Origin of the sequence: Pseudomonas sp. MSSRFD41 (assembly GCF_014230245.1) — a bacterium.
GTDB lineage: Bacteria > Pseudomonadota > Gammaproteobacteria > Pseudomonadales > Pseudomonadaceae > Aquipseudomonas > Aquipseudomonas piscis.
In genome coordinates this window covers 228,303-285,973 of sequence record NZ_JACKZK010000002.1, presented here as the reverse complement: position 1 = coordinate 285,973, position 57,671 = coordinate 228,303, and the positions used below count along the sequence as shown (strand labels likewise).

General features: G+C 64.8%; 44 protein-coding genes and 2 pseudogenes (2 of these 46 cut by a window edge). 25 read left to right on the top strand and 21 right to left on the bottom strand.

Annotation, left to right across the window (positions count from 1 at the left end; all coding sequences use genetic code 11):
* The 14 genes from H7A76_RS04940 to glnE form a co-directional block, all read right to left on the bottom strand.
* Positions 1-920, bottom strand: partial view of a glycosyltransferase gene (locus tag H7A76_RS04940; RefSeq protein WP_185697470.1) — the 5' portion only. 232 nt of this gene lie to the left of the window's left edge; the window shows 920 of its 1,152 coding nt (coding positions 1-920); the start codon lies at positions 918-920; its stop codon lies beyond the left edge, outside the window.
* A 2-nt stretch (positions 921-922) separates the two neighbouring features.
* Positions 923-1,801 (bottom strand): DUF6625 family protein, encoded by an 879-nt coding sequence (locus H7A76_RS04935; protein WP_185697469.1) that lies wholly within the window; start codon positions 1,799-1,801, stop codon positions 923-925.
* Positions 1,802-1,853: 52 nt separating this feature from the next.
* Positions 1,854-3,266, bottom strand: a complete 1,413-nt coding sequence (locus H7A76_RS04930; protein WP_185697468.1) for a PIG-L deacetylase family protein — start codon at positions 3,264-3,266, stop codon at positions 1,854-1,856.
* An 8-nt stretch (positions 3,267-3,274) separates the two neighbouring features.
* Positions 3,275-4,171 (bottom strand): antimicrobial resistance protein Mig-14, encoded by an 897-nt coding sequence (locus H7A76_RS04925; RefSeq protein WP_185697467.1) that lies wholly within the window; start codon positions 4,169-4,171, stop codon positions 3,275-3,277.
* The gene (locus H7A76_RS04920) at positions 4,171-5,301 is read right to left on the bottom strand and encodes a glycosyltransferase (RefSeq protein ID WP_185697466.1); all 1,131 of its coding nucleotides are present in this window, start codon (positions 5,299-5,301) and stop codon (positions 4,171-4,173) included. The genes H7A76_RS04925 and H7A76_RS04920 overlap by 1 nt, the downstream gene beginning before the upstream one ends.
* A complete protein-coding gene (locus H7A76_RS04915; RefSeq protein WP_185697465.1) occupies positions 5,285-7,042 on the bottom strand; it encodes a carbamoyltransferase in 1,758 nt (585 codons plus the stop codon). The genes H7A76_RS04920 and H7A76_RS04915 overlap by 17 nt, the downstream gene beginning before the upstream one ends.
* A 235-nt stretch (positions 7,043-7,277) precedes the next feature.
* A complete protein-coding gene (locus H7A76_RS04910; protein WP_185697464.1) occupies positions 7,278-8,732 on the bottom strand; it encodes a lipopolysaccharide kinase InaA family protein in 1,455 nt (484 codons plus the stop codon).
* Positions 8,732-9,484 carry a lipopolysaccharide kinase InaA family protein gene (locus H7A76_RS04905; protein ID WP_185697463.1) on the bottom strand — a complete coding sequence of 251 codons (753 nt, stop codon included), beginning with the start codon at positions 9,482-9,484 and terminating at the stop codon, positions 8,732-8,734. Before H7A76_RS04905 ends, H7A76_RS04910 begins: the two co-directional genes overlap by 1 nt.
* A complete protein-coding gene (locus H7A76_RS04900) occupies positions 9,481-10,215 on the bottom strand; it encodes a lipopolysaccharide kinase InaA family protein (RefSeq protein ID WP_185697462.1) in 735 nt (244 codons plus the stop codon). Before H7A76_RS04900 ends, H7A76_RS04905 begins: the two co-directional genes overlap by 4 nt.
* Positions 10,215-11,021 (bottom strand): lipopolysaccharide core heptose(I) kinase RfaP, encoded by an 807-nt coding sequence (rfaP, locus tag H7A76_RS04895; protein WP_185697461.1) that lies wholly within the window; start codon positions 11,019-11,021, stop codon positions 10,215-10,217. The genes H7A76_RS04900 and rfaP overlap by 1 nt, the downstream gene beginning before the upstream one ends.
* Complete coding sequence (locus tag H7A76_RS04890) at positions 11,018-12,142, bottom strand: glycosyltransferase family 4 protein (protein ID WP_185697460.1); 1,125 nt, start codon at positions 12,140-12,142, stop codon at positions 11,018-11,020. The genes rfaP and H7A76_RS04890 overlap by 4 nt, the downstream gene beginning before the upstream one ends.
* Positions 12,142-13,203, bottom strand: a complete 1,062-nt coding sequence (waaC, locus tag H7A76_RS04885) for a lipopolysaccharide heptosyltransferase I (protein ID WP_185697459.1) — start codon at positions 13,201-13,203, stop codon at positions 12,142-12,144. The genes H7A76_RS04890 and waaC overlap by 1 nt, the downstream gene beginning before the upstream one ends.
* 1 nt (position 13,204) lies before the next feature.
* Positions 13,205-14,239 carry a lipopolysaccharide heptosyltransferase II gene (gene waaF / locus H7A76_RS04880; RefSeq protein WP_185697458.1) on the bottom strand — a complete coding sequence of 345 codons (1,035 nt, stop codon included), beginning with the start codon at positions 14,237-14,239 and terminating at the stop codon, positions 13,205-13,207.
* 133 nt (positions 14,240-14,372) lie between these two features.
* Positions 14,373-17,312, bottom strand: coding sequence for a bifunctional [glutamate--ammonia ligase]-adenylyl-L-tyrosine phosphorylase/[glutamate--ammonia-ligase] adenylyltransferase (gene glnE / locus H7A76_RS04875; protein ID WP_185697457.1), 2,940 nt, complete (start codon positions 17,310-17,312; stop codon positions 14,373-14,375).
* Positions 17,313-17,692: 380 nt separating this feature from the next.
* Here glnE and aceE point away from each other — a divergent pair, with 380 nt between their 5' ends.
* The 4 genes from aceE to msrA all read left to right on the top strand — a co-directional run bounded on the left by aceE (position 17,693) and on the right by msrA (position 26,033).
* Positions 17,693-20,338, top strand: a complete 2,646-nt coding sequence (aceE, locus tag H7A76_RS04870; protein ID WP_185697456.1) for a pyruvate dehydrogenase (acetyl-transferring), homodimeric type — start codon at positions 17,693-17,695, stop codon at positions 20,336-20,338.
* A gap of 11 nt (positions 20,339-20,349) precedes the next feature.
* A complete protein-coding gene (gene aceF, locus H7A76_RS04865; RefSeq protein WP_185697455.1) occupies positions 20,350-22,305 on the top strand; it encodes a dihydrolipoyllysine-residue acetyltransferase in 1,956 nt (651 codons plus the stop codon).
* A 314-nt stretch (positions 22,306-22,619) separates the two neighbouring features.
* Positions 22,620-25,313, top strand: coding sequence for a putative bifunctional diguanylate cyclase/phosphodiesterase (locus H7A76_RS04860; protein ID WP_185697454.1), 2,694 nt, complete (start codon positions 22,620-22,622; stop codon positions 25,311-25,313).
* 69 nt (positions 25,314-25,382) lie between these two features.
* Positions 25,383-26,033 carry a peptide-methionine (S)-S-oxide reductase MsrA gene (gene msrA, locus H7A76_RS04855; RefSeq protein WP_185697453.1) on the top strand — a complete coding sequence of 217 codons (651 nt, stop codon included), beginning with the start codon at positions 25,383-25,385 and terminating at the stop codon, positions 26,031-26,033.
* A 55-nt stretch (positions 26,034-26,088) separates the two neighbouring features.
* On the opposite strand, the gene H7A76_RS04850 is transcribed toward msrA, so the two are convergent.
* On the bottom strand, positions 26,089-26,934 hold the full coding sequence (locus H7A76_RS04850; protein ID WP_185697452.1) for a 23S rRNA (adenine(2030)-N(6))-methyltransferase RlmJ: 846 nt from the start codon (positions 26,932-26,934) through the stop codon (positions 26,089-26,091).
* 254 nt (positions 26,935-27,188) lie between these two features.
* Between H7A76_RS04850 and H7A76_RS04845 the strand changes: the two genes are divergently transcribed.
* Both H7A76_RS04845 and H7A76_RS04840 read left to right on the top strand, forming a co-directional pair.
* Positions 27,189-28,460 carry an O-acetylhomoserine aminocarboxypropyltransferase/cysteine synthase family protein gene (locus H7A76_RS04845; protein WP_185697451.1) on the top strand — a complete coding sequence of 424 codons (1,272 nt, stop codon included), beginning with the start codon at positions 27,189-27,191 and terminating at the stop codon, positions 28,458-28,460.
* Positions 28,461-28,589: 129 nt separating this feature from the next.
* Positions 28,590-29,084 carry a DUF2165 family protein gene (locus H7A76_RS04840; RefSeq protein WP_185697450.1) on the top strand — a complete coding sequence of 165 codons (495 nt, stop codon included), beginning with the start codon at positions 28,590-28,592 and terminating at the stop codon, positions 29,082-29,084.
* Positions 29,085-29,225: 141 nt separating this feature from the next.
* Here the strand turns inward: H7A76_RS04840 and putP are convergent, their stop codons facing one another.
* Positions 29,226-30,710, bottom strand: a complete 1,485-nt coding sequence (putP, locus tag H7A76_RS04835) for a sodium/proline symporter PutP (RefSeq protein WP_185697449.1) — start codon at positions 30,708-30,710, stop codon at positions 29,226-29,228.
* 461 nt (positions 30,711-31,171) lie between these two features.
* Between putP and putA the strand changes: the two genes are divergently transcribed.
* Positions 31,172-35,125, top strand: coding sequence for a trifunctional transcriptional regulator/proline dehydrogenase/L-glutamate gamma-semialdehyde dehydrogenase (putA, locus tag H7A76_RS04830; protein ID WP_185697448.1), 3,954 nt, complete (start codon positions 31,172-31,174; stop codon positions 35,123-35,125).
* A 185-nt stretch (positions 35,126-35,310) separates the two neighbouring features.
* Entirely contained in the window at positions 35,311-37,113 is a 1,803-nt protein-coding gene (locus H7A76_RS04825; protein ID WP_185697447.1) for an acyl-CoA dehydrogenase, read from the top strand.
* Between the two features lie 76 nt (positions 37,114-37,189).
* On the opposite strand, the gene H7A76_RS04820 is transcribed toward H7A76_RS04825, so the two are convergent.
* On the bottom strand, positions 37,190-37,492 hold the full coding sequence (locus H7A76_RS04820; RefSeq protein WP_185697446.1) for a cell division protein ZapA: 303 nt from the start codon (positions 37,490-37,492) through the stop codon (positions 37,190-37,192).
* Positions 37,489-37,719, bottom strand: coding sequence for a hypothetical protein (locus H7A76_RS04815; protein WP_185697445.1), 231 nt, complete (start codon positions 37,717-37,719; stop codon positions 37,489-37,491). The genes H7A76_RS04820 and H7A76_RS04815 overlap by 4 nt, the downstream gene beginning before the upstream one ends.
* A 310-nt stretch (positions 37,720-38,029) precedes the next feature.
* Here H7A76_RS04815 and H7A76_RS32725 point away from each other — a divergent pair.
* The 7 genes and pseudogenes from H7A76_RS32725 to selO all read left to right on the top strand — a co-directional run.
* A pseudogene (locus H7A76_RS32725) lies at positions 38,030-38,800 on the top strand (MCP four helix bundle domain-containing protein); the annotation flags it as partial.
* Complete coding sequence (locus H7A76_RS32720) at positions 38,783-39,655, top strand: methyl-accepting chemotaxis protein (protein WP_409519179.1); 873 nt, start codon at positions 38,783-38,785, stop codon at positions 39,653-39,655. The pseudogene H7A76_RS32725 and the gene H7A76_RS32720, both read left to right, overlap by 18 nt.
* 161 nt (positions 39,656-39,816) lie before the next feature.
* Positions 39,817-40,614: pseudogene (locus H7A76_RS32715) on the top strand (MCP four helix bundle domain-containing protein); the annotation flags it as partial.
* Positions 40,597-41,469: a methyl-accepting chemotaxis protein gene (locus H7A76_RS32710; protein ID WP_409519178.1), complete on the top strand. Its 873-nt coding sequence runs from the start codon at positions 40,597-40,599 to the stop codon at positions 41,467-41,469. The pseudogene H7A76_RS32715 and the gene H7A76_RS32710, both read left to right, overlap by 18 nt.
* A 166-nt stretch (positions 41,470-41,635) precedes the next feature.
* The gene (locus H7A76_RS04800) at positions 41,636-43,378 is read left to right on the top strand and encodes a potassium/proton antiporter (RefSeq protein ID WP_185697442.1); all 1,743 of its coding nucleotides are present in this window, start codon (positions 41,636-41,638) and stop codon (positions 43,376-43,378) included.
* Between the two features lie 68 nt (positions 43,379-43,446).
* On the top strand, positions 43,447-46,773 hold the full coding sequence (gene mscK, locus H7A76_RS04795; protein WP_185697441.1) for a mechanosensitive channel MscK: 3,327 nt from the start codon (positions 43,447-43,449) through the stop codon (positions 46,771-46,773).
* Positions 46,774-46,842: 69 nt separating this feature from the next.
* Positions 46,843-48,306: a protein adenylyltransferase SelO gene (selO, locus tag H7A76_RS04790; protein WP_185697440.1), complete on the top strand. Its 1,464-nt coding sequence runs from the start codon at positions 46,843-46,845 to the stop codon at positions 48,304-48,306.
* Position 48,307: 1 nt separating this feature from the next.
* Here selO and H7A76_RS04785 read toward each other — a convergent pair whose 3' ends face one another.
* Together H7A76_RS04785 and H7A76_RS04780 are read right to left on the bottom strand one after the other, a co-directional pair.
* The gene (locus H7A76_RS04785) at positions 48,308-48,709 is read right to left on the bottom strand and encodes a type II toxin-antitoxin system HigA family antitoxin (RefSeq protein WP_152899074.1); all 402 of its coding nucleotides are present in this window, start codon (positions 48,707-48,709) and stop codon (positions 48,308-48,310) included.
* 2 nt (positions 48,710-48,711) lie between these two features.
* Positions 48,712-49,002: a type II toxin-antitoxin system HigB family toxin gene (locus H7A76_RS04780; RefSeq protein ID WP_085595595.1), complete on the bottom strand. Its 291-nt coding sequence runs from the start codon at positions 49,000-49,002 to the stop codon at positions 48,712-48,714.
* 227 nt (positions 49,003-49,229) lie between these two features.
* Between H7A76_RS04780 and trxC the strand changes: the two genes are divergently transcribed.
* Positions 49,230-49,664, top strand: coding sequence for a thioredoxin TrxC (gene trxC / locus H7A76_RS04775; protein WP_185697439.1), 435 nt, complete (start codon positions 49,230-49,232; stop codon positions 49,662-49,664).
* A gap of 51 nt (positions 49,665-49,715) precedes the next feature.
* Here the strand turns inward: trxC and H7A76_RS04770 are convergent, their stop codons facing one another.
* The gene (locus H7A76_RS04770) at positions 49,716-50,486 is read right to left on the bottom strand and encodes a ParA family protein (protein WP_022640297.1); all 771 of its coding nucleotides are present in this window, start codon (positions 50,484-50,486) and stop codon (positions 49,716-49,718) included.
* 344 nt (positions 50,487-50,830) lie between these two features.
* Here H7A76_RS04770 and H7A76_RS04765 point away from each other — a divergent pair, with 344 nt between their 5' ends.
* The 9 genes in view from H7A76_RS04765 to hutH are tightly spaced (at most 19 nt apart) and all read left to right on the top strand, a layout consistent with a single transcriptional unit that may run on beyond the window.
* Complete coding sequence (locus H7A76_RS04765) at positions 50,831-51,553, top strand: beta-ketoacyl synthase chain length factor (RefSeq protein ID WP_185697438.1); 723 nt, start codon at positions 50,831-50,833, stop codon at positions 51,551-51,553.
* A complete protein-coding gene (locus tag H7A76_RS04760; RefSeq protein WP_185697437.1) occupies positions 51,529-52,350 on the top strand; it encodes a 1-acyl-sn-glycerol-3-phosphate acyltransferase in 822 nt (273 codons plus the stop codon). The genes H7A76_RS04765 and H7A76_RS04760 overlap by 25 nt, the downstream gene beginning before the upstream one ends.
* Positions 52,319-52,591 (top strand): phosphopantetheine-binding protein, encoded by a 273-nt coding sequence (locus tag H7A76_RS04755; protein WP_185697436.1) that lies wholly within the window; start codon positions 52,319-52,321, stop codon positions 52,589-52,591. The genes H7A76_RS04760 and H7A76_RS04755 overlap by 32 nt, the downstream gene beginning before the upstream one ends.
* 9 nt (positions 52,592-52,600) lie before the next feature.
* On the top strand, positions 52,601-52,855 hold the full coding sequence (locus H7A76_RS04750) for an acyl carrier protein (RefSeq protein ID WP_022640293.1): 255 nt from the start codon (positions 52,601-52,603) through the stop codon (positions 52,853-52,855).
* The gene (locus H7A76_RS04745; protein WP_185697435.1) at positions 52,852-53,397 is read left to right on the top strand and encodes a hypothetical protein; all 546 of its coding nucleotides are present in this window, start codon (positions 52,852-52,854) and stop codon (positions 53,395-53,397) included. Before H7A76_RS04750 ends, H7A76_RS04745 begins: the two co-directional genes overlap by 4 nt.
* Positions 53,394-55,067, top strand: coding sequence for an AMP-binding protein (locus H7A76_RS04740; RefSeq protein ID WP_185697434.1), 1,674 nt, complete (start codon positions 53,394-53,396; stop codon positions 55,065-55,067). Before H7A76_RS04745 ends, H7A76_RS04740 begins: the two co-directional genes overlap by 4 nt.
* A 19-nt stretch (positions 55,068-55,086) precedes the next feature.
* Positions 55,087-55,821, top strand: a complete 735-nt coding sequence (locus H7A76_RS04735; protein WP_085595779.1) for a glycosyltransferase family 2 protein — start codon at positions 55,087-55,089, stop codon at positions 55,819-55,821.
* Positions 55,818-56,765: a glycosyl transferase gene (locus tag H7A76_RS04730; protein WP_185697433.1), complete on the top strand. Its 948-nt coding sequence runs from the start codon at positions 55,818-55,820 to the stop codon at positions 56,763-56,765. The genes H7A76_RS04735 and H7A76_RS04730 overlap by 4 nt, the downstream gene beginning before the upstream one ends.
* A protein-coding gene (gene hutH, locus H7A76_RS04725) for a histidine ammonia-lyase (RefSeq protein ID WP_185697432.1) crosses the window boundary here: on the top strand, positions 56,746-57,671 show its 5' portion. It continues 619 nt past the right edge of the window; the window shows 926 of its 1,545 coding nt (coding positions 1-926); it begins with the start codon at positions 56,746-56,748; its stop codon lies off the right edge, out of view. Before H7A76_RS04730 ends, hutH begins: the two co-directional genes overlap by 20 nt.

Here is a 57,671-nt window from a genome sequence, read left to right as displayed (position 1 = left end):
GGCACGTTGGAGGCGATCACTGGCAACCGTCCGCTCATGCCTTCCAGCAAGGCCAGGCCGAGACCTTCGGCCAGCGACGGCATGGTCCAGATGTCGAAGGCCCGCACGTATTGCAGGGCGTTCTCCTTGAAGCCCAGCAGGTGGGCACGGCCCTCCAGGCCCAGGCGCTGGATCTCGGCGCGCAGGCTGGCTTCCTCGCGGCCGGCACCGATGATCGCCAGCTGGGTCTGTGGATACTTGCCCTTGAGCTGGGCGAACGCCTGCAGCAGGTAGGTATGCCCCTTGACCGGCACCAGCCGCCCCAGCGCGCCGACCAGGCGTACTGCCGGATCCAGCCCCAGCAACTCCCGGGAGCGCTCGCGGGAGTGCTGCAGGGCCTCGGCCTGCTCGATATCGATGGCGTTGGTGATGGCCCAGGTGTTCTGGTCGGTAAAGCCGCACCGGCAATCGAGCAGGTACTGCTTGACCGCTGGCGATACGCCGACGAAGCGCCAGTGCCGATCGATCAGGCGCTGGGTCTGGCGCCGCCGGTAGAACCGATCGTACTCGCCGAACCCGTGGGAAATGCCGATGCACAACGGCACCTTCAGCCAGCGGTTGAGCGCCAGCATCATGTTTACCGGCTTGAAGCGGTTGCAGATCACCACATCGAACTTTTCCTTGCGGCAGAACTGGTACAGCCGCCACATGGCCCGCAGGCGCATGCCCTTGAGGGACTTGTCGGAAAAATCGAAATACACCGAGTGGTCGGCCCGGCTCACCGGGTCGTTCGGCCCGGGACGGCCACGCAGGAACGCTGCGGTGACCTCATAACGCTCGCCGGGCAAGGCCTTGACGATCTGTTCGGCCAGGTCGGCGAAATCATGGGATTTGACGTTGTAGTCCGGCTGCAATTGCAGGACCTTGAAGCGCTGGCTCATAACTATCCCCGGTGGAAACCTGTGTCATCGATGAGCCAGGACGACTCGCCGGCCAGGGCCTGGACCGCCTGTGCATCGGGCTCCGGCAGCTCCGACCATTCATTGCGCTTCCAGCACACGAAGTGAAAATAAGGAAAGGTACGAGCGCCATCGCGATCATTGGTCAGGCGCCCATCCTTCCAGTACCAGCACGTCGGGAAGTCGCGGCTGCCGTCATGCCATTTGATGACTCCACCGGGGGTGCTGAACGCCTCGGTGAACTCGCTGCGACGGCGCTCCGGGTTGAACTTGCCCACCAGCTTGAACAACGGCTCCGGGAAATTCTTGCGCCAGAGGAAGATCCGCGTGAACGCTCCCTCGTCCAGGGCGTGATGCTGCTGGTCGACAAAGCGCTCCTGCCAGTTCTTGATCTTGCGGAACAACTCGCGCTGGCGGGCATTGTTGCGAATCAGGCACAAGTGCCCGGCGACCCGCCGCTCGTGGGTGGAGAACAGGTCATGCTTGGCCAGGCGCTCTGCCGTGAAATAAGCCCGCAGATCGCCATAGACCAGGTCGATATCGCCAAAGCCCCAGAAATCGTAGCCTTCCAGCCGATCGGCATGGATAAGCCCGAATGCCGGTCGGATATCGCAGATCTTGTAGGCGGCCTTGGGCGCGAAATCGATGCCCAGGCGTTGGGAAACCAGGGCGCAGTAGTCGGCGAAGCTCATGCTTTCATGCCTGACATTCGGCGGCAGATTGTCCGGGACCCCGCAGTCGCTGAAGAACAGCCAGTCGATATCCGGATTGCGTCGGCAGCTTTCCAGGAAGAACGGCATCCAGAAAGGCCATCGCCCGAAGTAGGGCATGAGGAACAAGATTCGCGGACGAGGATTGATCACAAAAGACTCACTGTCGATTCGGGCGGTAAAGCGCCCCTTTGGTTATGTCTGTTTACCGCTGCCGCAACAACCAGAACAGCTCGTGCCGCCTGACCGCCTTGCGGAAAAACTCGTTCTCGCCCAAGGCCGAAGGCACCCTGCCGGCCATGAGGCGTTGTATCGACCTGCGCAGGCGCCGCTTGAACGGCATCCTCGGTTGCAGGTCGTGCATCATGCCCAGGGCCATGGCCTTGTCATACTGCTCGGCCTGGGAAAGCGGCAGGCACCAGGGTCGTAGCGCACTGCTCGCGTCGAACACCGGCGGCAAGGCGATACCCGCCCCCGAGTCACCCATCGGCCAGCGATCATTGTCGTGCAGGTGATTGGCGTAGCCGAGCACCGTGTCCGGCTGCCACTCCAGCCCCTCCAGCGCCTGCATCACCGCCGCCTGGGCGCAGATATGGTCCGGGTGCGGGTCCAGCGAAGGGTGGGGCAGCACTATGACTTCGGGGCGGGCCTTTAGCAGCAACTCGCGCAGGTCGGCCAGCAGGTTGTTCCAGGTCGGCAAGCCATCGCGGTCGGCGGGCAACGGGAACGGATTGAACTGGCGGAACAGGCGGATATCGCTCAGTTGCGCTTCACGGGAAGCCACCGGCTGCTCTGGAGCCGCCTGCATCGCGCAAAGTTGCAGGCAGAAGTATCCCAGTTGCACGCAATGGGCTTCGGGAACCCCGGCCCAGCGAGGCACGGCGATACTGTCCCAGGCCCGCAGGCGTCCCTTGAGCCGCGCCGCTGCCGATGGCTCCAGGCCCATGGCCTGATAATGCTCGGCCTCGATCTCCCCTGCCGTCAGGGTCACGATCCAGGCTTCGTCCGCCTGGCTATACAGGCCGAACGCCGCCAGCTCGGCATCGTCGGCATGGGGCGCGATAACCATGACCCGCTGGCAGCGATAATCGGGATCGCGCCAAGCCAGCAACTGCGGCTGGATACGGATTCGGCAGTGACGCCCGCGCAACTGCAGCTCGCCACTGGCCAACGAATCGGCCAAGCCGCTCAGGTTGAGGTAGCGCAGGCCATCGACCCCGCGCTCGAAGCCTTGGCGATCGAGGCTCTGGCCACCCGCGACCTCGATGGCCGGGTCGAAGAACCGCCCCAGCCAGGAACTCTTGACCTGTACCCCGAGGACCAGGGTTTCGCCAGGAGCCAGCTCCAACGGCGACTCCGGCACCAGGCGTCCAGAGTCCAGGCGCACGGGGATCTGCCGGGCCTGATCGCCGAAATCGTAGAGATAGTCATCCTTGGGCGAATAGAACAGATGGTCGGCGAACCAGGCCTCGTGGGCCAGCCAGGCCCCCACCGCCAGCAATAACGGCAACCACCAGGCCACCAGGACGCCAGCCAGCAGCAACAGCACCAGGCCGACCAGCAAGGCGATTCGTTTATGGCGCCGGTGGCGCTTGAGCAGTTGCTGCTTGCGGCTCATGGGCTGACTCACACCTGGAAAACCGGCACAGGATTGCACCAACGATCCTTGTATTCACGGTCGGCACGACCGAAGGAAAACCGTAGCGGCTTGTCCAGCGCCCGAGCCTGTTCCCAGGCGCTCTGGGTATTGAGGAAACTCAGCACGCTGCCGGGACTGAACTCCCGGGTCTCGGGGTCGACACCGCCATTCACGTACTCGACGCTGATCCACTGCGGGGCTTCGACCCGATAAATCAGTTGCACGGCGATCGGGGCATCATTGAGGAAGATCACCGAGCCGATCAACAATTCGCGCAGACGCTCCAGCACCTCGGCCATGCGTTCGGCACCGGTGGCGGCGAATCCCCAGCGCCGCTGGAAGAGATCGCAGTAGATAGCCGCCAATTCAGGGCTGCTGAACTCGCTCACCGGACGCACCACGCCGCCCGCCTCCTCCAGCAAGCGCAGTTCCCGGCGCTGGTTGTAGCGGAACTTCTTCGACAGTTCTTCCGGGGTGCGAGCCATGGCCAACTGCTCGGCCTGGGGCCGCTGGCCGGCGAAACGCCCCTCGTTGAGGGCCGAAAGGTAGCGGCCACGATGGCGCAACGGAGCCTGGGCGTGCGCCGCTGCCGGCAGGATCAGCTCGGCATTGCCGATATCGAACAGCCCTTTCTTGCCCGCGCGCTTGAGCACATCCTTGGACAGCGCCAGGTCCCGGCCCCAGGTAGCGATGGCCGCCTGTATCTGGCCGTCGCGCTCCCAGGCCAGGTAGCGCACTGGAATCTGCGCCAGGTCCGCCAGTTGCTCGACCACCAGCGGATGAGTCGCCACGCTGCCACCAAAACGCTGCCAGGCCTGGGCATAGGTCGATGCGTCAATGACTGACCAGCCGCGTTCGCGCCAGCCTTGGAATCGATTGAGCATCAGCCCCTCGCGGTCAGTTCGGTGACTTGTGGCAGGCGCCAGAATACGTCGCGTACGGCCCGATCGGAGAACCGCTCGCGCAAGCGATCGAGCATCAACTCGGCGCAGACCCGGCGCTGGTGCTCGTCCATCGCCGCCAGGTGCTGCAGGCCCTGGGCCAGGTGCTCGACATCCCCCAGGGGAAACAGGATGCCCACACCCTCGACCACTTCCTTGGCCCCGCCGCACGCGGTGGCCAGCAAGGGCACGCCGGCGGCCATGGCCTCCAGCAGGACCATGCCGAAAGGCTCGTGGTCGGAGCTCAGGGCGAATACATCGAACGCCCGGAAATAGCGCCGGGCTTCTGGAACCTGGCCGAGGAACAGCACGCGATCGGCAATCCCCAGCTCGCGGGCCACGGACTTGAGATCCTTGTCCAGGCGGCCGCTACCCAGGATCGCCAGCTGGCTGCCCTGGGGGAGCTGCGGCACTGCCGCGGCGAAACCACGCAGCAAGGTGGCCTGGTCCTTGTCCGGATGCAGGCGCCCGACGTTACCGACGATCCAGGCATCGGCGGGCAGGCCCAGTTCGGTGCGGGCCTCGGCCCGGTTCAACTGGCTGGCCTGCAAGGCCTCTAGGTCGATCCGGTTGTACAGGGTCTGGATCCGCTGCGCTGGCCACTTGGGCAGGCAGGCACGCATGTCGTCGCGTACTGCGTCGGAGACCCCGAGCAGGCTCAGGCGCTTGCCGAACAGCCCGGCGAACAGCTTGCGGCTGCCGCGCTTGTAGTCGCTGAACGCATGGTGGACGCCGATCACCGGCAGGCGCGTCCCCAGCAGGGCGATGTAGATCGGCTTGAAACGATGGGCGATGCAGAAGCTGAAGTTGCGCGATGCCGCGATCTTGCGCAGGTCACGGATGGCGCCCAGCTTCAGGCCACGAATGGCCTTGGAGCTGTACTCCATGAACAGCACTTCGTCGGACGCGCAACCCGCGGCGACCTCGGCATCGGCAACCCCGGTCAGAAAGACCGTGGTCACCCGATAGCCGCTGCCCGCGAACAGGTTGGCATATTGCCGCGCGCAGTCTAGGAACGGCCCGTCATAGCCGTGGCAGAACTGCAGCACATGGCGTTCAGCCGACCGTGTCATAAGGATCCACGCCGTCTTTGACCACCAGGATGTCTTCCATGATCAGGTACTGCAGGTCGGACCCGTAGAACATGTTCAGGGCGTCGGTCGGCGAGCAGATCATCGGTTCGCCGCGGCGGTTCAGCGAGGTGTTCAGCGACACGCCGTTGCCGGTCAGGACTTCCAGGGCCTTCATCATGTCGTAGTAGCGCGGGTTGTATTCGCGCTTGAGCACCTGGGCCCGGGACGTGCCGTCCTCGTGGACCACTTCCGGCACCCGGGTCTTCCACTCTTCAGCCACTTCGAAGGTGAAGGTCATGAAGGGTGCCGGATGATCGACCTTGATCATCTGTGGTGCGACGGTGTCGAGCATCGACGGGCAGAAAGGCCTCCAGCGCTCGCGGAACTTGATCTGCTCGTTGATCCGGTCGGCCACGCCCGTGGCGCTCGGGCAACCGATGATCGAACGACCGCCCAGGGCGCGCGGGCCGAACTCCATGCGGCCCTGGAACCAGGCCACCGGGTTGCCGTCGACCATGATCTTGGCGATGCGCTCGGGGGTGTTGTCGATCTGGCGCCAGGCCGGCTGGTTCGGGTGCCGGGCACAGGCGGCGATCACGTCTTCGTTGGAGTACGAAGGGCCGAGGTAGACGTGCTCCATCTTCTCCACCGGTACGCCACGGGCGTGGGAGACGTAGGCCGCGGCACCGACGGCGGTACCGGCGTCGCCGGAGGCCGGCTGGACGAACAGTTCCTTCACGTCCGCACGGGCGATGATCTTCTGGTTCAGCTTGACGTTCAGCGCACAGCCGCCGGCGAAGGCCAGCTTGCCGGTTTCCTTCAGGGTGTCGCCCAGGTAATGGTCGATCATCTGCAGGGCCAGCTTCTCGAACAGTGCCTGCATGCTGGCGGCGTAGTGGATATACGGCTCGTCGGCAATGTCGCCTTCGCGCTTGGGGCCCAGCCACTCGATCAGCTTCGGCGAGAAGTAGAAACCCTTGCCCTTCTCTTTATAGCGACGCAGGCCGATGACGTTGGCGTAGTCGGTGTTGATCACCAGTTCGCCGTTTTCAAAGCTGGCCAGGCGCGAGAAGTCGTACTTGCTGGCATCGCCGTAGGGCGCCATGCCCATGACCTTGAACTCGCCATCGAGCATCTCGAAGCCGAGGAACTCGGTGATCGCGCCATACAGGCCACCCAGGGAATCCGGGTCGTAGAATTCCTTGATCTTGTGGATCTTGCCGTTCTCGCCGTAGCCGAAGAAGGTGGTGGCGTACTCGCCCTTGCCGTCGATCCCGAGGATCGCGGTCTTCTCCTTGAAGCCCGAACAGTGGTAGGCGCTGGAAGCATGGGCCAGGTGGTGCTCGACCGGTTCGATCTTGATCTTCTTCGGATCGAAGCCCAGTTGCTCCAGGCACCAGACGATCTTCTTGCGATAGCGCTTGTAGCGACGGTTGCCCATCAGGATCGCGTCCAGGGCACGGTCCGGGGCATACCAGTAGCGCTTGGCGTAGTGCCAGCGCGCCTTGCCGAACAGGCTGATCGGGGCGAACGGGATCGCCACCACATCGACGTCGGAAGGCTTGATCCCGGCCTGTTCCAGGCAGAACTTCGCCGACTCGTAGGGCATGCGGTTCTTTGCATGCTTGTCGCGCACGAAACGCTCTTCTTCAGCAGCGGCAACCAGCTTGCCGTCGATGTACAGGGCCGCCGAAGGATCATGGCTAAGGGCGCCGGACAGGCCAAGAATCGTCAATGCCACAGGGGTCTAGCCTCGTTTAGTCTGCATGCGGGCGCAAAGCGCCTTGAAAAGAAAGTGTGCTCGCAAGAGGGCGAGAAACAACGAAAGGGCGGGATTATAGCGTAAAAGCAGGGGCAAGCCTCTAGCGGCAAGCCACAAGCCAGACTACATCGCGGCGCGCCCGCGCCATCGCCGCCACGACCCAGGAACATCCTCCAGGCTCATCGCGGCGATGGCAGCGACCACAGGTCGCAGGTCAGGCCTCAGACGCGCTGGGAGCCTTGGGCAGGCGCTGATCAATCACTTGATACAACTTGCTGCTTTCAGGCCAGTTGCGCATGAAACGTGCGCGATCACGGGCATAAGCCGCAGCGAAACTCCCCACGCTGGAATGCTGGCACATGGAATCCAGGTCGATCAGGGACCAGCGATCCTCCTGCCAGAACAGGTTATGCCCCTTCAGGTCGCCATGGCTGATGCGCTCCCTGAGCAAACTCGCGAAGAGCAGGTCCAGGGCCCGCAGCTCCGGCTCAGGCGCCTCGCCACTGTCGACGAACGGCGCGAAGCGCTCGATGATGTCCGGCCCCGGCAGGTACTCGGTCACCAGGTAGGCCCGCCGGCGCAGCCAGAGGAAACGTCGCTCCAGCACGGCCAGGGGCGTGGGCGTGGCGATGCCGAGGAAGGCCAGGCGATTGCCTTCGCGCCATGAGTGCCAGGCCCGGCTGGGACGCCAGAAACGCTTGAGCCAGTGGGCGAAGCCCTTGATGTTGTAGCGCTTGAGCACCAGGGTGCGCCCCGCGGACTCGATCCGGCCGACACTGGCCGCGCCACCGGTCTTGTACAGATGCCCCTGGTCCAGCAGGGCGTCGGCCTGCTCCAGCACCGGCAGCATCGCCGCCTCTTCCTCGCGCCGGATCGCCCTCAGGGCGAAAGGCCCGCGATGCACGCTGAACAGCGTGCACTCGCGGCCGACCTTGCTCAGGAAATCCCGCAGGCGCCAGCCTCGCACCTTGTCCACCTGCTTCTGCAATGCCTCCAGGGGCAGCGCATGCTCGGCATTGGCCAGCAGGTAATGCACCAGCAACTCCTCGGTGAAGGGCTCGAGGCTCTTGGGGAGCTGGGCGAAGAACACCCCGAGATTCTCCAGGACTTTCTGCCGCGACAGGGGCTTGCCCGCCTCTTCGACGCAGATGCCCGCACCATCGATCAGGTGCAACTGGCCATCGTGGCGCAACAGGTTGTCCAGGTGCAGGTCTTCCTGCCACAGGCCCTTGGCGTGCAACCGGGCAATCGCCCCCAGTGCCTCGGCCAGGACCTCGACCTGCTCATCGGCCAGCACTGGCAAGGCCTGCACCTGGCTCCAGGCGTCGCCCAGGCTCCGTGCCCCCTCCAGGAACTCGAAGAGCAGCCAGCCGCCCTCGCCTTCCTGCAAGCCATCGGCCAGCAGCAATGGCGTGGTCAGCCCCTGTTCCGCCAGCAGGCGCACACCTTGCAGTTCCCGCTGGAAATGCCGTGCCGCCTTGGGGCCGACCAACAACTTGGCCAGCACCGTGCGCCCACGCCAGACCCCGGCGCCGACGTAACGCTGCCCCGGCAGCACGCGCAGCACACTCAATAACTGCAACTGCGCCGCACCAGCGGCGTCCGCCAACTCCAGGCTCAGGGGCAGGGTCGGATTGCGTCCTGCATTCTTCAGCTCGGACAAACGCATCAGCGAGATTCCTTGTGGCTGCTGCGGGCACTGAGTCGGGCGACCCAGGCGTCCAGCAGGGAGCTGTCCAGGGGCTGGTCGAGGTAGGCCGCCAACAGGTAGCGCACATCCTCGACGCTCCACACCGAAGCCCGGCGCAACAGGGGCTCGAGATCCTTGACCCGGTCGCGCTGGCCGAACAGCAATGGCCGGGTTTTCTCCAGGTCGATCAATTGCGCCTGGTAACCCGCCCCTTCCGGGCGCAGGAAAATATGCTTGGGGTAGAAGCAGCCATGTACCTGGCGCCGGCCGTGCAGCTGGCGGGCCAATTGCCCACAGGCCTCGAGCACCGCCCGGCGCTGGGGCTCGGGCATCTGCGCCCATTGCGCCAGCAGCGCATCCAGGTCGTCCCAACCATCCAGGGCCCGGGTCATGAGGATCGCCCGAGTCTGGCCATCGACCTTGCGCATGCCGAAGAACACCGCCTGCAAGGCCGGGATACCCAGCTCCTGATAGCGCCGGATATTGCGAAACTCGCGGGAGAAGCTCGGCTCGCCGAACGGATGGCGCAGGGTCCGGGTCAGGTAGTTGGTTTGCCGCTTGAGGTAGAACCCACGCCCCTCCACGTCCAGGCGATAGACACTGCTATGGCCGCCACGGCCGGTATTGGGTTCGTCCACCGCATCCAGTTGCCTGGCCCACAGCTGGTCGAAAGTGCCAAGGCCGTTGCGCTCCAGCAGAACACGTTCCTCGGACGCCAGGAAATCAGTCATTCACGTCCCTCGAAAAATCTCACCACGTGGCGAATACGCTCCTTGTCGGAGGCACTCAAGCGATCGCGCTGGCGATACTGCAGGTAGAAGCGCAAGCGCTGGGTGGCGGAAAGATGGTACTTGGCCACCTTGTCCAGGCAGGCCAGGTCCTTGGTGATCCGGTACTTGAGCCAGAACCCGCGCCAGAAATCGCCGTTCGGACAGTCGATCAGGTACAGGCGGTCCTGATCATCGACCAGCAGGTTGCGCCATTTCAGATCGTTATGAGTGAAACGATGGTCATGCATGACGCGGGTGTAGGCAGCCAGCTGGCGGCTGATCCCGTCGACCCAGCGCCGGTCCTTGAGCTTGGGGTCGTTGCGCTCGGCCAGCACCGACAAATCCTCGGTCCGCGGTAGCTCGCGAGTGATCATCGCCCCCCGGGAGTATGCCAGGCAGCGCCGCTCCAGGCCCCAGGCCACCACCTCGGCAGTGGGAATGCCCCACTTGGAGAAGCGCTTGAGGTTCTGCCACTCGAACTTGACCCGGGGCTTGCCCAGGTAGCGCCGCAGGTTCTTGCCGGCACCGGTGTAGCGCTTGACGTAATAGTTGACCCCGTCACGTTCGACACGCACGACATCGGACAGCGGGTCGCGAGTCAGATGCTCACCCTCGAGGGCGAAAACCCCTTCCAGGCTGCCGAAATCTTGTGCCAATGCCTGGTAGGCAGGGTCCAGGTTCCAGCTAGCCATCAGAGCGCATCTCCGTACCTTTGCTTGCGTGCGTAGAGTTTTTCAGCCTTGCCCTCGAGCCAGGCCAGCAGCGGCGCCTCCTCGGCGAGAATCCGCCGCAGCGGTTGCTGGAAGTAACCCTTGAGGAAGCGCAGCTTGTCACGACGCGTCAGGCCGATATCCAGGGCCGAGAAGTACAGGGCCGCCAGGTCCTTGTTACGCCAGCGCCGGGTGATCTTCGCACGGGTCTGGGCCCGGTGCAGGTCGATCAGCGACAGCTTCAATGTCCCCGGAGTGATCGGTCGGTCGGTGTGCAGCAGGAAGTGGCAGATGTAGCAGTCGCGATGGTTGACCCCGGCGCGATGCATGGTGCCGGTCATGCGCGCCACCTCGGCGATCAGCGCCCGCTTGAGCGCAGGTGCCGGCGGCTGCTTGACCCAATCGATACTGAAGTCCTCGAGGCTGATGGTCGGCGCCAGCTCCTCGGTGACGATGAACGAATGCTGGTTCGCCGGGTTGGCGCCGCGCTCGCCATAGGCCACGGCGGTCATGGTGGGCACACCGGCCTGGTGCAGGCGTTCCAGGGCCAGCCATTCCTGACCGGCACCCAGCACCGGCAGCTTGGCGGTCACCAGGTTCTTGGCGATCTCGCCCCAGCCGATCCCCCGGTGGATCTTCACGAAATACCCACGGCCGGCGACTTCCGTACGCAAGGTACGGCGCGCTTCCAGCTCGCGATAGACCTGGCCCTTGAGCTCCTCGACGGCGGTGAACGCATCGCGTCCAGCCCAGAGGCTCTTGAAGGGCTCGGCAAGCATCAACTTCATCGGTGTTGCTCCGCCAGAATCACATCCGCAGCGTGCTGCGGCATGCTGTAGAGGTCGGCCGTCTCGGCGAACGCCAGGCCGTTTCGGCTCCAGGTCGCGCGTGCAGCATCGTCGGTCAACATGGTGGTGAGGTATTGGTTGAGCTGCGCCTGCTCCAGCGGTTCATCCAGCACCAGGCCGCTTTCGGCCTCGGCGATGTAGTGGGCATAACCGCAAACCGCGCTGACCAGCACCGGCAGGCCGGCGACCAGGGCCTCCAGCAGCACGGTCCCGGTATTTTCGTTGTAGGCCGGGTGGATCAGCAGGTCGGCGCCCAACAGGAAACGCGGGATATCGCTGCGCCCCTTCATGAACTGCACCTGGTCACTCAACCCCAGGGCGGCGCTCTGCACCTGGAATACCTTGGGGTCGTCCTGGCCGATTACAAATAGCCGGGTGCGTTTCTTCAGCGCCGCAGGCAAGGCCGCCAGGGCCTTGAGGCTGCGATCCACGCCCTTGGTCTTGAACCCGGAACCGATCTGCACCAGCAGCAGGTCGTCGTCCTTGAGGTCGAACTCGCGGCGGAACCCGGCACGGATCTCGGCCGCGTTGGCCGGCGCCCGACGGTCCTGGGCAATCCCGGGTGGCAGCAGGTGGAAACGCGACAGCGGGGTGTCGTAGTGCTTGATGAACAGCGGTTGCTGGACTTCGGAGATCATCAGGATCTCGGTCTTGGCATCCCTGGCGAACACCGCCCGTTCATACTCGGCGAAATGCCGGTAGCGACCCCAGCGCCGGTACAGGGAATGCCGCAGGTTCTGCGCCTTGTCCTCGAAGCAGCCATCGGCCGCGTAGTAGACATCCAGCCCGGGCATCTTGTTGAAGCCCACCAGCCGGTCCACCGGACGCTTGGCCAGGTCGGCCGCCATCCAGGCACTGAGTTTTTCATTGCGATGATGGTTGAACAGCGCCTTGACCGGCGCCACCAGTACCTCGAAACCAGGGGGCACGTCACCTTCCCAGATCAGGGTATAGACGCGGATCTGGTGGCCGCGCCGCTGGCACTCCAGGGCAATGCGCATGAAATCGCGCTGCAAGCCGCCAAAGGGAAAATACTTATAAAGGACAAAAGCCAATTGCATCAGCGTGGCTCCTCAGCCAATAACAAGGCGCTCAGTCGGCTGGCGACACGCTCGGGGTTGAGGCGGGTAAAGCACAGGGGCCACTCGCGCTTGAGATCGAACCGCTGCCGGTCCACGGCGGTCGGCTGGTAGGTGCACTGCTTCTGCAGGCAAGGGGCACAGGGGAAGTTGCTCCCCAGGTGGATCTGCATCCGCCCATAGGCACCGGTCAGCCCCGGATTGGTCGGGCCGAACAGCGAGATGGTGGGCACATCCAGGGCGGCGGCAAGGTGCCCCAGCCCGGTATCCACGGCGACACAGGCCCGGGCGTCGACCAGCACCCGGGCCACGCCGGCCAGGTTCAGCCTGGGCAGTACCGTGGCGTTCTTCAGGCCGCTGGCGATACGCTCGGCCCGGGCCTTCTCGGCGACATTGCCCCAGGGCAACTTGACCTCGACCCCGAACATGCCCATGCGCTCGGCCAGCTCGCGCCAGTAGGCTTCGGGCCAGTGCTTGGTGTCCCAGGTGGTGCCATGCAGGAACAGCACGAAAGGATTCTTGCGTGGCAGCTCCACCAGCTTTTCGGCATCCAGGCCGTAGTCGCCCATCCCCTGGGGCAGGTCATAACCCAGGGCCAAGGCGAACAGCTGGCGCACCCGCTCCACGGCATGCTGCCCACGGGCCACCGCCAGGCGCCGGGAATAAAAACGCGAAGCCAGCGGCTCGCGGGCCGAATGCTTGTCCAGCCCGGCCACCGGCGCGCGCACGTAGCGGGTCAGCCAGGCGCTCTTGAGCAGGCCCTGGGCATCGATCACCAGGTCGTACTTGGTCGAGCGCACGCTCTGCTTGAAGCGCCGCCACTCGCCGCTCTTGATGGTCTGCCAGATATTCTTGCGCCAGCGGCGGATCGCCACCGGGATCACCTTGCCTACCGCCGGGTGCCAGGTGGGAATCTCGGCGAAACCCTCTTCCACCACCCAGTCGAACTTGATCCCCGGGATCGCCCGCGCGGCATCGGTGACGGCCGGCAAGGCGTGAATCACGTCACCCAGGGAAGAGGTCTTGATCAACAGTACCCGCAACTTATCGAACCTCGACCGCAGTGCCCTGCAACCGCTGCAGGGCCTCGTTCACCGACTGCGGCATCAACTGGCGCAGGCAGTTGTAATGGCCGAAGCGGCAGGTGCGGTCAAAGCACGGACTGCATTCGATACCCAGGCGCACCACTTCGACCTGATCGGCCAGGGGCGGGGTGAAACCCGGCGAGGTGGAGCCGTACACCGCCACCAGCGGACGGTTCAACGCGGCGGCCACGTGCATCAGCCCGGAGTCGTTGGACACCACGGAATCGGCACAGGACAGCAGGTCGATGGCCTCGGCCAGGGAGGTCTCGCCACTGAGGTTGACCGACTCCTCGCGCAGGCCGGGAATCAGCCGGCTGCGGATTTCCTCGCCCACGGCGTGATCGTTCTTCGAGCCGAACAGCCAGACCTGCCAACCGTCACGGATCCTGGCCTCGGCCACCTGGGCGTAGTGCTCCGACGGCCAGCGCTTGGCCTCGCCGAACTCGGCTCCCGGGCACAGCGCCAGGACCGGACGGTCCAGGACCAGGCCGAACTTGGCCAAGGCCGCGTCACGGCTCTGCGGATCGATCTGCAGGCTGGGCCGGGGATAAGGCGCAGGCAGGTCGGCGCCGGGCTCGTAGGCCAGGGCCATGAACCGCTCGATCATCAACGGATAACGCTCTTTATCGAGCTTGCGCACATCGTTGAGCAGGCCGTAGCGGAACTCGCCACGCCAGCCGGTGCGCTTGGGAATGCCGGCGAAGAACGGCACCAGCGCCGACTTCAGCGAATTGGGCAGCAGGATGGCCTGATCGTACTGGCCGGCCAGGGATTTGCCGATGCCGCGCCGGGTCGCCAGCTCCAGGACCCCGTGGCCCAGGGGGAAACTCAGGGCCCGGCGCACCTGGGGCATGCGTTCGAGGATCGGCCGGCTCCATTCGGGGGCCAGCACGTCGATCTCGCATTGAGGATGGCGCTGCTTCAGGCACTCGAAGAGTGTCTGCGCCATCACCATGTCACCGACCCAACTGGGCCCAACGATCAGAATATTCATGTGGTTTCCATAAACGAGCCGGGGAGGCATACGCCTCCCCGCCTCGAGAATCCAGCACCGCGGCCTCAGCCGCCGGTTCAGTTTTGGCGAGCCGCAAGGCCCGCCGAGTACATGACGGCCCCTGTCAGGCCGCCTAGCTTAGCCCCAGCGCGTGCCAAATCCGCAACACTTCCCGCCGCTCGGTCACGAATTGATCACCGGTGATGATCCCGGCCTCATTCTGCAACGCCTGTCGATGAGCGGCGGAACGGTAGGCCTTGTAGACCTCGCGCAGCAGGCTGGCATCGCTCGCCGACATCAGCCCGACTTCTTCCAGGCCTTCCAGGATGCGGATGTTATCGGTATAGCGCAGCAATGACGGGTGCTCTTCGGACCACGCCAGGGCCGCGTATTGCACCATAAATTCGATATCGACGATACCTCCGGCGTCCTGCTTGAGGTCGAAGGGCGCCGTGGCTTCGAAGGCATTGGCGGCCGTACCGGCGGCGGTCAGGCGGCTACCCAGGTTGTCGCGCATCTTGGCCCGCATATCGCTGACCTCCTGGCGCAGCTTGGCCAGGTCGCGATGCCTGCCCAGCACGGCGGCCCGGACCTTTTCGAAAGCCTGGCCGACATCCTGGCTGCCCACCAGTACGCGGGCCCGCACCAGCGCCTGGTGCTCCCAGGTCCAGGCCTCGTTCTCCTGGTACCGGCCGAAGGCCCCCAGGGAACTGACCAGCAGGCCCGAAGCGCCGGATGGCCGCAGGCGCATGTCCACCTCGTAGAGCTGGCCGGAGTTGGTCTGGGTGGTCAGCAGGTGGATGATGCGCTGGCCGAGCCGGGTGAAGAATTGCGCGCCATCGATGGGCTTGGGTCCATCGGTCTCGGCCTGGGGATCGCCATCGTGGATGAACACCAGGTCCAGGTCGGACCCGTGGCCCAGCTCGATACCGCCGACCTTGCCATAGCCGACGATGATGAAACCCGGATCGCACAGGGTGCCGTCGGTACGCAGCGGCGCACCATGGCGGGCCACGGTCTGGCGCCAGGCCAGCGCCAACACCTGCTCGAGGATCGCCTCGGCCAGCCAGGTCAGGTAGTCGCTGACCTTCATCAAGGGCAGGCTGCCGGCGATCTCCGATGCCGCCACGCGCAAGCGATGGGCCAGCTTGAAATGGCGCAACGCCTCCATCTGCTGTTCCAGGTCGTCCTCGGGAATCCGCGTCAGGCGCTCACGCAGCTCGGCCGCCAGCTCCGGCGCCAGGGGCGGCTTGAACAGCCGACCTTCATTGAGCAACTCATCCAGCAGCAGCGGGAAGCGGGTGATCTGCTCGGCAATCCATGGGCTGGCCGCGCACAAGGTCAACAGGCGGCGCAACGCGCCAGGGTTCTCGGTGAGCAATACCAGGTAGGCCGAGCGCCGCGCCACCGCCTCCACCAGGGGCAGCACCCGCTCCAGCACCAGGTCCGGGCTGGCATGTTCCACCGCCTGGGCCAGCAGGCGTGGAATGAAGGCATCCAGCCGTTCGCGCCCCAGGCGCTGCATGGCCCGCAACTGCGCACTGCCGCGCAGGCTGGCCAGGGCCCGCAAGGCCTTGGGCGCATCGACGAAACCAGCGTCCTGCAATTGGCGGCAAGCCGCTTCTTCATCCTGGGCTTCTTCCCACAACGGCAGCCACTCGCCGCCCACCACGACCTCGCTCTGGGCACCTTCGTCTTCATCGGGATCGGCGATCACCTGGCGGAAATGCCATTCCACCCGGGCCCGCCAATGCATCAATCGCTCATGGAAGGCCTCCCAGTCGGCAAACCCCAGCATGAAGGCGACCCGCGCCTGGTCCTGGGGATTGTCCGGGAGCATCTGGGTCTGGCGGTCGGCGATGGCCTGGATCGCATGCTCGGTATAGCGCAGGAATTCATAACCCTCGCGCAGCTCGCCGACCACCGCCGGCGGCAGGTAGCCCTGCCCTTCCAGGGTCCCCAATACCTTTAATAGAGGACGCTGCTGCAAGCTCAGGTCGCGACCGCCATGGATCAGCTGGAACGCCTGGGCGATGAACTCCACTTCACGGATACCGCCCGAGCCCAGCTTGATGTTGTCGGCCATGCCCTTGCGCCGCACTTCCTGCTGGATCAGCTGCTTCATGGTGCGCAGCGCCTCGATGGCGGAAAAGTCCAGGTAACGGCGGTAGACGAAGGGCCGCAGCAATTCCAGCAATTGGGCGCCGGAGGCCTGGTCGCCGGCCACCACCCGCGCCTTGATCATCGCGTAGCGTTCCCAGTCGCGCCCCTGGTCTTGGTAGTACTGTTCCAGGGCATTGAAGCTCAGGACCAGGGCCCCCGAGGAGCCATAGGGACGCAGGCGCATATCGACGCGAAACACGAAGCCGTCGACGGTCATCGGGTCCAGGGCCTTGATCAGGCGTTGCCCCAGGCGGATGAAGAACTCCTGGTTGTCCAGCCCCCGCTTGGCCCCGACGGTCTCGCCGCCTTCGGGGTAGGCGAAGATCAGGTCGATGTCCGACGACAGGTTGAGTTCCACGGCCCCCAGCTTGCCCATGCCCAGGATGACCATCTGCTGTGGCTCGCCGCTGCGGTGGCCGGTGGGCACGCCGAACTGCTGGCAATGGCGCAGGTACAACCATTGGTAGGCCTGGTCGATGCAGGCATCGGCCAGGTCGGAAAGATCGCGGCAGGTCTGCACCAGGTCCGCCTGGCGGGTCAGGTCGCGCCAGATGATCCGCACCTGCTGCCGGGTGCGCTGGCGACGCAGCACTCGCCCCAGTTGGTCTTCGGTCTCGGCCGCCTGCACCGCCGCGGCGATCTGCGCGCATAGCTCGCCCGGGGCGAAACCGCGATCCAGCTCGCCGGAACGGACCAGCTCCAGCAGCATCGAGGGATCACGCAGGCTCTGATCGATGACGAAGTCGCTGGCGGCACAAACCCGGGCGAATTCGCCCCATCGCTCGGCACTCCAGTCCGCCACTGCGGCGTCATCTTCCAGGGCGGCCACCGCATTGCGAAACGACTGCTCCGCACGGCTGACCAGTGGCAGGAGAATCGCGGGGACTTGGGCAAGCGAGGGCAGGCTCATGGGCTATCCTTGATGGGCGTGGAACGTGCAGGCTGAGGGAGAGGTAGAGGACAAGCAGCGGCGGACTGTCGAACAAAAGTTAGAAATAGCTGAAAATAGATTTTTTTTAGCAGCCAGCATCAACCCACCATCTATCCGCGTCATTCATTGACCAAGAGTAACGATTATTCTCACAACACAGCAGGAGGCCACGAGCCATTCTTCTGTAGTTTTACTACTCGTCTATACATTCGAAAGGCTGAAACGGTCGATGATTTGTAGTAAAACTACACATCGCTGGAGCAACCTCCGGCAATCCAAGAATTCATAACGTCTGCCCACAAGGCCAGTCGCAAACTCAGGCAACCGATTCTGGAAGCCTTTCCGCCCTGGAGCAAGCCATGCAAGACCTCGATCCCGTCGAAACCCAGGAATGGCTGGACGCCCTGGAATCGGTTCTCGACAAAGAAGGCGAAGACCGCGCTCACTACCTGATGACCCGCATGGGTGAACTCGCGACCCGCAGCGGCTCGCAACTGCCCTACGCCATCACCACGCCTTATCGCAACACTATCCCCGTCACCCACGAAGCACGCATGCCTGGCGACCTGTTCATGGAACGCCGCATTCGCTCGCTGGTGCGCTGGAACGCGATGGCCATGGTGATGCGCACGAACCTGAGGGATTCCGACCTGGGCGGTCACATCTCCAGCTTCGCCTCCAGCGCCACCCTGTACGACATCGGCTTCAACTATTTCTTCCAGGCCCCGACCGACGAGCACGGCGGCGACCTGATCTACTTCCAGGGCCACACCTCCCCTGGCGTCTACGCTCGCGCCTTCATGGAAGGCCGCATCAGCGAAGAACAGATGAACAACTTCCGCCAGGAAGTGGATGGCAACGGCCTGTCGTCCTATCCACACCCATGGCTGATGCCTGACTTCTGGCAGTTCCCGACCGTTTCCATGGGCCTGGGCCCGATCCAGGCGATCTACCAGGCACGCTTCATGAAGTACCTGGAGGCTCGCGGCTTCATCCCTGCCGGCAAGCAGAAGGTCTGGTGCTTCCTGGGCGACGGCGAGTGCGACGAGCCGGAAGCCCTGGGCGCCATCTCCCTGGCTGGCCGCGAGAAGCTGGACAACCTGATCTTCGTCATCAACTGCAACCTGCAGCGCCTCGACGGCCCGGTTCGCGGCAACGGCAAGATCATCCAGGAACTCGAAGGCGTGTTCCGTGGTGCCCAGTGGAACGTCACCAAGGTCATCTGGGGCCGCTTCTGGGACCCACTGCTGGCCAAGGACGTCGACGGCATCCTGCAGCGCCGCATGGACGAAGTCATCGACGGCGAGTACCAGAACTACAAGGCCAAGGACGGCGCGTTCGTCCGCGAGCACTTCTTCAACACCCCTGAACTCAAGGCGATGGTTGCCGATCTGTCCGACGACGAGATCTGGAAACTCAACCGCGGTGGCCACGACCCGTACAAGGTCTATGCGGCCTACCACCAGGCGGTCAACCACAAAGAGCAGCCGACCGTCATCCTGGCCAAGACCATCAAGGGTTATGGCACCGGCGCCGGCGAAGCGAAGAACACCGCGCACAACACCAAGAAGGTCGACGTCGAGAGCCTGAAGCTGTTCCGCGACCGCTTCGACATCCCGGTCAAGGACGAAGACCTGGAACACCTGCCGTTCTTCAAGCCGGAAGCCGGCAGCGCCGAGGCCCGCTACCTGAGCGAGCGCCGCACCGCGCTGGGTGGCTTCGTGCCGCAGCGCCGCGCCATGAGCTTCAGCGTGCCGACGCCACCACTGGATACCCTCAAGGCGATCCTCGATGGTTCCGGCGACCGTGAAATCTCCACCACCATGGCCTTCGTGCGCATCCTGGCGCAGCTGGTCAAGGACAAGGAAATCGGCCCGCGCATCGTGCCGATCATCCCGGACGAAGCCCGTACCTTCGGTATGGAAGGCATGTTCCGCCAGCTGGGCATCTACTCCTCGGTCGGCCAGCTCTACGAGCCAGTCGATAAAGACCAGGTGATGTTCTACAAGGAAGACAAGAAGGGCCAGATCCTCGAGGAAGGCATCAACGAAGCGGGCGCCATGAGTTCCTTCATCGCTGCCGGTACTTCGTACTCCAGCCACAACCAGCCGATGCTGCCGTTCTACATCTTCTACTCGATGTTCGGCTTCCAGCGGATCGGCGACCTGGCCTGGGCCGCTGGCGACAGCCGTACCCGTGGCTTCCTGATCGGCGGCACCGCCGGCCGTACCACCCTCAACGGTGAAGGCCTGCAGCACGAAGACGGTCACAGCCACATGCTGGCCGGCACCATCCCGAACTGCCGCACCTACGATCCGACCTACGGCTACGAGCTGGCGGTGATCATCCAGGACGGCATGAAGAAGATGACCGAAGAGCAGCAGGACGTCTTCTACTACATCACCGTGATGAACGAGTCGTATCAGCAGCCAGCCATGCCCGAAGGTGTCGAGGAAGGCATCATCAAGGGCATGTACCTGCTCGAGGAAGACACCCGCGATGCCGCGCACCACGTGCAGCTGATGGGCTCCGGCACCATCCTGCGCGAAGTCCGCGAAGCGGCGAAGATCCTGCGTGACGAGTTCAACGTCGCCGCCGACGTGTGGAGCGTGACCAGCTTCAACGAACTGCGCCGCAACGGCCTGGCCGTGGAACGCAGCAACCGCCTGCACCCGGGCCAGAAGCCACAGCGGAGCTACGTCGAAGAATGCCTGAGCGGTCGCAAAGGGCCGGTCATCGCCTCCACCGACTACATGAAGCTGTTCGCCGAACAAATCCGCCAATGGGTCCCATCCAAGGAATTCAAGGTCCTGGGCACCGACGGTTTCGGCCGCAGCGACAGCCGCAAGAAACTGCGTCACTTCTTCGAAGTCGACCGTCACTTCGTGGTGCTGGCAGCCCTGGAAGCCCTGGCTGACCGTGGCGACATCGAACCCAAGGTCGTGGCCGAGGCCATCGCCAAGTTCGGTATCGACCCGGAAAAACGCAACCCACTGGATTGCTGAGGAGACTTTTTGTGAGTGAACTCATTCGCGTACCTGACATCGGCAGCGGTGAAGGTGAAGTAATCGAACTGATGGTGAAAGTCGGCGATCGCATCGAAGCCGACCAGAGCATCCTGACCCTGGAGTCGGACAAGGCGAGCATGGAAATCCCTGCCCCGAGCGCCGGCGTGGTCAAGAGCGTGAAAGTGAAGCTGGGCGACCGCCTGAAAGAAGGCGACGAACTGCTGGAACTGGACGTCGAGGGCGCCGCCGCTGCGGCCCCTGCACCTGCCGCCCAAGCGCCAAAGGCCGAGGCCGCGCCGGCACCGGCAGCGCCTGCCGCTGCGCCGAGCGCCGCACCTGCCGGCACTTCGGTGCAGCAAGTGCACGTGCCGGACATCGGCTCCTCGGGCAAGGCCCAGATCATCGAGCTCCAGGTCAAGGTCGGCGACAGCGTCGAGGCCGACCAGTCGCTGATCACCCTCGAGTCCGACAAGGCCAGCATGGAGATCCCATCGCCAGCCGCCGGCGTGGTCAAGGCCATCAGCGTCAAGCTCAACGATGAAGTCGGTACCGGCGACCTGATCCTGGACCTGGAAGTGGCAGGCGCCGCGGCCCCTGCCGCCGCTCCAGCCCAGGCTCCTGCGGCCGCGCCTGCCGCTGCACCTGCCCCGGCTGCCGCTCCCGCGCCAGCGGCGGCCGACAGCGTGCAGGATATCCACGTTCCGGACATTGGCTCGGCCGGCAAGGCCAAGATCATCGAAGTCATGGTCAAGGCCGGCGACAGCGTCGAAGCCGACCAGTCGCTGATCACCCTCGAATCCGACAAGGCCAGCATGGAAATCCCATCGCCAGCCGCCGGCATCGTGGAAAGCGTATCGATCAAGCTGGACGACGAAGTCGGTACCGGCGACCTGATCCTCAAGCTCAAGGTCAAGGGCGCGGCTCCTGCAGCCGCTCCGGCGCCTGCCGCGCCTGCTCCGGCTGCCGCCCCTGCGCCTGCCAAGGCCGAAGCCGCTCCAGCCGCACCAGCACCAGTCGCCGCAGCAGCTGCCGCGCCTGCCAAGCCAGGTGCCAAGGTGCACGCCGGCCCGGCCGTGCGCCAGCTGGCCCGCGAATTCGGCGTCGAACTGAGCGCCGTGAGCGCCAGTGGCCCGCATGGCCGGATCCTCAAGGAGGACGTGCAGGTCTACGTCAAGGCCATGATGCAGAAGGCCAAGGAAGCTCCAGCCGCCGGCGCGACCGGTGGTGCCGGCATCCCGCCGATCCCGGCCGTGGACTTCAGCAAGTTCGGTGAAGTCGAAGAAGTGGCCATGACCCGCCTGATGCAGGTCGGCGCTTCCAACCTGCACCGCAGCTGGCTGAACGTACCGCACGTGACCCAGTTCGACTCCGCCGACATCACCGAGCTGGAAGCCTTCCGCGTTGCCCAGAAGGCCGTGGCCGAGAAAGCTGGCGTCAAGCTGACAGTCCTGCCGCTGCTGCTCAAGTCCTGCGCCCACCTGCTCAAGGAACTGCCGGACTTCAACAGTTCCCTGGCCCCAAGCGGCAAGGCGATCATTCGCAAGAAGTATGTGCACATCGGCTTCGCCGTGGACACCCCGGATGGCCTGCTGGTCCCCGTGATCAAGAACGTCGACCAGAAGAGCCTGCTGCAACTGGCGGCCGAGGCAGCTTCCCTGGCGGAAAAAGCCCGGACCAAGAAACTCTCCTCGGACGAGATGCAAGGCGCCTGCTTCACCATCTCCAGCCTCGGCCACATTGGCGGCACCGGCTTCACGCCGATCGTCAACGCGCCGGAAGTGGCGATCCTCGGTGTTTCCAAGGCCACCATCCAACCGGTGTGGGACGGCAAGGCCTTCCAACCGAAGCTGATGCTGCCACTGTCGCTGTCCTACGATCACCGGGTGATCAACGGCGCAGCCGCCGCGCGCTTCACCAAGCGCCTGAGCGACCTGCTGGCGGACATCCGTACCATCCTGCTGTAACTCGCGAGCCGACCCTCCTGTCACGGGAGGGCCGGCACCGCCGCCTTTTTCGAGCGCCACGCTCGCACCTCAACCCCGTCAATCTGGCGGGGCTTTTTTTTCCGGAAAAACACCCAGGACCCCGCCATGGACCGAACCATGCAAGTGGCGAAAAGTAACTTTGCAGAAATCCCCTTGGCTGCCGATATAAAGCTTTATAGCACTTGGCCTTCATCTCTCTTGTCAGTCGATGCGCCATGATGCAACCTTGCCGCAGGCAACAGTAAAGAGGGCGTGAGCCCGGCGCGATCAGCAATTTCGAAGCGAGTTTCCCCATGAAAAGCCAACCCGATGCCGCCAGCCGTATGGTGGCCGAGGTAGTGACGCAATTGCCTGTGCCTTCGCGGCTCGGCATGTTGCGTTTCGAACGGCTGAATGAAGCGAGCTGGGCGCTACTGTTTCTCGATCCCAATTGCGAACGCCAGTTCGGCCTGCCCGCCGTGGAACTTTGCGCCCTGATCGGCTCGCCCTATGCCAGCCTGATGGAGCCCGAAGCGCGCTATCAACTGCATGACAACATCCAGCAGCAACTGGCCAGCGCCTCCCATTACCTGGTCCGCTACACCCTGCACACCGTCCAAGGCCCCCTGAGCATCCTGGAACTGGGCGAAGCCTACAAACAGCACAACCGGCACCTGCTGCGTGGCTACCTGCTGGTGGTCGAGGGCCTGTTCGGCAATACTCCGCCGGCACCGCCCCCGGACCTGGAAACCCAGAACAGCCGCCTGCAGATCGCCCTGGAACTCAACCAACGGGCCCAGCAGGAACAACTGCAGCACCTGGAACGGGTACGGGCTCAGCAGGACCTGATCCTGCTACTGACCCGCCAGCGCTACAGCAGCGGCAATTCCCTGAAGGAAGCCGCCGAGCTGATCACCCGCAGTGCCTGCGACATCTACCAGATCGACTGCGCCAGCATCTGGAACCTGGAAGGCCAGCGCCTGGAGCCGATCGCGGCCTACCATCGGGCCACCCAGGAATACCACCTGCCCGACGCCATCGACGCCAGCAGCTTCCCGGACTACATGGAAGCCCTGCACAGTTGCCGCGCCATCGATGCCCAGAACGCCATGCGCGACCCTCGCACCCGGGAAATGGCCGAGAGCCTGCGCCCACGGAACGTGAACGCCATGCTCGACGCCAGCATCCGCATCGATGGCCAGGTGGTCGGGGTGCTGTGCCTGGAACAAACCGGTACCACCCGCGCCTGGCAGTCGGACGAGATCGCCTTCGCCGGCGAGCTGGCCGACCAGTTCGCCCAGGTCATCAACAACCACAATCGCCGGGCCGCCACCAGCGCCCTGCACCTGTTCCAGCGAGCCGTGGAACAGAGCGCCAACGCCTTCCTGCTGGTCAACTGCGATGGCGTGGTGGAATACGTCAACCCCAGCTTCACGGCGATCACCCAATACAGCACCGAGGAAGTCCACGGTCACCGCCTGTCGGAATTACCGGCCCTGGAGAACCTCAGCGAACTGCTGTTCGACGCCCCTTCCAGCCTGGCCAAGAGCAATAGCTGGCAGGGCGAGTTCAAGAGCCGGCGCAAGAACCTCGAGCCGTACTGGGGCCAGCTGTCGATTTCCAAGGTCTATGGCGACAACCGCGAGCTGACCCACTACATCGGCATCTACGAAGACATCACCCAGACCAAGCTGGCCCAGCAGCGCATCGAGCGCCTGGCCTACACCGACAACCTGACCAACCTGGGCAACCGCCCCGCATTCATCCGCAACCTGGATGAACGCTTCGCCCGGGATAGCGATACCCCGATCAGCCTGCTGCTGGTGGACATCGACAACTTCAAGCGGATCAACGACAGCCTCGGCCACCAGACCGGCGACAAACTGCTGATCAGCCTGGCCCGGCGCCTGCGCAACAGCCTGAGCCCCAGCGGCAGCCTGGCGCGCTTCGCCAGCAATGAGTTCGCCGTGCTGCTGGACAACACCGACCTGGAAGCCGGCCAACAGATCGCCAGCCAGTTGCTGATGACCCTGGACAAGCCGATGTTCGTCGACAACCAGTTGATCAGCGTCACCGGCTCCGTGGGCCTGGCCAGCGCGCCGCTGCACGGCCGCGATCCACAGACCTTGATGCGCAACGCCGGCCTGGCGCTGCACAAGGCCAAGGCCAACGGCAAGCACCAGGTGCAGGTGTTCACCGAAGCCCTGAACGCCGAGGCCAGCTACAAGCTGTTCGTCGAGAACAACCTGCGCCGGGCCCTGACCCAGAACGAACTGGACGTGTTCTACCAGCCCAAGCTGTGCCTGCGCAGCGGCCGGCTGCTGGGCATGGAGGCGCTGCTGCGCTGGAATCATCCGGAGAAAGGCATGATCCGCCCGGACCAGTTCATCAGCGTGGCAGAGGAAACCGGGCTGATCATCCCCATCGGCAAGTGGATCGCCCGCCAGGCCTGCCGCATGAGCAAGCAACTGACCGCCGCCGGCATGGGCAACCTGCACGTGGCCATCAACCTGTCGCCCAAGCAGTTCTCCGACCCGGACCTGGTGGCCTCCATCGCCGGCATCCTCAAGGAGGAGCAACTGCCCTCCTCGCTGCTGGAGCTGGAACTGACCGAAGGCCTGCTGCTGGAAGCCACCGACGACACCCACCAGCAACTCGAACAGCTGAAGAAGCTCGGCCTGACCCTGGCCATGGACGACTTCGGCACCGGCTATTCGTCCCTGAGCTACCTGAAGAAATTCCCCATCGATATCATCAAGATCGATCGCAGCTTCATCCACGACATCCCGGACAACCAGGACGACATGGAGATCACCTCGGCGGTGATCGCCATGGCCCACAACCTGAAGATCAAGGTGGTCGCCGAAGGCATCGAGACCGCCGAGCAGCTGGCCTTCCTGCGCCGCCATCGCTGCGACGTCGGCCAGGGCTACCTGTTCGACCGGCCGATACCCGGCACCGAGCTGATCGCCAGGCTCAAGCGTTATCCGCGCGGGCCAATCGCCTGACAGCGTCGCGACACTCGGGCAAACTGCAGGTCTGAATAACGACAATCCAACTGACTGGAGGACTGCTACATGGTCTTGCGCTCGGAAATTCTGGTGAACAAAAACGTGCTACCTACCAAAGAACAAGCTCTGCCTGGCCGCGAAACCCCGATGACACTGCCTGAAAAGCACTTTGTCTTCGAAGACACCCCGCTGCTGGGTCCGTTCTTCCAGGACGTCGACTTCGCGATCTTCGGCCTGGGCTGTTTCTGGGGCGCCGAACGTCGCTTCTGGCAGCGCGAGGGCGTGGTCAGCACCGTGGTCGGTTACGCCGGCGGCTTCACGCCGAACCCGACATATGAAGAGGTCTGCTCGGGCCTGACCGGCCACACCGAAGTGGTGCTGGTGGTGTATGACAAGGCCAAGGTCAGCTACAAAGAACTGCTGGCGATGTTCTGGGAACTGCACAACCCGACCCAGGGCATGCGCCAGGGCAACGATATCGGCACCCAGTACCGCTCGGTGATCTACACCACCAACCCGACCCAGCTGCAGCAGGCGCTGCACAGCAAGGAGGTATTCCAGGCCGAGCTGACCAAGGCAGGCCTGGGCACCATCACCACCGAGATCGAAGAGGCGCCGACCGTCTACTTCGCCGAGGCTTATCACCAGCAGTACCTGGCGAAGAATCCGGAAGGTTATTGCGGTATCGGCGGTACCGGGGTGACCTGCCCGATCTAAAGCAGCTGCAAGCCTCAAGCTGCAAGTGGTAGCGCTGCAGCTTGCAGCTTGCAACTTACCGCTGCTCTTCGGCGATCAGCCAGTCCATCTGCCAGCCGCCCTGGGTCTGGCCGAGCTTTTGCGACAGCCAGGGCAGCAGCTCGCGCAGTTCCTTCTCCAGGCCCCACGGCGGGTTGGCGATGGCCAGGCCCGAACCGTTGAGGCTGTTGGGCGTGTCCAGCGGATGCACCAGCAATTCCACCCGCAGCAGCTTCGGCGCGCCAGTGCCGGCCAGGTCCTGGTAGAAACGGCGCAGGGCGCGCTGGTCCTTGACCGGATACCAGATGGCCGCCACGGTCTGGCGCATGCGACCGATGGCTTCCTTCATCGACGCGGCGCAACGCTGCATCTCGTCGAGCTGCTCGAACGGCGGGTCGATCAACATCACCGCCCGCTTCTCCGCCACCGGCAGCAGCGCCCGGGCCACATGCCAGCCCTCGCCCAGGTGTACCGCCACTCGCCGGTCGCCCTTCATGTTGTCCTTGAGCAGCAGGCCATCCTCGGGATGCTTCTCGTTGAGCAGCGCCCGGTCCTGGTTGCGCATCAGGCGCCGGGCCAGCTCCGGGGAACCGGGGTAGTAGCGCAGCTCGCCATCCGGGTTCAGCCGGCGCAGCACGCGCATGTAGTCGGCGGTCAGCTCCGGCAGGTCGTCCGCGCCCCACAGCCGGGCGATGCCCTCCAGGTACTCGCCGGTGCGTGTCGCCTGGTCGCCCTTGAGGTCGTACAGGCCGATACCGGCATGACTGTCGATATAGGCGAACGGCTGCTCCTTGCGCGACATCAGGGCGATGAGGCGGGTCAGGGTCAGGTGTTTGAAGACGTCGGCGTGATTGCCGGCATGGAAGGCGTGACGATAGTTCATGGTTGCTCCTGCGCAGGAGCGCAAGTTTACCCTGTGCCAAGGACCGCGTCAGGACAGGCCATCGCATTCGCCCAGCACGGCGCGCCAGCTTGCCCATCCGCCACGCCTGATGGACACTGACCCGCCTGCCGCGACCAAGCGGCAGTGCACCAAGCGGTTGCTGGCGACTCAGACACAAGGGACCACTGACTGCTGTACGGGCACGACCCTGCCTGGCTGTGCTCATTAATGGACTGCTACTGAGTTGAGAATTTATGAAAGACGCAACGATTGCGCTGCACCATGGATTCAAGTCGGACCCCGCCACCAAGGCCGTGGCCGTGCCCATCTACCAGAACGTCGCCTTCGAGTTCGACAACGCCCAGCACGGTGCCGACCTGTTCAACCTCGATGTGCCGGGCAACATCTATACCCGGATCATGAATCCCACCAACGATGTGCTGGAACAGCGCATCGCCGCCCTGGAAGGCGGGGTCGCGGCGCTGGCGGTATCGGCCGGTAGCGCCGCGATCCACTACGCCATCCAGACCCTGACCCAGGCCGGCGACAACATCGTCTCCACCCCGCAACTGTACGGCGGCACCTATACCCTGTTCGCCCACCTGCTGCCCAGCTTCGGCGTCGAAGTGCGCTTCGCCCGCGACGACTCCCCCGAGGCCATCGCCGAACTGATCGACGACAACACCAAGGCGGTGTACTGCGAGAGCATCGGCAACCCGGCGGGCAACATCGTCGATATCGAAGGCCTGGCCCAGGTCGCCCACGCCCGGGGCGTGCCGCTGATGGTGGACAACACCGTGGCCACGCCGATCCTGTGCAAGCCGATCCAGTTCGGCGCCGACATCGTCGTGCATTCGGTGACCAAGTACGTGGGTGGCCATGGCAACGCCCTGGGCGGCGTGATCGTCGACAGTGGCAACTTCCCCTGGGCCGAGCACCCACGGAAGTTCGCCAGCCTCAATACCCCCGAGCCGGCCTATCACGGCGTGGTCTACACCGAGAAGTTCGGCCCGGCGGCCTTCGTCGCCCGGGCCCGCACCGTGCCGCTGCGCAACACCGGCGCGGCCCTGGCGCCCATGAATGCCTTCCTGTTGCTGCAAGGCCTGGAGACCCTGGCCCTGCGCATGGAGCGCCATACCGACAACGCCCTCAAGGTGGCGCAGTTCCTCAAGGCCCACCCGCTGGTGGCCTGGGTCAGCTATGCGGGCCTGGAGGACCATCCGCATCACGAACTGGCGCGCAAATACATGCAGGGCAAGCCGTCGGCGATCCTCTCCTTCGGCCTCAAGGGCGGCTACGAGGCGGGCGTACGTTTCTACGATGCGCTGCAGATCTTCAAGCGCCTGGTGAACATCGGCGACGCCAAGTCCCTGGCCTGCCACCCGGCCTCCACCACCCACCGGCAGATGAACGAACAGGAACAGGCCAAGGCCGGGGTCAAGCCGGAGATGATCCGCCTCTCGGTGGGTATCGAAGCCATCGAGGACCTGCTCGAAGACCTGGACCAGGCCCTGCGCCAAGCCTGATCCAAACCGGCCCCGCCCGCACCGGCGGGGCCCTTGCTCCTCTTTCCCCGCGCCACTAAGCTGCCCTCGCCATACCCTCCCAGGATCCCCCTCCCCCCAAGGATCGTTTCCCTATCAAAGGACCCTGACATGCTCGTGCGCTACGTAAAGATCACCATGACCCTCGCGGTCGCCGCCTTCGCCCTGCTGGTGGCCTACAACAACATCAGCGACTACGGTTCCAACTTCGCCTTCGTCCAGCACGTGCTGAGCATGGACAGCGTCTTTGCGGGCAGCAGCGCTACCGGCCGGGCCATCACCCAGCCGCTGCTGTGGAATGCCGGCTACTGGCTGATCATCGCCGGCGAAGCCGCGACCGGCGTGCTGCTGGTGCTCGGCGGCGCCCGCCTGTGGCGTGCACGCCACGGCGCTGCCTGCGACTTCAATCGCGCCAAGCATTGGGCCATCGCCGGCTTCTGCCTGGGTTTCTGCGTCTGGTTCTTCGGTTTCATGGTGGTGGGCGGGGAGTGGTTCATGATGTGGCAGTCCGCCACCTGGAACGGCCAGGAAGCGGCGTTCAAGTTCTACATGGCGATCCTCGGCGTGCTGATCTTCCTCAACCAGCCCGACGCTGAGCTGCACTGAGCCGCGCCCGCCACGGCCACCCTTCTCTACGTTCGCTCGCAGCCTGCTGCGGCTTCAGAAGGCGAAAAAAACGGCCCGCTGCGTCACCGCGGCGGGCCGTTTTCATTGTGTCCCCGAAAAGACAGGGGCCGGATCAGGCACTCAGTGGTTGAGCTTGAAATCCTTCTCGGCGGCTTCGAAGCGCTGGACCATGCCGGCACTCGGTGCGCCCAGCTTGCTCACCAGGACGATCGCCAGGCTGGCGAAGATGAAGCCCGGGATGATTTCGTACAGGCCCAGCAGGGCGAAGTGCTTCCACAGGATCACGGTCACGGCGCCGACCACGATCCCAGCCAGTGCGCCGTTGCGGGTCATGCCTTTCCACAGGACCGAGATCAGCACCACAGGACCGAAGGCCGCGCCGAAACCGGCCCAGGCATAGCTCACCAGGCCCAGTACGCGGTTTTCCGGGTTGGCGGCCATGGCGATGGCGACCAGCGCCACCACCAGCACCATGGCCCGGCCGACCCAGACCAGTTCCAGCTGGGACGCGCCCTTGCGCAGGAACGCCTTGTAGAAGTCTTCGGTCAGGGCGCTGGAGCACACCAGCAGCTGGCAGCTCAGGGTACTCATGACCGCCGCCAGGATGGCCGACAGCAGCACACCGGCGATCCATGGGTTGAACAGCAGCTTGGCCAGTTCGATGAACACCCGCTCAGGGTTCTCGGTCACAGGACCGGCCACGTCGGGATGCGCCGAGAAGTAGGCGATGCCGAAGAAGCCCACGGCCACGGTACCGCCCAGGCACAGGATCATCCAGGTCATGGAGATGCGACGGGCGTTGGCGATCGACTTGACCGAATCGGCGGCCATGAAGCGCGCCAGGATGTGCGGTTGGCCGAAGTAGCCCAGGCCCCAGCCCATCAGCGAGACGATGCCGATGAAGGTGGTGTTCTTGAGCATGTCGAAGCTGGTGGGGTCCTTGGCCTCGATGGCCAGGAAGGTGGTGTCGACGCCACCGGTGGCCAGCAGCACGATGATCGGCGTGAGGATCAGGGCGAAGATCATCAGCGTGGCTTGCACGGTGTCGGTCCAGCTCACCGCCAGGAAGCCGCCGACGAAGGTGTAGGCGATGGTGGCCGCCGCACCGGCCCACAGCGCGGTCTCGTAGGACATGCCGAAGGTGCTTTCGAACAGGCGGGCGCCGGCGACGATGCCGGAAGCGCAGTAGATGGTGAAGAACACCAGGATCACCACCGCGGAGATGATCCGCAGCAGGCCGCTCTTGTCTTCGAAGCGGCTGGAGAAGTAGTCCGGCAGGGTCAGCGCGTCACCGTTGTGCTCGGTCTGTACCCGCAGGCGACCGGCCACGAATAGCCAGTTCAGGTAGGCACCGGCGATCAGGCCGATGGCGATCCAGCTCTCGGACAGGCCGGACATGTAGATGGCGCCCGGCAGGCCCATCAGCAACCAGCCACTCATGTCGGAAGCGCCGGCGGAAAGCGCGGTCACCACGCTACCCAGGCTGCGGCCACCAAGAATGTAGTCGGAAAGGTTGTTGGTGGAGCGATAGGCCATGAAGCCGATCAGCACCATTGCCGCGATGTAGATCACGAACGTGATCAGGGTTGGATTGCTTGCACTCATGAATAACGCCCTGGCTTTGTTTTTATGGTGCGGCGGTCACTGCCCCACGCCACCAAACGAGGTTGCTTGGGAAACGTTCAGGCGTGCCGCGCATTTATGACTGATGTTTCCCCAGGAAAGCCACCAGCCGATGCCCCAGTCGCGAAGACGGTTGCACCTTGGGCGCGAATCCTATGCAACAAAATGAATAAGGTGCAACCGATTTGACGTGAATCAGTTGCACCTTGTCGATAAATCAGCGGTTGTTGACGTTTTTGCTCCTTTTGGGAGCAAGGAAAATCTTTTTCAGAAGCGAATGCACCAGATCGACTCCCTACTTTGTGTAGCGGAATTTTATTCCTGACAAGCTGCGGTTTTTTCCCGGTAAAAATGGGTTGCACCCGGTTGCACCTGCTTCGGCTCGCGGATAATCTTGCCGCCAGCTGATGCCACACTCGCGTGGCAAACATGAGGATAAAAATATGGCTACCACCACCCTCGGGGTCAAACTCGACGACCCTACCCGCGAACGTCTCAAGGCGGCCGCGGCCTCGATTGATCGGACTCCGCACTGGCTGATCAAGCAGGCGATCTTCAATTACCTGGAGAAACTCGAGGGTGGTGCAACCCTGACCGAGCTGAGCAACGCCATCGCTCGCGACGGCGACGACGCCGGCGAAGTGATCACCGACCATGCTCACCAATGCTTCCTCGAATTCGCCGAGAGCATCCTGCCGCAATCGGTACTGCGCGCCTCCATCACCGCGGCCTATCGCCGGCCAGAGCCGGAGGTAGTGCCGATGCTGCTGGAGCAGGCGCGCCTGCCGGCCACCACCGCCGAGGCCGCCAACAAGCTGGCCGCCTCCATCGCCGAAAAACTGCGCAACCAGAAGAGCGCCGGCGGCCGGGCCGGCATCGTCCAGGGCCTGCTGCAGGAGTTTTCCCTGTCGTCCCAGGAAGGCGTGGCGCTGATGTGCCTGGCCGAGGCCCTGCTGCGCATCCCCGACAAGGGCACCCGCGACGCGCTGATCCGCGACAAGATCAGCACCGGCAACTGGCAGCCGCACCTGGGCAACAGCCCGTCGCTGTTCGTCAACGCCGCCACCTGGGGCCTGCTGCTCACCGGCAAGCTGGTGTCGACCCACAACGAAGCGGGCCTGACCTCCTCCCTGAGCCGCATCATCGGCAAGAGCGGCGAGCCGATGATCCGCAAGGGCGTGGACATGGCCATGCGCCTGATGGGCGAGCAGTTCGTCACCGGCGAGACCATCGCCGAAGCCCTGGCCAACGCCAGCAAGTTCGAAGCCAAGGGCTTCCGCTACTCCTACGACATGCTCGGTGAAGCGGCACTGACCGAGCACGACGCGCAGAAATACCTGGCGTCCTACGAGCAGGCCATCCACTCGATCGGCAAAGCCTCCCACGGTCGCGGCATCTACGAAGGCCCGGGCATCTCGATCAAGCTTTCGGCCCTGCATCCGCGCTATAGCCGTGCCCAGTACGAGCGCGTGATGGAAGAGCTGTACCCACGCCTGCTGTCCCTGACCCTGCTGGCCAAGCAGTACGACATCGGCCTGAACATCGACGCCGAGGAAGCCGACCGCCTGGAGCTGTCCCTGGACCTGCTCGAGCGCCTGTGCTTCGAGCCGCAACTGGCCGGCTGGAACGGTATCGGCTTCGTGATCCAGGCTTACCAGAAGCGCTGCCCGTACGTGATCGACTACGTCATCGACCTGGCGCGCCGCAGCCGCCACCGCCTGATGATCCGCCTGGTGAAGGGCGCCTACTGGGACAGCGAGATCAAGCGCGCCCAGGTCGAGGGCCTGGAAGGCTACCCGGTCTACACCCGCAAGGTGTACACCGACGTCTCCTACATCGCTTGCGCGCGCAAGCTGCTGTCGGTGCCGGAAGTCATCTACCCGCAATTCGCCACGCACAACGCCCATACCCTGTCCGCGATCTACCATATCGCCGGCCAGAACTACTACCCCGGCCAGTACGAGTTCCAGTGCCTGCACGGCATGGGTGAGCCGCTGTACGAACAAGTGGTGGGCAAGGTCGCCGACGGCAAGCTGAACCGCCCATGCCGCGTCTACGCTCCGGTGGGCACCCACGAGACCCTGCTGGCCTACCTGGTCCGCCGCCTGCTGGAAAACGGCGCCAACACCTCGTTCGTCAACCGTATCGCCGACCAGTCGATCTCGATCCAGGAACTGGTGGCCGACCCGGTCAGCCAGATCGAGCAGATGGCCACCCTGGAAGGCGGCGTCGGCCTGCCGCACCCGCGCATCCCGCTGCCGCGCGACCTGTACGGCACCGACCGCGCCAACTCGGCCGGCATCGACATGGCCAACGAGCATCGCCTGGCGTCGCTGTCCTGCGCCCTGCTGGCCACTGCCCATAACGACTGGAAGGCCGCGCCGATGCTCGGCTGCCCGGCCAGCGACGAGCCCGCGACCCCAGTGCTCAACCCGTCCGACCACCGCGACGTGGTGGGCCACGTCCAGGAAGCCACCGTCGCCGACGTCGACAACGCCGTCCAATGCGCCCTCAATGCCGCACCGATCTGGCAGGCAACCCCGCCGGCCGAACGCGCGGCGATCCTGGAACGCGCCGCCGACCTGATGGAAGGCGAGATCCAGCCGCTGATGGGCCTGCTGGTCCGCGAGGCCGGCAAGACCTTCGCCAACGCCATCGCCGAAGTGCGCGAGGCCGTGGACTTCCTGCGCTACTACGCGGTGCAGGCCCGCAACGATTTCAGCAACGACGCCCACCGCCCGCTGGGCCCGGTGGTGTGCATCAGCCCGTGGAACTTCCCGCTGGCGATCTTCTCCGGCCAGGTGGCCGCAGCCCTGGCCGCCGGCAACCCGGTACTGGCCAAGCCTGCCGAGCAGACCCCGCTGGTGGCCGCCCAGGCCGTGCGCCTGATGCTGGAAGCCGGTATCCCCGAAGGCGTGCTGCAACTGCTGCCAGGCCGTGGCGAGACCGTCGGCGCCGGCCTGGTCGGCGACGAGCGGGTCAAGGGCGTGATGTTCACCGGCTCCACCGAAGTCGCCCGCCTGCTGCAACGCAACATCGCCGGACGCCTGGACAACCAGGGCCGGCCTATCCCGCTGATCGCCGAGACCGGTGGCCAGAACGCGATGATCGTCGATTCCTCGGCCCTGACCGAGCAGGTGGTGATCGACGTGGTGTCCTCGGCCTTCGACAGTGCCGGCCAGCGTTGCTCGGCCCTGCGCGTACTGTGCCTGCAGGAAGACTCCGCCGACCGCGTGATCGAGATGCTCAAGGGCGCCATGGCCGAAAGCCGCCTTGGCAACCCCGAGCGCCTGGCCGTGGACATCGGCCCGGTGATCGACGCCGAGGCCAAGGCCGGGATCGAGAAACACATCCAGGGCATGCGCGACAAAGGCCGTACCGTGTATCAGGTGGCCATTGCCGAAGGCGAGGAAATCAAGCGCGGCACCTTCGTCATGCCGACCCTGATCGAGCTGGAAAGCTTCGACGAACTGCAGCGCGAGATCTTCGGCCCGGTGCTGCACGTGGTGCGCTACAAGCGCAAGGACATCGACCAGCTGATCGCCCAGATCAACGCTTCCGGCTACGGCCTGACCCTGGGCGTGCATACCCGGATCGACGAGACCATCGCCAAGGTGGTGGACAACGTCAACGCCGGCAACATGTACGTCAACCGCAACATCGTCGGTGCCGTGGTCGGCGTGCAGCCATTCGGTGGCGAAGGCCTGTCGGGCACCGGCCCGAAAGCCGGCGGCCCGCTGTACCTGTACCGCCTGCTGTCGACCCGTCCGGTGGACGCCATCGAGCAGTCCTTCGTCCGTGCCGACGCCATCAGCGCCCCGGACCTGCGCCTGCGCGAGTCGCTGCTCAAGCCGCTGTCGGCCCTGCAAGCCTGGGCCGACAGCGCCAAGCTGGCGGAACTCTCGGCCCTGTGCAAACAGTTCGCCGGGCAGTCGCAGAGCGGGATCACCCGGCAGCTGGCCGGCCCGACCGGCGAGCGCAACAGCTACGCCATCCTGCCCCGCGAGCACGTGCTGTGCCTGGCGGAAATCGAAGGCGACCTGCTGACGCAACTGGCGGCGGTACTGGCCGTCGGCGGTTCGGCGGTCTGGCCGGAAAACGCCGTGTCCAAGGCCCTGTTCGGCCGCCTGCCCCGGGAAGTCCAGGTCCGCATCAAGCGCGTGGCCGACTGGACCAAGGATGAGGCCGTGTTCGACGCGGTCCTGCACCACGGCGACTCCGACCAGCTGCGCGGCGTCTGCCAGCAGGTGGCCCAGCGCGCCGGTGCCATCGTCGGCGTCCAGGGCCTGTCCCAGGGCGAAACCGCGGTCGCCCTGGAACGCCTGGTGATCGAACGCGCCCTGAGCGTCAACACCGCGGCGGCCGGCGGCAACGCCAGCCTGATGACCATCGGTTAAAAGCAGCGGCAAGCTACAAGCGGCAAGCAGGGGCAACGGCCTTTGCTTGCCGTTTTTGCTTCTGGCTCTGGCTTGCAGCTTGCCGCTTGGTTTCTCCTGCTTCATCACGCCTATCAATCTTCCTATCCGACCTTCATTCACAGGTCTAGACTCGGCTCATTTCCTCAATCAACAGGTAAGCCGCCATGTCCGAGACCTTGCTCAGTTCCCGCAATCTGGCTTTTGAACTGTATGAGGTGCTCGATGCCGAGGGCCTGACCCAGCGCGAACGGTTTGCCGAACACAATCGCGAAACCTTCGACGCCGCCCTGGGTACCGCCCGCAGCATCGCCGAGAAGTACTTCGCCCCGCACAACCGCAAGGGCGACGAGCACGAACCGCGTTATGAAAACGGCCAGGCGGTATTGATCCCCGAAGTGAAGCCGGCGGTGGACGCCTTTCTCGAGGCCGGCTTCCTCAACGCTACCCGCGACTTCGAGGCCGGCGGCATGCAACTGCCGACCCTGCTGTCCCAGGCCTGCTTCGCCCACTTCCAGGCGGCCAACGTCGGCAGCTCCGCCTACCCCTTCCTGACCATGGGCGCAGCCAGCCTGATCGAGAGCTTCGGTAGCCAGGAGCAGAAACAGCGCTTTTTGCAGCCGATGATCGACGGTCGCTTCTTCGGCACCATGGCCCTGACCGAACCCCACGCCGGCTCCTCGCTGTCGGATATCCGCACCCGCGCCGAACCGGCCGGCGACGGCAGCTACCGGATCAAGGGCAACAAGATCTTCATCTCCGGCGGCGACCACTCGCTGGCGCAGAACATCGTGCACATGGTGCTGGCCAAGCTGCCGGATGCACCGCCCGGGGTGAAGGGCATCTCGCTGTTCATCGTGCCCAAGTTCCTGGTCAACGCCGATGGCTCCCTGGGCCAGCGCAACGACGTGCTGCTGGCCGGCCTGTTCCACAAGATGGGCTATCGCGGCACCACTTCGACTGCGCTGAACTTCGGCGATAACGGCGAGTGTGTCGGCTATCTGGTGGGCAAGCCCCATGCTGGCCTGTCCTACATGTTCCAAATGATGAACGAGGCGCGCATCGGCGTCGGCATGGGGGCGGTGATGCTCGGCTATGCCGGCTACCTGTACTCCCTGGAATACGCTCGTGAACGCCCGCAGGGACGCCTGCCAGATGGCAAGGACCCGAGCGCGCCCCAGGTGGCGATCATCCAGCACGCCGACGTGCGCCGGATGCTGCTGGCCCAGAAGGCCTATGTCGAAGGCGCATTCGACCTGGGCCTGTACGCGGCCCGGTTATTCGACGACACCACCACCCTGGACGATGAGGCCGGACGCCAGCAGGCCCACGAGTTGCTGGACCTGCTGACCCCGATCGTCAAGTCCTGGCCTTCAGAGTTCTGCCTCAAGGCCAACGAACTGGCGATCCAGATCCTCGGCGGCCATGGCTACACCCGCGAGTATCCGGTGGAGCAGTACTACCGCGACAACCGCCTGAACCCGATCCACGAGGGCACCCACGGCATCCAGTCCCTGGACCTGCTGGGACGCAAGCTGGCACAGAATGGCGGCGCCGGGCTCAAGCGCCTGATCCGCCTGATCATCGAGACCTGCGGCCGCGCTCAGGCCCATTCCAGCCTGGACGCCCTGCGCCAGCCCCTGGAGCAACTGGTGGCGCGCCTGCAAACCGTGACCCTGGGCCTACTGGGCGACCTGGCCATTGGCAAGGTCACCGCAACCCTGGCCAACTCGGCGCTCTACCTGAAAGCCTTCGGCCATGCGGTGATTGGCTGGCGCTGGCTGGAGCAGGCGATCCGCGCCGAGGAAGGCCTGGCCCGGGGAGAGGCGGCGGATCGGGATTTCTACCTGGGCAAGCGGCAGGCTGCGCGCTATTTCCTGACCTGGGAAGTGCCCGGCTGCGAGCATGAACTGAGGCTCCTGGAAGCCCGGGACGACACTTGCCTGGCCATGCGCGACGAGTGGTTCTGAGCGCCACGGGCCCCGGCAAGCGTGTCGGGGCCTTTGCGTGATTCCAGCCGCTACGGGCTGAGGCGGCTCGGCGGTGTCAGTTCTGCTGGATGGTCTTGGCGATCACGTCGACCGTGGCGCTCACCTGTTCCTGGTAGCGCTCGAGTTCCTGTTCGTGACGCTTCTGCATTTCCAGTTGCTGGGAGCACAGGTTCATCGCCGCCAGCACCAGCAGGCGCTCGCCGATCAGGGTCGGGAATTTTTTCTTGGTATCGGCCAGGGTGGCCTGGAGCATCTGCACTGCATCCATCAGGACCTGTTCCTGCCCGGCCGGCGCCTTGAGCGAATAGTCCTCGCCAAGGATCGTGACCACTCTCACCCCATCGCTGTGATGTCTCATGGGTTGGCCGGGCTCGCAGTGACGCGCTCAACCAGGGCCTGGATGCGGGCAGCGGTGGCACCGTGCTTCTCTTCCTGCTCCATCAGGTTCAGTTGCAGGCTTTCGTTCTCATCCTTGGCCTGGGCCAGTTGTGCCTTGAGGGTTTCGTTCGTGCCGAGCAGTTCCTGGTTCTGTACCACCAGGTCGCTGACAAGCTGTTCCAATTGGCTGAGGGATGCTTCCAACATTTTGATCTTCCGGGCTTTTTGCAAAGGGCGCGTACGATAAAGAAAAGTCACCCTGGATGCCAGGGTTATCCAGGCGCAAGGCCTTGATTTTACTGGCGATGACCCTTCCGCGAGAGCTGCTAGAGACTGCCATTCTCCCCTGGGGTTCCTGCCCCCGGTCGGACGCTAGGACTTTTCTCGAAAAATCGGGCGAGCCAATGGAAATTTCTGAAACCGCTTTTGGCGGTTCAAGAAGCATTTTCTCCATGCGATAGCCCAGGTGCTTATCCATTTCTCAAAGCGCCAGTCGCGCTTCACACAGGTGAAAACAATGTCCCTGCGCACCATGAACATCGCCCCGCGAGCTTTCCTCGGATTCGCCCTGATCGGCTGCCTGATGCTGTTTCTCGGTGTCTTTGCGCTGAACCGGATGGGCAAGATCCACGCGGCCACCGAGCTGATCACCCAGGACACCCTCCCCAGCATCAAGAGCGTCGATGACTTCACCCAGTTGAGCCTGCGCCTGCGGGTCAATGCCTACCGCCTACTGGTCAATCGCGACCCCGAGGCCCAGCAAAAGGCGCTGGAGACCATCCTCGAACGCAACCAGGAGATCGACCAGATCCGTCCGCTCTACGAAGCCCTGATCAGCCTCCCCGAAGAGCGGGCCGCCTACGCCGAATACGTCAAGGCGCTGACCCGCCATCGCCAATTGGAAGGCCAGTTGATCGAGCTGTCGCGCAACGGCCAGCTGGAGGCCATGCAAGCGTTGCTCAACAATCAACTGCTGACCAACGCCGAGGCGATCAATAGCACTCTCAACCGCCTGGTACAGATCAATACCCGCTACTCCACCGCCGCCGCCGAGGAGGCTGCCAGGCAGTACCACAGCGCCTTCGAGCTGGTGGTGGCACTGCTGGTGCTGGCCAGCGGCCTGACCCTGCTGTTCGCCTGGCTGCTGACCCGCAGCATCACCCAGCCGATCGCCAAGGCCCTGGAAGCCGCCGAGGAGATCGCCGAGGGCAACCTGACCCGCCCGGTCCAGGCCGACGGCAGCGACGAGGCCGGCCGCCTGCTGCGGGCCATGGCCAAGATGCAGGAGAACCTGCGCGACACCCTGCAGCGCATCTCCGGCTCCGCCACCCAGCTGGCTTCCGCCGCCGAGGAGCTCAACAGCGTCACCGAGGAAAGCGCCCGTGGCCTGACCCAGCAGAACAACGAGATCGAGCAGGCCGCCACCGCGGTCAACGAAATGACCAGCGCCGTGGAAGAAGTGGCGCGCAACGCCGTCAGCACCTCCGAAGCCTCGAAGAACGCCACCGCCTCGGCCGGCGACGGCCGCGACCTGGTGCAGGAAACCGTGACCGCCATCGAACGCATGAGCGGCGACGTGCAGGACACCGCCAGCCTGATCGGCGACCTGGCCAACGAATCCCGCGACATCGGCAAGGTCCTGGACGTGATCCGCGGCCTGGCCGACCAGACCAACCTGCTGGCCCTCAACGCCGCCATCGAGGCCGCCCGTGCCGGCGAAGCCGGACGCGGGTTCGCCGTGGTCGCCGACGAGGTCCGCGCCCTGGCCCACCGCACCCAGCAGTCCACCAGCGAAATCGAACGCATGATCGGCAGCATCCAGAACGGCACCGAACAGGCCGTGGACTCCATGCGCAACAGCACCGAGCGCGCCGAGTCGACCCTGAACATCGCCCGGGGCGCCGGCCTGTCCCTGGACACCATCAACAGCGCGATCATCGAAATCAACGAGCGCAACCTGGTGATCGCCAGCGCCGCCGAAGAGCAGGCCCAGGTGGCCCGCGAAGTGGACCGCAACCTGGTGAACATCCGCGACTTGTCAGTGCAATCGGCCACCGGCGCCCACCAGACCAGCGCCGCCAGCAATGAACTGGCCAGCCTGGCCGTGGACCTGAATGGCCTGGTGGCGCGCTTCCGCCTCTGATCCGACGCCCTCGGCCCCGCCCCTGTTTGCAGGCCGGGCCCGGAATGAACGACCAGCGCAAGAGCCATCCGCGACACCCGCGCGAGCCTGAAATCCACGACAGGACTCAAGACTTTAGTCGTACGACCGATAAGTCACGGTAGATCAGTCTCAAGCCCCGCATGGATGCGCTCTTCCTGGTACCTATCATGTCCCTTCGTAATATGAATATCGCTCCGCGGGCCTTCCTCGGTTTTGCCATGATCGGCGGCTTGATGCTGATCCTCGGGGTTTTCGCCCTGAACCAGATGAGCAAGATTCGTGGCGCCGCCGAAGACATCACCCTGAGCAGCGTGCCGAGCATCCAGAGCCTGGACGAGTTCACCCAGCTGACCCTGCGCCTGCGGGTGCTGTCCTATCGCCTGCTGGTGAACCGTGAGCCGGATGTCCAGCAAAAGACCATGGAACTGCTGGATATGCGCAACCAGCAGATTCGCGCCGCTCAGGGCACCTATGAAAAGCTCATCACCGGCCCGGCGGAAAAAGCCGCCTATGACCAGTACGTCCAGTTGCTGGGCCAATACCGGCAGATCGAAGAACGGATGAAGAGCCTGTCGCGCAACAACCAGGTGGATGAGCTGCGCAACTTGCTCAACACCGAGTTGCTGAACAACTCCGAAGCGATCAACGCCGTGCTCAACCACCTGATGGAGATCAACACCCAGCAAACGGTGGACACCAACCGCCAGGCCGCGGAGCAGTATTCGGCCGCGTTCAAGCTGGTGGTGCTTCTGTTGCTCCTGGCCACTGGCCTGACCCTGCTGTTCGCCTGGCTGCTGACCCGCAGCATCACCCAGCCGATCGCCAAGGCCCTGGAAGCCGCCGAGGAGATCGCCGAGGGCAACCTGACCCGCCCGGTCCAGGCCGACGGCAGCGACGAGGCCGGCCGCCTGCTGCGGGCCATGGCCAAGATGCAGGAGAACCTGCGCGACACCCTGCAGCGCATCTCCGGCTCCGCCACCCAGCTGGCTTCCGCCGCCGAGGAGCTCAACAGCGTCACCGAGGAAAGCGCCCGTGGCCTGACCCAGCAGAACAACGAGATCGAGCAGGCCGCCACCGCGGTCAACGAAATGACCAGCGCCGTGGAAGAAGTGGCGCGCAACGCCGTCAGCACCTCCGAAGCCTCGAAGAACGCCACCGCCTCGGCCGGCGACGGCCGCGACCTGGTGCAGGAAACCGTGACCGCCATCGAACGCATGAGCGGCGACGTGCAGGACACCGCCAGCCTGATCGGCGACCTGGCCAACGAATCCCGCGACATCGGCAAGGTCCTGGACGTGATCCGCGGCCTGGCCGACCAGACCAACCTGCTGGCCCTCAACGCCGCCATCGAGGCCGCCCGTGCCGGCGAAGCCGGACGCGGGTTCGCCGTGGTCGCCGACGAGGTCCGCGCCCTGGCCCACCGCACCCAGCAGTCCACCAGCGAAATCGAACGCATGATCGGCAGCATCCAGAACGGCACCGAACAGGCCGTGGACTCCATGCGCAACAGCACCGAGCGCGCCGAGTCGACCCTGAACATCGCCCGGGGCGCCGGCCTGTCCCTGGACACCATCAACAGCGCGATCATCGAAATCAACGAGCGCAACCTGGTGATCGCCAGCGCCGCCGAAGAGCAGGCCCAGGTGGCCCGCGAAGTGGACCGCAACCTGGTGAACATCCGCGACTTGTCGGTGCAATCGGCCACCGGCGCCAACCAGACCAGTGCAGCCAGCAACGAGCTGTCGCGCCTGGCCGTGGACCTCAACAGCATGGTCGCCCGCTTCAACCTCTGAAGGCCCTCGAAAACCCGGCCAAAGCCCCGACGGATACCGTCCGCCGGGGCCTGCGTCGCTGCCATGAAAAGCTTTTGACAGCGGCACATTTCAGCAGGTTAGAATCGATGGCACGCAGACTGCATGGTCAGTTCGCGCCCGCCTTTTCCGCTCTGGAGTACTGCCTTTGAATGCGACGACCATCAACAGCCTGTTCTTGATCGGCGCGTTGCTGGTAGGTGCGAGCATCCTGGTCAGTTCCCTCTCCTCCCGCCTGGGCATCCCGATCCTGGTGATCATCCTTGCCGTGGGCATGACCGCCGGCGTCGACGGCGGCGGGATCATCTTCGACAACTATCCGACCGCCTACCTGGTGGGCAACCTGGCCCTGGCGGTGATCCTCCTGGACGGCGGCCTGCGCACCCGGGTCGCGAGCTTTCGCGTAGCCCTGTGGCCGGCGCTCTCGCTGGCCACGGTGGGCGTGCTGATCACCACCGGGCTGACCGGCATGGCCGCGGCCTGGCTATTCGACCTCAACCTGATCCAGGGCCTGCTGATCGGCGCCATCGTCGGCTCCACCGACGCCGCGGCAGTGTTCTCGCTATTGGGAGGCAAGGGCCTCAACGAGCGGGTGACGGCGAGCCTGGAGATCGAGTCCGGCAGCAACGACCCGATGGCGGTGTTCCTCACCGTGACCCTGATCGACATGCTCGCCAATGGCCATACCGGCTTGCACTTGAGCCTGCTGGTGGATCTGGTCCGCGAATTCGGCATCGGCGCGGTGATCGGCCTCGGCGGCGGCTGGCTGATGCTGCAGCTGGTCAATCGTATCCACCTGGCCAACGGCCTGTACCCGATCCTGGTGATCGCCGGCGGGCTGGTGGTGTTCGCCCTGACCAACGCCCTGCATGGCAGCGGTTTCCTCGCGGTGTACCTGTGCGGCCTGGTGATCGGCAACCGGCCGGTACGCAGCCGCCACGGCATCCTGCACATGCTCGACGGCATGGCCTGGCTGGCGCAGATCGGCATGTTCCTGGTGCTGGGGCTGCTGGTCACCCCCCACGACCTGCTGCCCATCGCCCTACCGGCCCTGGGCCTGGCATTGTGGATGATCCTGTTCGCCCGGCCGTTGTCGGTACTGGTGGGGCTGCTGCCATTCCGGGCCTTCCATGGCCGGGAAAAAGCCTTCATCTCCTGGGTCGGGCTGCGGGGCGCGGTACCGATCATTCTCGCGGTGTTCCCGCTGATGGCCGGCCTGCCCAACGCCCAGCTGTACTTCAACCTGGCGTTCTTCATCGTGCTGATCTCCCTGCTATTGCAGGGCACCAGCCTGCCGTGGGTGGCCAAGTGGCTGAAGGTCACGGTGCCGCCGGAGCCGGCACCGATTTCCCGGGCCGCCCTGGAAGTCCATGTCACCAGCGAGTGGGAGCTGTTCGTCTATCGCCTGGGCGCGGAGAAATGGTGCATCGGCGCAGCCCTGCGGGAACTGAAGATGCCCGAAGGCACGCGGATCGCCGCCCTGTTTCGCGGCCAGCAGTTGCTCCACCCGTCGGGTAGCACCGTGCTGGAGGCCGATGACCTGCTGTGCGTGATCGGCCATGAACACAACCTTCCGGCCCTGGGCAAACTCTTCAGCCAAGCCCCGGAACGCGGCCTGGACCTGCGCTTCTTCGGCGACTTCGTCCTCGAAGGCGACGCCCAGCTGGGCGCGGTCTCGGCGCTCTACGGCCTCAAGCTCGACGGCCAGGATGCGAACATGCCGCTGGCGGCATTCATCGCCCAGAAAGTCGGCGGTGCGCCGGTGGTCGGCGACCAGGTGGAGTGGAACAACACTATCTGGACCGTCGCAGTGATGGACGGGAACAAGATCGGCAAGGTCGGCGTCAGATTCCCCGAAGGAAGTCGCCCCGGCCCCGGACTCTTCCTCTAAACTCGCAAGCGCGGCAGGTTCCTACCAGCCAGCGCGCTCCTCTATTCCTACTTGCTTGACCGATATATATGCCGACCTTGCATAAGTTTTTCGCGATCGCCCTGCTGGGCCTGAGTCTCTCTGTCGGCGCCGCACAGGGCGGCGACCCGCCCAGCGCCGAGGCGGTCCAGCAAAGCCTGGACAAGATCGCCGAGCGCAAGCTGTCGGAGGTCGATCAGAAGGCCCTGCAGACCATTTTGCAGAACACCCTGAACCAACTGGCCAACCTGCAGGACTACGAACAGCGTCTGCCGGAACTCAAGCAGCAGTTGGCCAACGCTCCACGCCAGACCCTGGAAAACCAGCGCGAGCTGGAGCGCCTCAAGGCCAGCAAGGTGGTGCCGGTGACCCAGCGCTATGCCACGCTGAGCGTGACGCAGCTGGAGCAACTGCTGGCCGAGCGCACCACCGCCCAGGGTGAACTGCAAAAAGCCCTGGCCCAGGCCAACAGCCTGACCATCAGCGCCCAGACCCGCCCCGAACGGGCCCAGGCCGAGATCAGCAACGCCCAGACGCGAATCCTGCAGATCAACACCATCCTCAAGGCGGGCAAGGACAACGGCAAGCTGCTGAGCAGCGACCAGCGCAACCTGCTCAATGCCGAGCTGGCGGCGATCAATGCCTTGATCCCGCTGCGCCGCCAGGAACTGGCAGGCAACAGCCAGCTGCAAGACCTGGGCAGCAGCCAGCACGACCTGCTGGTAGAAAAGATCGCGCGCCTGGAGCAGGAAACCCAGGACCTGCAGACCCTGATCAACCAGAAGCGCCTGGCCCAGTCCCAGGAGACGGTCACCCAGCAATCCATCGAAGCGCAGAAAGCCGGCGGCAGCAGCCTGCTGGCCACCGAGAGCGCCATCAATCTCGAAGCCTCCGACTACTTGCTGCACTTCACCGACCAACTCAACGAACAGACCCAGCGCAACCTGCAGACCAAGCAGCAACTGGACAACGTGACCCAGGTCGCCGCGGCGCTGGACGAGCAGATCAGCGTGCTCAAGGGCAGCCTGTTGCTGTCCAAGATCCTCTACAAGCAGAAACAGGCCCTGCCCCGGCTGAAGGTCGACCGCGACCTGGCGAACAATATCGCCGATATCCGCCTCTACCAGTTCGAGGTCAGCCAGCAGCGCGAGCTGCTCAGCAGCCCCACCGCCTACGTCGACAACCTGCTCAAGAACCAGCCGCCCGAGCAAGTCACCCCGCAGTTGCGCAAGACCCTGCTGGAACTGGCCAATACCCGGGTCGACCTGCTGGACCGCCTGAACCGCGAATTGAGCGCACTGCTCAACGAGTCCATCACCCTGCAGCTGAACCAGAAGCAACTGCTCAGCACCACCCAGACCCTGCGGGCGACCCTCGACGAGCAGATGTTCTGGATCCCCAGCAACAAGCCACTGGACACCGCATGGCTGCGCCAGGTACCCGATCGCTTGCAGTACCAGGTCACCACCTTGCCCTGGGCCTCGAGCTTCAGCGAGCTGATCGACGCGCTGGTGCAGCAGCCCTTGCTGTTCCTGCCCCTGCTGCTGTTGATCGGCGCCCTGCTGTGGCGGCGCAAGAGCCTGTATGCGCGCCTGAGCAAGGTGCACAAGGATATCGGCCACTTCAAACGTGACAGCCAGTGGCACACGCCCCTGGCGATCCTGGTCAACGTCCTGCTGGCGATGCCCCTGGCCCTGGGCCTGGCGCTGTGCGGCTATGCCTTGCAGATCGATGCCCGGGGGCAGAACGCCACCCTGGGCGCGGCGCTGTTGCAGATCGCCCAGGCCTGGCTGGTGTTCTACACCGCCTATCGGATCCTCGCTCCCGGTGGTGTGGCCGAGTTGCATTTCCGCTGGGAGAAACCCCAGGTGGAGTTCCTGCGTGGCTGGATCCGCCGCCTGGGCCTGGTGGTCCTGGCCCTGGTGGCGGTGGTCACGGTGGCCGAGTTGCAGCCCGCGGCCCTGGCCGAGGATGTACTGGGCATCGCCGTGGTACTGACCTGCTATGCCCTGATGGCCTGGCTGCTCAGTCGCCTGCTGCTCAGCAGCCCGACCCACGAGAACGCCTCGCTGTTTCGCAAGGCCGTGGGCTTGCTGTTCACCCTGCTGCCGATCGCCTTGTTCATCGCGGTGTGCTTCGGCTTCTACTACACCGCCCTGAAGCTCAGCGACCGCCTGATCAACACCCTGTACCTCTTGATGCTGTGGCTGGTGGTCGAGGCCACCTTCGTGCGCGGCCTGGCCGTCGCGGCGCGGCGCCTGGCCTACCAGCGCGCCTTGAGCAAGCGCCAGGCGGCCAAGGAGGCCGGGGAAAGCGGTGAAGCGGTGGTCGAGGAGCCGACCATGGACATCGAGAAGGTCAACGAACAGTCCCTGCGCCTGATCCGCCTGGCCCTGCTGGGTGGCTTCATGGTGGCCCTGTATTGGGTCTGGGCCGACCTGATCTCGGTGTTCTCCTACCTGGACCGGGTGACCCTCTACGAGTACACCAGCGGCACCGGCGCCAACATGAGCATGGTGCCCATCAGCATCGGCGACCTGCTCGGCGCACTGATCATCGTCGGCATCACCTTCGCCCTGGCGCGCAACTTGCCGGGCCTGCTGGAAGTGCTGGTGCTGTCCAAGCTGAACCTGGCCCAGGGCAGTGCCTACGCCACCACCACCTTGCTCTCCTATGCCATTGCCGGGATCGGCTTCGTCACCACCCTGTCGACCCTCGGCGTCAGCTGGGACAAGTTGCAATGGCTGGTGGCCGCGCTATCGGTAGGCCTGGGCTTCGGCATGCAGGCGATCTTCGCCAACTTCATTTCCGGCATCATCATCCTGTTCGAGCGCCCGGTGCGGATCGGCGACACCATCACCATCGGCAACCTCTCGGGCACCGTGAGCCGGATCCGCATCCGCGCCACCACCATCACCGACTTCGACCGCAAGGACATCATCGTCCCGAACCAGACCTTCATCACCGGGCAACTGATCAACTGGTCGCTGACCGACACCATCACTCGCGTGACCCTGAAACTCGGCGTCGACTACGGCTCGGATCTGGACCTGGTCAAGGAACTGCTGCTCAAGGCCGCCCGGGAGAACCCACGGGTACTCAAGGAGCCGGAACCCCAGGTGTACTTCCTCAGTTTCGGCGAGAGCACCCTGGACCACGAACTGCGCATGCACGTGCGCGAACTGGGCGACCGCAACCCGGTGATCGACGAGGTCAACCGCTTCATCAGTCGCGAGTTCAAGAAGCAGCACATCAACATCTCGTTCCGGCAGATGGAGGTCTACCTCAAGAACCTCCACGGCCAGGAGTACAAGATGGTGCCCATTGGCCCGGAAAAACCCCAGGACCCACCAGCGCCGGAAAAGCCAGCCCCGTAACGCCCGGCGAACTCGACGCGAACGGCTTTGCCCAGCAGAATGGTCGGACATTCTGCTGGGAGATGGCCGTTGAAAGCCCTCGACGAACTGACCTTCGACAATCGCTTCGCCCGCCTGGGCGATGCCTTCTCGACCCATGTGCTGCCCGAGCCCCTGGACAACCCGCGCCTGGTGGTGGCCAGCCCGGCCGCCATGGCCCTGCTGGACCTGGACCCCGCCGTCGCCGAAAGCCCGGTGTTCGCCGAGCTGTTCGGCGGGCACAAGCTGTGGTCCGAGGCCGAACCCCGGGCGATGGTCTATTCCGGGCACCAGTTCGGCTCCTACAACCCCCAACTGGGGGACGGCCGTGGCTTGTTGCTGGGGGAAGTACGCAACGATGCCGGCCAATACTGGGACCTGCACCTGAAGGGCGCCGGCCAGACACCTTATTCGCGCATGGGCGATGGCCGTGCGGTGCTGCGTTCGTCGATCCGCGAGTTCCTCGCCTCCGAGGCCCTGCATGCCCTGGGTATTCCCAGTAGCCGGGCGCTGTGCGTGATCGGCTCGGACACCCCGGTATGGCGCGAGAAGCAGGAGCGCGGCGCCATGCTCCTGCGCCTGGCGCCCAGTCATATTCGCTTCGGGCATTTCGAATATTTCTACTACACGCGCAAGTCCGAGCAGCACACCCAGTTGGCGGAGTACGTACTGGCCCAGCACTTTCCCGACTGCCGGCACCAGCCCCAGCCCTACCTGGCGATGTTCCGCGAGATCGTCGAGGGCAATGCCGAGCTGATTGCCAAATGGCAAGCCTATGGTTTCTGCCATGGCGTGATGAACACCGACAACATGTCGATCCTGGGCATCACCTTCGACTTCGGCCCCTTCGCCTTCCTCGACGACTTCGATGCGCACTTTATCTGCAACCACTCCGACGACCAGGGCCGCTACTCCTTCAGCAACCAGGTGCCCATCGGCCAATGGAACCTCAGCGCCCTGGCCCAGGCCCTGACCCCATTGATTGCGGTCGAGGACCTGCGTGAAGCCCTGGGCCTGTTCCTGCCGCTGTACCAGGCCCACTACCTGGACCTGATGCGCCGGCGCCTGGGCCTGACCCAAGCCGAGGACGCCGACCAGCAACTGGTGGAACGGCTGCTGCAACTGATGCAGGGCAGCGCCGTGGACTACAGCCTGTTCTTCCGCCGCCTGGGAGACACGGCGCCGGAGCTGGCCGTGGCGCAGTTGCGTGACGACTTCGTCGATCTCAAGGGCTTCGATGCCTGGGCCGAGTCGTACGTCGCACGGGTGGCCCGCGATCCGCTGCAGGGCCAGGAACAGCGCCAGGCGCGCATGCACGCGGTCAACCCGCTGTACATCCTGCGCAACTACCTGGCGCAGCAGGCCATCGAGGCCGCGGAATCGGGCGACTACAGCGAAGTGCGGCGCCTGCACCAGGTGCTGAGCCGACCGTTCGAGGAACAGGCCGGCATGGACAACTACGCCAAGCGACCGCCGGACTGGGGCAAGCACCTGGAGATCAGTTGTTCGTCCTGAGTCAGGCGAACACTTCCATCGCCACCTTGAAGCGCTCGGACAGCCAGCGCACCTGCCGCAGGTTGAGCTGGCGCTTGCCACTGAGCACTTCGGAAACCACCGATTGCGCCCCGACCCCGGGCAGGTCGCTCTGGGTCAGGCCGTGCTCGCGCATCAAGTAACGCAGTACATCGATGCCACTAGCCTTGGGGATAGGCCGGTGTTCGAGGTCATAAGCCTCGATCCAGTCACCAATGATCTCCAGCAGGCTGTTCAGAGGATGAGCCTCATCATCCCCCGTAAGGTCCAGCAACTCATCCAGAGCCTGGACCAGTCGATCATAGTCTTCTTCGGTCCGAGGCTTGCGTAGCAATGGCGCAACGAATTGCCAGTGCTCGGCCGCCTGCTTGATCAACACACTCATTGTCATCCCTCCTTCCATTGCCCCCGGTCGTACTCACGGTGGTTCAATATGTACCTGATATAGAGTTTCTGGGTGGTGTAGCGCAGGACGGCAATCAACCTCAGCTTGTTGCCACCAACATCGAAGACATGCAATGGACCGACCTTGTCCACCGCCGGGAACATGGCCTTGATTGCCGAGAAATCGGCAAAGCTATTGCTCTTGATCAGTCGATACCAGTCATCCAGCGCCTTGGCCGACTGCGGCCATTTCTCCTTGGCCTCCCATATACGTTTTGCAGTGATCACTCGCATGCAATGTCCCTATCGCATATTGCTATGAAAGCTAGCCAGAAAGCCGGTCAATCGCAAGTTGCGATAATCATGAATAGACCAGCGGTCGATTTCCTGCCAATCCTAAGAGATAGGAGCCCAGGGACAGGGCTCCGATATGTGAGCGGATGCATCCACCGGCCCCGCGTCTTGATAAATCCGCGCCACGGCTCCAGATAGGTGCCATTGGCCACTGACCCGGAGCCCCCATGACCGACCCACTGCTGATCCCCTGCCCGCACTGCAACGGCCTCAACCGCATCCCCGCCGAGCGCCTGGGCGACCGCCCCAAGTGCGGGCGCTGCAAGGCCGAGGTGTTGCTGGACAAACCCTTTGACTTGCAACAGGGCGACTACGCCAGCCAGGTCAAGGGCGACCTGCCGCTGTTGGTGGATGTCTGGGCGGACTGGTGCGGGCCGTGCAAATCCTTTGCGCCGACCTTCCAGCAGGCCGCGGCGCAACTGAGCGGCAAATGCCGCCTGGCCAAGCTGGACAGCGAAGCCAACCAGCAGCTTTCGGCACAGTTGGGCATTCGCTCGATTCCAAGCCTGATCCTGTTCAAAAATGGCCGGGAAGTGGCCCGGCAAAGCGGTGCCCTGCCCTTGCCGCAGTTGATCGGCTGGTTGCGCAGCCAGGGGATTTGAGAGAGCGCCATGAAGCGCAGGCCACGCCCAGCGCCCATGGCCACTTGAAACTCAGGCGTTTTCCAGCAGGTTGTGCAGGTCGACGAACTGCTGGGTCAGCTTGTGCCGTGGATCGAGATGGATCAGCGGCAGGCTGGCCTGGTGGGATTCACGCATGCGCACCGAGCTGGCCAGGTACACCGGCAGCACCGGCAGGCCTTCGCCAATCAGCTCGTCGAGCATCTGTTGCGGCAGGCTGGCCCGGGCCTGGAACTGGTTGACCACGATACCCTCGACCTCGAGCTCTTCGTTGTGGTCCTCCTTCAACTCTTCGATCTCGGCCAGCAGGCCGTACAGGGCCTGGCGAGAAAAGCTGTCGCAATCGAAGGGAATCAGCACGCGATCGGCCGCGATCAGCGCCGATACCGCATAGAAATTCAGAGCTGGCGGGGTGTCGAGGTAGATCCGCTCGTAATCCTCGGACAACTCGTCGAGCAATTTGCGCAGCTTGTTGATCTTGTGCTTGGCCTCCAGCTTGGGCTGCAGGTCCGCCAGCTCGGCCGTGGCGGTCACCACATGCAGGTTGTCGAACGGCGTCTCGTAGATGTCCACCTGGTTCTTCCTGGAGAACGGCCCGGAGGACAGGGTCTGCTTGAAGAAGTCGGCGATGCCCATGGGAATGTCCTCGCCGGTCAGGCCGGTGAGGTACTGGGTCGAGTTGGCCTGGGCATCGAGGTCCACCAGCAAGGTGCGATAGCCCTCGCTGGCGCTGACCGCCGCCAGATTGCAGGCAATGCTCGACTTGCCCACGCCACCTTTCTGATTGAACACCACGCGCCGCATAGCTAGACCTCCGTGTATCAAAGATCCCCGAGTGTAGTAGCCCCCGCCGCCCCTTAGCTACCTCGGCAGCACAAGTTCGGCCGGCTATCCCGGGACCGGCCGGCTACTGCGCCAGCCCCGCTGCCAGGCGCCTGCACAAGGCCCCGAAAGCCGATAGCGGCGAAGGGACTCTTCGCTCCACGGCAGATTCTTCTCATTTGCGACCAGCAGCCCATCCGGCATTTGCTACATGACTGTTGCACCGGGATAATGCGCGCCACTGGCGCTTACGCGTCATCCTGGCCAGGCGCCACCCCCAGCGCCGCACCACGTCAAGAAAGCCCGCAGGGGCGGGATGAAACCAAGTGATCAAGTTCAATATCGCTCGATGGCGTGCGTGGGCCCCTGGGCTCGAGGGCGTGGACGCCTGGCAGGCCTGGTGCCAGCAGCCGGTCCTGCCGGCCAGCAGCGATAGCGCTCCGGACGTTTCCTTCCTGCCCGCCATGCAGCGCCGCCGCCTCAGTCGCCTGGCCCGCATGGCCTTCAGCGTTGGCTGGCCCCTGGCCGAGGGCCTCGAGCGCCTGCCCCTGGTGTTCATTTCCCGCCATGGCGAAACCCCGCGGACCCTGGAGATCCTCAGCGACCTGACCGCCGAGCAACCGTTGTCGCCCACCCAGTTCAGCCTCTCGGTGCACAACGCGGTGATCGGCCTGTGGTCCATCATGCGTGGCGAGACCAGCGAGATGACTGCCCTGGCCGCGGCCGGGGACGGCCTGGAGCACGGCATGCTGGAAGCCGCGGCGCTGTTGGCCGACGGCGCGCCCCACGTACTGCTGGTGATCACCGAGGAGCAGCCCCCCCAGGCCTACGCCGACTGGATCGACGACGTGCCCTTTCCCTATGCCCTGGGCCTGCTGCTGACCCCCGGCGAGGATTGGCAGTTGTCCCTGGATGGCACCGGCGCCCGGAGCCAGGCTCCAGCCCAATGGCCCCACGCCCTGAACCTGTTGCGTACCCTGCTCGGGCCGCAACCTTATTGCCAACATGCCTGGATGAATCGCACATGGACCTGGCAACGCAACCAGTGAAGGCCAAGGGGCGCGATGCCTATTACTGGCGCCTGGTGGCCACGGCGCTGAGCTTTGCGGTGTTCGGAATAGGTGGTTTATGCCTGCGCCTGGTGATCTTCCCGCTGCTGGCCTGCCTGCCCGGGAATGCCCTGGGCCAGCGGTTGCGGGCGCGCAAGACCATCAGCCGGCTGTTCTGGCTGTTCATCCGCTGGATGGCCAGGAGCGGCGTACTCACCTATGAGGTCGAGGGCGCCGGGCAACTGGGGCGCCCAGGCCAGATGATCATCGCCAACCACCCGTCGCTGATCGACGTGGTGTTCCTGATCGGCCTGGTGCGCGACGCCAACTGCGTGGTCAAGGACAGCCTGTGGAACAACCCCTTCACTCGCGGCCCGGTGCGCGCGGCCCAGTACATCAGCAACGACGGCAGCCTGGAGATGCTCGAGAACGCCTGCGGGGCTCTGCACGAAGGCCAGACGCTGATCGTCTTTCCCGAGGGCACCCGCACCCCGCCCGGCGCCGCGCCGGCCTTTCATCGGGGCGCGGCGGCGATCGCCCTGCGCGGTGCCAAGCTCATCACACCCGTGGTGATCCGGGTCAGCCCCAGCACGCTGACCAAGGCCGAGCCCTGGTACCGGATCCCGCAACGCCGGGTGCACTTCAGTTTTCACGTCGGTGCCGATATAGACCCACAGACCTTTGCCGCCCAGGGCCCGGCGCCCCAGGCTTCGCGCAAGCTCAATGAGCACTTGCACCACTATTTCACCAAGGAGCTCGCCAAAGATGAGCGATACGCACCCGGACCTGATGCTTGAAATCAAACGGCTGATCATCGATGCCCTGGGCCTGGAAGACATCAGCGCCCAGGACATCGGCGACCAGCAGACACTGTTCGGCGAAGGCCTCGGCCTGGATTCGGTGGACGCCCTGGAGCTGGGCCTGGCGATCCAGAAGAAATACGGCATCAAGATCGACGCCGACGCCAAGGACACCCGCAATCACTTCAGCAACGTGGCGAGCCTCGCGGCCTTCGTCAGCGCAAAACAGGCAGCTTGAGAACCGACCATGCAAACCCGTGACGACATCTTCAATACCCTGCGCGATGCCCTGGTCGAACTCTTCGAAGTGGAGCCATCGAGCATCAGCCTGGACTCCAACCTGTACCAGGACCTGGAAATCGACAGCATCGACGCCGTCGACCTGATCGACCACATCAAGCGCCAGACCGGCAAGAAAATCGCCGCCGAGGAGTTCAAGTCGGTGCGTACCGTCAACGACGTGGTCGAGGCGGTCTACCGTCTGGTCCAGCCGGCCGCATGAACCGCCTGATCGGCCTGGGCTTGTTGCTGGCCGGCCTGCTTTATCCCTTCGCCGTGTACTGGGGCATGGAGCACTTCGCGCCATGGCAATTCGGCCTGCTGCTGGGCAGCCTGTGGCTGGTCCGGGCACTGACCGGCGAACGCCGTCCCGGCAGCCTGTGGATGGCCGGCGCCGCGCTTGTCTTCTGCCTGTTGCTGGCCTGGTTCGACCGCCCGGGGCTGCTGCGCTGGTACCCGGTGCTGATCAGCGCCTGCATGCTGGGGCTGTTCGGCCTGAGCCTCAAGCATGGCCCGCCAGTGGCCGAGCGCCTGGCCCGCCTCAGCGAACCGGAGCTGCCGCCACAGGCCGTACGCTACACCCGCCAGGTGACCATCGCCTGGAGTCTGTTCTTCCTCTGCAACGGCCTGGTCGCCGCCGCCCTGACACTCTGGGCGCCGCTGGACTGGTGGATGCTGTACAACGGCCTGATCGCCTACGGGCTGATGGGTTTGCTGTTCGCTACCGAATGGCTGTTGCGCCAACGGGTAAGAGGCCGTAGATGAACTGGATTCCCCTTGAGCGGCTCTTGCTCGGGACACAAGGGCCACGGTTGGCCAGCGCCCATCCCGAGATCGACCTTGCGACCCTGCAGGCCCGGGCCCTTGGCCTGGCCGCGACCCTCCGGGAGCGGCACGTCGAGCGCGTGGCGATCCACCTGGAAGATGCCGTGGAGCTGGCGGTGGCCCTGCTCGGCGCCTGGCGTGCCGGGGCCAGCGTGCTGCTGCCCGCCGACCTGCAAGCCCAGACCCGCCAGCGCTGGGCGACGGAGGTCGACTTGTGGCTGACCGACCAGGACCCGTTGCTGCCGGCAACCGCGACCAGCCCGCTGGCGGCGGCCGAACTGGACCTGGACACCTGCCGCCTGAGCCTGTGCACCTCCGGTTCCAGCGGCGAACCCAAGCGCATCGACAAGCGACTGCGCCAGCTGGCCAATGAAGTACAGGCCCTGGAGCAGCTCTGGGGCCACGACCTGGGCCCGGCCTGGATCATCGGCAGCGTCGCCACCCAGCACATCTATGGCCTGCTGTTCCGGGTGCTCTGGCCACTGTGCGCCGGTCGCCCGTTCCTGCGGCGCCAACTGGCGTTCCCCGAAGACCTGCAACGGGCCAGCCGCCAATGCCCGGCATTCGCCTGGGTGGCCAGCCCGGCACTGCTCAAGCGCATGGGCGACAACCTCGACTGGCCGGCCCTGAGCCAGGTCCGGCGGGTATTCTCTTCCGGCGGCGCCTTGCCCGCGCCCGCCGCCGCGAGCTTGCAGCAGCGCCTGGGGCAATGGCCCACGGAGATCCTCGGCAGCTCCGAGACCGGCGGGATCGCCTGGCGCCAGGGCGCGACCCTGTGGCAACCCTTCGCCGATGTGCAACTGGGCCAGGATGCCGACGGCGCGCTGTTGATCGCCTCGCCCTACCTGCCGGCCGGACACGTGGAACACAGTGCCGATGCCGCGCGAATCGCCACCGACGGCCGCTTCGAACTGCTGGGGCGCCTGGACCGCATCGTCAAGCTGGAAGAAAAACGCATCTCCCTGCCCATGCTGGAGCAGGCCCTGGAAAGCCATGCCTGGGTCGCCGAGGCCCGCCTTGGGGTGATCGAGGAGAACCGTGCCTACCTGGGCGCCCTGCTGGTGCTCGACGAAGCCGGCCTGCATGTACTGCGCAACCAGGGCCGGCGCCACCTGGTCCAGGCCCTGCGCCAGCACCTGGCCCAGCACTGCGAGGCCCTGGCCCTGCCCCGGCGCTGGCGCCTGCTGCGCCAGTTGCCGCTCACCGCCCAGGGCAAGCTGCCCCAGGCCCAGGTCCAGGCCCTGCTCCAGGCGCCGCGCCCGCGGGAGCCGGAAGTCCTGGCCCAATTGCAGCAGGACGACGAGTGGCAGCTGCAACTGGCGATCCCCCCGGACCTGGCCTATTTCAGCGGGCATTTTCCCCAGGCGCCGATTCTTCCCGGGGTGGTGCAGGTGGACTGGGCCCTGGCCCTCGGCCAGCGCCTGCTGGAACTGCCGGGTCGTTTCGCCGGCATGGAAGTGCTGAAGTTCCAGCAACTGATACGCCCCGGCGATCGCATCCAGTTGAACCTGCGCTTCGACACCCAGCGCCAGAAGCTGTACTTCGCCTACCTCAATGCCGGGGCCGCCTGTTCCAGCGGCCGTATCCTGCTGGAGGACAGCTGTGGATAAGTTGTCCAGCCAGGCGCCTGTGCATAACCCTTGCGCGGTGATCCCGGTCTACAACCACGAGGGCGCCGTGCCGGCGGTGGTCGACGCCCTGCGGGAACAGGGCCTGCCCTGCATCCTGGTGGACGACGCCAGCAGCCCCGGGTGCGCCAGCGTGCTGCAACGCCTGGCCGAGCGCGAGCAAGTATTCCTGGTGCGCCTGGCGGTCAACCAGGGCAAGGGCGGCGCGGTCATGGCCGGGCTGCGGGAGGCCGCACGCCTGGGCTTCAGCCATGCCCTGCAAGTGGACGCCGACGGCCAGCACGACCTGAGCGCTGTGGATAACTTCATCCACTGCTCGCGCCAGTCGCCCCAGGCCCTGGTCTGCGGTTATCCACAGTACGACGCCAGCGTGCCCAAGGGCCGCCTCTATGCCCGCTACCTGACCCATGTCTGGGTGTGGATCAACAGCCTGTCGTTGCAGATCCCGGACTCCATGTGCGGTTTCCGGGTCTATCCCCTGGCACCGACCCTGGCCCTGGTCGATTCAGTGGCCCTGGGCCGGCGCATGGACTTCGACCCGGAAATCCTCGTGCGCCTGTCCTGGCGCAACCAGGCCATGCTCTGGCTGCCGACCCGGGTCCACTATCCCCAGGACGGCCTCTCGCACTTTCGCCTGTGGCACGACAACGCCCTGATCTCCAGGATGCACGCCAAGCTGTTCTTCGGCATGCTCGCGCGCCTGCCTCTGATTCTCTGGCGGCGGTGGCGCACATGAACCGCGAGCCCTCCTCCAACAGGCATTGGGCCGAACGCCGCGAACGCGGCAGCTTCTGGCTGATGAAACTCACCGCCTTCGGCGTACGGACCCTGGGCCGCCGGGCGCTGAGCCCGCTGCTGTACGCCATCGTCCTGTACTTCTTCCTGTTCGGCCGCAGCGCCCGCCGCAGCATCTGGCAATACCAGCTGCGCCTGGCCCGCTTCCACCAGCGCGAAGACCTGCTGCCCAGCCAGCGCCGGGTATTCGGTCAGTTCATGGCCTTCGCCGAGGCCCTGCTGGACAAGCTCGATGTGTGGAACGGCAAGCTGCGCCTGGAACAGATCGAGATCCTCGACCCGGCGGGCCTGCGCCAGCAACTGCGCGGCGAGCGCGGGCAACTGCTGGTGGGCGCGCACCTGGGCAACCTGGAAGTCTGCCGGGCCCTGGCCGAACTCGGCGAGCAGGTGACCATGAACGTGCTGGTGCATACCCGGCATGCCGAACGCTTCAACCGCCTTCTGGGCGAGGCCGGGGCCAGCAACCTGCGGCTGGTCCAGGTCAGTGAGCTGGACCCGGCGATCATGCTGCAACTGAGCCAGCGCCTGGAGCGCGGCGAGTGGCTGGCGATCGCCGGCGACCGCGTGCCGCTGCACGGCGGGCGCAACGTGCAGGTGGACTTCCTCGGCCAGCCGGCGGCCTTTCCCCAGGGGCCCTGGCTGCTGGCCGGGCTGCTCAAGTGCCCGGTCAACCTGTTGCTCTGCCTCAAGCAGCAGGGGCGCTACCGAGTGATCCTCGAACCTTTCACCGAGGCCGTGCAGTGGAAGCGCAACGACCGCCAGCAAGTGATCGCCCACTGGGCCGCGCGCTATGCCGAGCGCCTGGGCCAGTACTGCCTACAAGCCCCGCAACAGTGGTTCAACTTCTACCCATTCTGGAAAACCGATGACAACCTCGACTCCTGAGCCGGTCACCTTCGGCGAACATCCCTTGCGCATCGAGGACGTGCTGGCCCTGGCCAACCGCCGGGCGCCAGCGCGCCTGCAAGCCGATGCGGCCTGGCGCCAGCGTATCGCCAAGGGCGCGCAGTTCCTCGACTCCCTGCTGGACAAGGAAGGGGTGATCTACGGCGTGACCACAGGTTACGGCGACTCCTGCGTGGTGGCGGTGCCACTGGAGCATGTCGAGGCGCTACCCCGGCACCTGTACACCTTCCACGGCTGCGGCCTGGGCCAGTTGCTCGATCCCCAGGCGACCCGGGCGGTGCTGGCGGCGCGCCTGCAGTCGCTGTGCCACGGCATGTCCGGAGTGCGCGTGGAGTTGCTGGAACGCCTGCAAGCCTTCCTCGACCTGGACATCCTGCCGCTGATCCCCCAGGAAGGCTCAGTGGGCGCCAGTGGCGACCTGACGCCGCTGTCCTACGTGGCCGCCACCCTGTCCGGGGAGCGCCAGGTGCTGTTCCGTGGCGAACGCCGCGAGTCGGTCGACGTACACCGCGAGCTGGGCTGGCAGCCCCTGGTACTGCGGCCCAAGGAGGCCCTGGCGCTGATGAACGGCACCGCGGTGATGACGGGCCTGGCCTGCCTGGCTTTCGCTCGCGCCGACTACCTGCTGCGCCTGGCGACGCGGATCACGGCCCTGAACGTGGTGGCCCTGCAAGGCAACCCGGAGCACTTCGACGAACGCCTGTTCGCCGCCAAGCCCCATCCGGGCCAGACCCGGGTGGCCGCCTGGCTGCGCCAGGACCTGGCGATCGACGCCCCCACCGCGCCCCTGCATCGTCTCCAGGACCGCTACTCCCTGCGCTGCGCGCCCCATGTACTGGGGGTGCTGGCCGACAGCCTGGGCTGGTTGCGCGCGTTCATCGAAAC

Excerpts from the sequence above, each read along its gene's own strand:
- H7A76_RS04925 (WP_185697467.1), bottom strand. The coding sequence starts at position 4,171 with ATGCTCAATCGATTCCAAGGCTGGCGCGAACGCGGCTGGTCAGTCATT.
- H7A76_RS04840 (WP_185697450.1), top strand. The coding sequence starts at position 28,590 with ATGCTCGTGCGCTACGTAAAGATCACCATGACCCTCGCGGTCGCCGCC.
- putA (WP_185697448.1), top strand. The coding sequence starts at position 31,172 with ATGGCTACCACCACCCTCGGGGTCAAACTCGACGACCCTACCCGCGAA.
- H7A76_RS04755 (WP_185697436.1), top strand. The coding sequence starts at position 52,319 with ATGAGCGATACGCACCCGGACCTGATGCTTGAAATCAAACGGCTGATC.
- H7A76_RS32710 (WP_409519178.1), top strand. The coding sequence starts at position 40,597 with ATGGCCAAGATGCAGGAGAACCTGCGCGACACCCTGCAGCGCATCTCC.
- H7A76_RS04745 (WP_185697435.1), top strand. The coding sequence starts at position 52,852 with ATGAACCGCCTGATCGGCCTGGGCTTGTTGCTGGCCGGCCTGCTTTAT.
- glnE (WP_185697457.1), bottom strand. The coding sequence starts at position 17,312 with ATGAGCCTGCCCTCGCTTGCCCAAGTCCCCGCGATTCTCCTGCCACTG.
- H7A76_RS04820 (WP_185697446.1), bottom strand. The coding sequence starts at position 37,492 with ATGAGACATCACAGCGATGGGGTGAGAGTGGTCACGATCCTTGGCGAG.
- H7A76_RS04890 (WP_185697460.1), bottom strand. The coding sequence starts at position 12,142 with ATGCAATTGGCTTTTGTCCTTTATAAGTATTTTCCCTTTGGCGGCTTG.
- mscK (WP_185697441.1), top strand. The coding sequence starts at position 43,447 with ATGCCGACCTTGCATAAGTTTTTCGCGATCGCCCTGCTGGGCCTGAGT.
- H7A76_RS04900 (WP_185697462.1), bottom strand. The coding sequence starts at position 10,215 with ATGGCTAGCTGGAACCTGGACCCTGCCTACCAGGCATTGGCACAAGAT.
- H7A76_RS04760 (WP_185697437.1), top strand. The coding sequence starts at position 51,529 with ATGGACCTGGCAACGCAACCAGTGAAGGCCAAGGGGCGCGATGCCTAT.
- H7A76_RS04785 (WP_152899074.1), bottom strand. The coding sequence starts at position 48,709 with ATGAGTGTGTTGATCAAGCAGGCGGCCGAGCACTGGCAATTCGTTGCG.
- H7A76_RS04770 (WP_022640297.1), bottom strand. The coding sequence starts at position 50,486 with ATGCGGCGCGTGGTGTTCAATCAGAAAGGTGGCGTGGGCAAGTCGAGC.
- H7A76_RS04930 (WP_185697468.1), bottom strand. The coding sequence starts at position 3,266 with ATGAGCCGCAAGCAGCAACTGCTCAAGCGCCACCGGCGCCATAAACGA.
- aceE (WP_185697456.1), top strand. The coding sequence starts at position 17,693 with ATGCAAGACCTCGATCCCGTCGAAACCCAGGAATGGCTGGACGCCCTG.
- H7A76_RS04815 (WP_185697445.1), bottom strand. The coding sequence starts at position 37,719 with ATGTTGGAAGCATCCCTCAGCCAATTGGAACAGCTTGTCAGCGACCTG.
- H7A76_RS04920 (WP_185697466.1), bottom strand. The coding sequence starts at position 5,301 with ATGACACGGTCGGCTGAACGCCATGTGCTGCAGTTCTGCCACGGCTAT.
- H7A76_RS04905 (WP_185697463.1), bottom strand. The coding sequence starts at position 9,484 with ATGACTGATTTCCTGGCGTCCGAGGAACGTGTTCTGCTGGAGCGCAAC.
- H7A76_RS04750 (WP_022640293.1), top strand. The coding sequence starts at position 52,601 with ATGCAAACCCGTGACGACATCTTCAATACCCTGCGCGATGCCCTGGTC.
- H7A76_RS04730 (WP_185697433.1), top strand. The coding sequence starts at position 55,818 with ATGAACCGCGAGCCCTCCTCCAACAGGCATTGGGCCGAACGCCGCGAA.
- putP (WP_185697449.1), bottom strand. The coding sequence starts at position 30,710 with ATGAGTGCAAGCAATCCAACCCTGATCACGTTCGTGATCTACATCGCG.
- trxC (WP_185697439.1), top strand. The coding sequence starts at position 49,230 with ATGACCGACCCACTGCTGATCCCCTGCCCGCACTGCAACGGCCTCAAC.
- H7A76_RS04825 (WP_185697447.1), top strand. The coding sequence starts at position 35,311 with ATGTCCGAGACCTTGCTCAGTTCCCGCAATCTGGCTTTTGAACTGTAT.
- H7A76_RS04845 (WP_185697451.1), top strand. The coding sequence starts at position 27,189 with ATGAAAGACGCAACGATTGCGCTGCACCATGGATTCAAGTCGGACCCC.
- msrA (WP_185697453.1), top strand. The coding sequence starts at position 25,383 with ATGGTCTTGCGCTCGGAAATTCTGGTGAACAAAAACGTGCTACCTACC.
- H7A76_RS04850 (WP_185697452.1), bottom strand. The coding sequence starts at position 26,934 with ATGAACTATCGTCACGCCTTCCATGCCGGCAATCACGCCGACGTCTTC.
- H7A76_RS04910 (WP_185697464.1), bottom strand. The coding sequence starts at position 8,732 with ATGCGTTTGTCCGAGCTGAAGAATGCAGGACGCAATCCGACCCTGCCC.
- H7A76_RS04860 (WP_185697454.1), top strand. The coding sequence starts at position 22,620 with ATGAAAAGCCAACCCGATGCCGCCAGCCGTATGGTGGCCGAGGTAGTG.
- H7A76_RS04740 (WP_185697434.1), top strand. The coding sequence starts at position 53,394 with ATGAACTGGATTCCCCTTGAGCGGCTCTTGCTCGGGACACAAGGGCCA.
- H7A76_RS04780 (WP_085595595.1), bottom strand. The coding sequence starts at position 49,002 with ATGCGAGTGATCACTGCAAAACGTATATGGGAGGCCAAGGAGAAATGG.
- rfaP (WP_185697461.1), bottom strand. The coding sequence starts at position 11,021 with ATGAAGTTGATGCTTGCCGAGCCCTTCAAGAGCCTCTGGGCTGGACGC.
- waaF (WP_185697458.1), bottom strand. The coding sequence starts at position 14,239 with ATGAATATTCTGATCGTTGGGCCCAGTTGGGTCGGTGACATGGTGATG.
- H7A76_RS32720 (WP_409519179.1), top strand. The coding sequence starts at position 38,783 with ATGGCCAAGATGCAGGAGAACCTGCGCGACACCCTGCAGCGCATCTCC.